Origin of the sequence: Enterobacter sp. 50793107 (genome assembly GCF_001463365.1) — a bacterium.
Lineage (GTDB): Bacteria > Pseudomonadota > Gammaproteobacteria > Enterobacterales > Enterobacteriaceae > Enterobacter > Enterobacter cloacae.
Genome location: NZ_LNII01000067.1, coordinates 1 through 46,613 on the forward strand (window position 1 = coordinate 1; position 46,613 = coordinate 46,613).

The 46,613-nt window shown below is 55.0% G+C and carries 43 protein-coding genes, 2 rRNA genes and 2 pseudogenes; 31 read left to right on the plus strand and 16 right to left on the minus strand.

The genetic code is table 11. From position 1 onward, the window contains the following. The 3 genes from APU11_RS08905 to APU11_RS08915 all read left to right on the plus strand — a co-directional run. Window positions 1-101, plus strand: a 23S ribosomal RNA gene (locus APU11_RS08905); the annotation flags it as partial. 65 nt (window positions 102-166) lie between these two features. Next, window positions 167-282 (plus strand): 5S ribosomal RNA (gene rrf / locus APU11_RS08910). 262 nt (window positions 283-544) lie between these two features. Further along, the gene (locus tag APU11_RS08915) at window positions 545-1,840 is read left to right on the plus strand and encodes an MFS transporter (protein ID WP_013098335.1); all 1,296 of its coding nucleotides are present in this window, start codon (window positions 545-547) and stop codon (window positions 1,838-1,840) included. Here APU11_RS08915 and APU11_RS08920 read toward each other — a convergent pair. From APU11_RS08920 to trxC, 6 genes and pseudogenes are all read right to left on the minus strand, one after another. Beyond that, window positions 1,837-2,160, minus strand: a complete 324-nt coding sequence (locus APU11_RS08920; protein WP_020685902.1) for a YfiM family lipoprotein — start codon at window positions 2,158-2,160, stop codon at window positions 1,837-1,839. The genes APU11_RS08915 and APU11_RS08920 overlap by 4 nt on opposite strands. A gap of 44 nt (window positions 2,161-2,204) precedes the next feature. After that, window positions 2,205-3,560, minus strand: a complete 1,356-nt coding sequence (gene pssA, locus APU11_RS08925; RefSeq protein ID WP_029882218.1) for a CDP-diacylglycerol--serine O-phosphatidyltransferase — start codon at window positions 3,558-3,560, stop codon at window positions 2,205-2,207. Beyond that, window positions 3,544-3,585, minus strand: a pseudogene (locus tag APU11_RS28810) (hypothetical protein). The gene pssA and the pseudogene APU11_RS28810 overlap by 17 nt, the downstream one beginning before the upstream one ends. Before the next feature lie 85 nt (window positions 3,586-3,670). After that, window positions 3,671-6,334, minus strand: coding sequence for a protein lysine acetyltransferase (pat, locus tag APU11_RS08930; protein ID WP_013098332.1), 2,664 nt, complete (start codon window positions 6,332-6,334; stop codon window positions 3,671-3,673). A 35-nt stretch (window positions 6,335-6,369) separates the two neighbouring features. After that, entirely contained in the window at window positions 6,370-7,068 is a 699-nt protein-coding gene (gene tapT / locus APU11_RS08935) for a tRNA-uridine aminocarboxypropyltransferase (RefSeq protein WP_058650757.1), read from the minus strand. Between the two features lie 70 nt (window positions 7,069-7,138). Next, the gene (trxC, locus tag APU11_RS08940) at window positions 7,139-7,558 is read right to left on the minus strand and encodes a thioredoxin TrxC (protein ID WP_013098330.1); all 420 of its coding nucleotides are present in this window, start codon (window positions 7,556-7,558) and stop codon (window positions 7,139-7,141) included. A 204-nt stretch (window positions 7,559-7,762) separates the two neighbouring features. Here trxC and APU11_RS08945 point away from each other — a divergent pair, with 204 nt between their 5' ends. Continuing rightward, a complete protein-coding gene (locus APU11_RS08945) occupies window positions 7,763-8,848 on the plus strand; it encodes a tRNA/rRNA methyltransferase (RefSeq protein WP_023620103.1) in 1,086 nt (361 codons plus the stop codon). 38 nt (window positions 8,849-8,886) lie between these two features. Here APU11_RS08945 and ung read toward each other — a convergent pair whose 3' ends face one another. Next, window positions 8,887-9,576, minus strand: a complete 690-nt coding sequence (ung, locus tag APU11_RS08950) for a uracil-DNA glycosylase (RefSeq protein WP_029882221.1) — start codon at window positions 9,574-9,576, stop codon at window positions 8,887-8,889. A gap of 314 nt (window positions 9,577-9,890) precedes the next feature. Here ung and grcA point away from each other — a divergent pair, with 314 nt between their 5' ends. Further along, entirely contained in the window at window positions 9,891-10,274 is a 384-nt protein-coding gene (gene grcA, locus APU11_RS08955) for an autonomous glycyl radical cofactor GrcA (RefSeq protein ID WP_013098327.1), read from the plus strand. Between the two features lie 53 nt (window positions 10,275-10,327). On the opposite strand, the gene srmB is transcribed toward grcA, so the two are convergent. Continuing rightward, the gene (gene srmB / locus APU11_RS08960; RefSeq protein ID WP_013098326.1) at window positions 10,328-11,656 is read right to left on the minus strand and encodes an ATP-dependent RNA helicase SrmB; all 1,329 of its coding nucleotides are present in this window, start codon (window positions 11,654-11,656) and stop codon (window positions 10,328-10,330) included. Window positions 11,657-11,788: 132 nt separating this feature from the next. Here srmB and APU11_RS08965 point away from each other — a divergent pair, with 132 nt between their 5' ends. Continuing rightward, a complete protein-coding gene (locus APU11_RS08965; RefSeq protein ID WP_058650756.1) occupies window positions 11,789-12,526 on the plus strand; it encodes a tRNA1(Val) (adenine(37)-N6)-methyltransferase in 738 nt (245 codons plus the stop codon). Here the strand turns inward: APU11_RS08965 and nadB are convergent. Beyond that, a complete protein-coding gene (gene nadB / locus APU11_RS08970; protein ID WP_013098324.1) occupies window positions 12,511-14,130 on the minus strand; it encodes an L-aspartate oxidase in 1,620 nt (539 codons plus the stop codon). The genes APU11_RS08965 and nadB overlap by 16 nt on opposite strands. 349 nt (window positions 14,131-14,479) lie before the next feature. Between nadB and rseD the strand changes: the two genes are divergently transcribed. From rseD to acpS, 12 genes are all read left to right on the plus strand, one after another. After that, a complete protein-coding gene (rseD, locus tag APU11_RS28360; RefSeq protein WP_225368419.1) occupies window positions 14,480-14,560 on the plus strand; it encodes a rpoE leader peptide RseD in 81 nt (26 codons plus the stop codon). Beyond that, complete coding sequence (gene rpoE / locus APU11_RS08975) at window positions 14,557-15,132, plus strand: RNA polymerase sigma factor RpoE (protein ID WP_006176728.1); 576 nt, start codon at window positions 14,557-14,559, stop codon at window positions 15,130-15,132. The genes rseD and rpoE overlap by 4 nt, the downstream gene beginning before the upstream one ends. Window positions 15,133-15,163: 31 nt before the next feature. Then, window positions 15,164-15,814, plus strand: a complete 651-nt coding sequence (rseA, locus tag APU11_RS08980) for an anti-sigma-E factor RseA (RefSeq protein ID WP_023620106.1) — start codon at window positions 15,164-15,166, stop codon at window positions 15,812-15,814. Continuing rightward, complete coding sequence (gene rseB, locus APU11_RS08985) at window positions 15,814-16,767, plus strand: sigma-E factor regulatory protein RseB (RefSeq protein WP_013098322.1); 954 nt, start codon at window positions 15,814-15,816, stop codon at window positions 16,765-16,767. The genes rseA and rseB overlap by 1 nt, the downstream gene beginning before the upstream one ends. Next, window positions 16,764-17,240, plus strand: a complete 477-nt coding sequence (rseC, locus tag APU11_RS08990) for a SoxR-reducing system protein RseC (protein ID WP_060578413.1) — start codon at window positions 16,764-16,766, stop codon at window positions 17,238-17,240. Before rseB ends, rseC begins: the two co-directional genes overlap by 4 nt. A gap of 185 nt (window positions 17,241-17,425) precedes the next feature. Continuing rightward, a complete protein-coding gene (lepA, locus tag APU11_RS08995) occupies window positions 17,426-19,225 on the plus strand; it encodes a translation elongation factor 4 (RefSeq protein ID WP_013098320.1) in 1,800 nt (599 codons plus the stop codon). Between the two features lie 15 nt (window positions 19,226-19,240). After that, window positions 19,241-20,215: a signal peptidase I gene (gene lepB, locus APU11_RS09000; protein WP_013098319.1), complete on the plus strand. Its 975-nt coding sequence runs from the start codon at window positions 19,241-19,243 to the stop codon at window positions 20,213-20,215. Between the two features lie 222 nt (window positions 20,216-20,437). After that, window positions 20,438-21,118 (plus strand): ribonuclease III, encoded by a 681-nt coding sequence (rnc, locus tag APU11_RS09005; protein ID WP_003860711.1) that lies wholly within the window; start codon window positions 20,438-20,440, stop codon window positions 21,116-21,118. Continuing rightward, window positions 21,115-22,020: a GTPase Era gene (gene era, locus APU11_RS09010; protein ID WP_013098317.1), complete on the plus strand. Its 906-nt coding sequence runs from the start codon at window positions 21,115-21,117 to the stop codon at window positions 22,018-22,020. The genes rnc and era overlap by 4 nt, the downstream gene beginning before the upstream one ends. Before the next feature lie 17 nt (window positions 22,021-22,037). Next, window positions 22,038-22,745, plus strand: coding sequence for a DNA repair protein RecO (gene recO, locus APU11_RS09015; RefSeq protein ID WP_013098316.1), 708 nt, complete (start codon window positions 22,038-22,040; stop codon window positions 22,743-22,745). A gap of 75 nt (window positions 22,746-22,820) precedes the next feature. Continuing rightward, complete coding sequence (gene pdxJ, locus APU11_RS09020) at window positions 22,821-23,552, plus strand: pyridoxine 5'-phosphate synthase (protein ID WP_013098315.1); 732 nt, start codon at window positions 22,821-22,823, stop codon at window positions 23,550-23,552. After that, entirely contained in the window at window positions 23,552-23,932 is a 381-nt protein-coding gene (gene acpS / locus APU11_RS09025; RefSeq protein WP_013098314.1) for a holo-ACP synthase, read from the plus strand. Before pdxJ ends, acpS begins: the two co-directional genes overlap by 1 nt. Here the strand turns inward: acpS and APU11_RS09030 are convergent. Together APU11_RS09030 and APU11_RS09035 are read right to left on the minus strand one after the other, a co-directional pair. Then, a complete protein-coding gene (locus APU11_RS09030) occupies window positions 23,929-24,189 on the minus strand; it encodes a YfhL family 4Fe-4S dicluster ferredoxin (RefSeq protein WP_020690052.1) in 261 nt (86 codons plus the stop codon). The genes acpS and APU11_RS09030 overlap by 4 nt on opposite strands. A gap of 56 nt (window positions 24,190-24,245) precedes the next feature. After that, window positions 24,246-25,094, minus strand: coding sequence for a MurR/RpiR family transcriptional regulator (locus APU11_RS09035; RefSeq protein WP_013098313.1), 849 nt, complete (start codon window positions 25,092-25,094; stop codon window positions 24,246-24,248). Window positions 25,095-25,212: 118 nt separating this feature from the next. Here APU11_RS09035 and murQ point away from each other — a divergent pair, with 118 nt between their 5' ends. The 4 genes from murQ to tadA are packed head-to-tail and all read left to right on the plus strand — an operon-like array spanning window position 25,213 to window position 28,684. Next, the gene (murQ, locus tag APU11_RS09040; protein ID WP_057071611.1) at window positions 25,213-26,106 is read left to right on the plus strand and encodes an N-acetylmuramic acid 6-phosphate etherase; all 894 of its coding nucleotides are present in this window, start codon (window positions 25,213-25,215) and stop codon (window positions 26,104-26,106) included. A 13-nt stretch (window positions 26,107-26,119) separates the two neighbouring features. Further along, window positions 26,120-27,481 carry a PTS transporter subunit EIIC gene (locus APU11_RS09045; protein WP_058650755.1) on the plus strand — a complete coding sequence of 454 codons (1,362 nt, stop codon included), beginning with the start codon at window positions 26,120-26,122 and terminating at the stop codon, window positions 27,479-27,481. Between the two features lie 3 nt (window positions 27,482-27,484). Beyond that, the gene (gene yfhb, locus APU11_RS09050; protein WP_013098310.1) at window positions 27,485-28,120 is read left to right on the plus strand and encodes a phosphatidylglycerophosphatase C; all 636 of its coding nucleotides are present in this window, start codon (window positions 27,485-27,487) and stop codon (window positions 28,118-28,120) included. Window positions 28,121-28,144: 24 nt separating this feature from the next. Then, complete coding sequence (gene tadA / locus APU11_RS09055; RefSeq protein ID WP_038420406.1) at window positions 28,145-28,684, plus strand: tRNA adenosine(34) deaminase TadA; 540 nt, start codon at window positions 28,145-28,147, stop codon at window positions 28,682-28,684. Here tadA and mltF read toward each other — a convergent pair. After that, window positions 28,572-30,122, minus strand: coding sequence for a membrane-bound lytic murein transglycosylase MltF (gene mltF, locus APU11_RS09060; protein WP_013098308.1), 1,551 nt, complete (start codon window positions 30,120-30,122; stop codon window positions 28,572-28,574). The two genes, tadA and mltF, sit on opposite strands and share 113 nt — an antisense overlap. 267 nt (window positions 30,123-30,389) lie before the next feature. On the opposite strand from mltF, the gene purL reads away from it, so the two are divergent. The 5 genes from purL (at window position 30,390) to glnB (ending at window position 38,716) form a co-directional block, all read left to right on the plus strand. Then, window positions 30,390-34,277, plus strand: a complete 3,888-nt coding sequence (gene purL, locus APU11_RS09065; RefSeq protein WP_038985701.1) for a phosphoribosylformylglycinamidine synthase — start codon at window positions 30,390-30,392, stop codon at window positions 34,275-34,277. 529 nt (window positions 34,278-34,806) lie between these two features. Next, window positions 34,807-36,234, plus strand: a complete 1,428-nt coding sequence (gene qseE / locus APU11_RS09070) for a two component system sensor histidine kinase QseE/GlrK (RefSeq protein WP_029882227.1) — start codon at window positions 34,807-34,809, stop codon at window positions 36,232-36,234. Window position 36,235: 1 nt separating this feature from the next. After that, window positions 36,236-36,973, plus strand: coding sequence for a two-component system QseEF-associated lipoprotein QseG (gene qseG, locus APU11_RS09075; protein WP_058650754.1), 738 nt, complete (start codon window positions 36,236-36,238; stop codon window positions 36,971-36,973). Further along, entirely contained in the window at window positions 36,960-38,297 is a 1,338-nt protein-coding gene (gene glrR / locus APU11_RS09080; RefSeq protein ID WP_013098304.1) for a two-component system response regulator GlrR, read from the plus strand. The genes qseG and glrR overlap by 14 nt, the downstream gene beginning before the upstream one ends. A gap of 80 nt (window positions 38,298-38,377) precedes the next feature. Next, complete coding sequence (glnB, locus tag APU11_RS09085; RefSeq protein ID WP_003860685.1) at window positions 38,378-38,716, plus strand: nitrogen regulatory protein P-II; 339 nt, start codon at window positions 38,378-38,380, stop codon at window positions 38,714-38,716. Between the two features lie 81 nt (window positions 38,717-38,797). On the opposite strand, the gene hmpA is transcribed toward glnB, so the two are convergent. Continuing rightward, window positions 38,798-39,988, minus strand: coding sequence for an NO-inducible flavohemoprotein (gene hmpA / locus APU11_RS09090; protein WP_058650753.1), 1,191 nt, complete (start codon window positions 39,986-39,988; stop codon window positions 38,798-38,800). 303 nt (window positions 39,989-40,291) lie between these two features. On the opposite strand from hmpA, the gene glyA reads away from it, so the two are divergent. Next, on the plus strand, window positions 40,292-41,545 hold the full coding sequence (gene glyA, locus APU11_RS09095; protein ID WP_058650752.1) for a serine hydroxymethyltransferase: 1,254 nt from the start codon (window positions 40,292-40,294) through the stop codon (window positions 41,543-41,545). Window positions 41,546-41,598: 53 nt separating this feature from the next. Here the strand turns inward: glyA and APU11_RS09100 are convergent, their stop codons facing one another. After that, window positions 41,599-42,021 (minus strand): DoxX family protein, encoded by a 423-nt coding sequence (locus tag APU11_RS09100; RefSeq protein WP_013098301.1) that lies wholly within the window; start codon window positions 42,019-42,021, stop codon window positions 41,599-41,601. Between the two features lie 172 nt (window positions 42,022-42,193). Between APU11_RS09100 and APU11_RS09105 the strand changes: the two genes are divergently transcribed. Then, window positions 42,194-43,333, plus strand: coding sequence for a 3-phenylpropionate MFS transporter (locus APU11_RS09105; RefSeq protein WP_013098300.1), 1,140 nt, complete (start codon window positions 42,194-42,196; stop codon window positions 43,331-43,333). Here the strand turns inward: APU11_RS09105 and csiE are convergent, their stop codons facing one another. Continuing rightward, on the minus strand, window positions 43,334-44,611 hold the full coding sequence (gene csiE, locus APU11_RS09110) for a stationary phase inducible protein CsiE (RefSeq protein WP_038420396.1): 1,278 nt from the start codon (window positions 44,609-44,611) through the stop codon (window positions 43,334-43,336). It lies immediately after the preceding gene. A gap of 125 nt (window positions 44,612-44,736) precedes the next feature. Here csiE and APU11_RS09115 point away from each other — a divergent pair, with 125 nt between their 5' ends. Both APU11_RS09115 and APU11_RS09120 read left to right on the plus strand, forming a co-directional pair. Beyond that, entirely contained in the window at window positions 44,737-45,375 is a 639-nt protein-coding gene (locus tag APU11_RS09115; RefSeq protein ID WP_023620117.1) for a DUF1007 family protein, read from the plus strand. Next, window positions 45,366-46,346, plus strand: coding sequence for a nickel/cobalt transporter (locus APU11_RS09120; protein ID WP_038420394.1), 981 nt, complete (start codon window positions 45,366-45,368; stop codon window positions 46,344-46,346). Before APU11_RS09115 ends, APU11_RS09120 begins: the two co-directional genes overlap by 10 nt. A gap of 67 nt (window positions 46,347-46,413) precedes the next feature. Here the strand turns inward: APU11_RS09120 and APU11_RS28665 are convergent. After that, window positions 46,414-46,613 (minus strand): annotated as a pseudogene (locus APU11_RS28665) (IS4 family transposase); the annotation flags it as partial.

Consider the following 46,613-nt stretch of genomic DNA (forward strand, 5'->3'; position numbering starts at 1 on the left):
TCCTGAAGGAACGTTGAAGACGACGACGTTGATAGGTCGGGTGTGTAAGCGCAGCGATGCGTTGAGCTAACCGATACTAATGAACCGTGAGGCTTAACCTTACAACGCCGAAGGTGTTTTGGCGAAGAGAGACGATTTTCAGCCTGATACAGATTAACAGAATTTGCCTGGCGGCTTTAGCGCGGTGGTCCCACCTGACCCCATGCCGAACTCAGAAGTGAAACGCCGTAGCGCCGATGGTAGTGTGGGGTCTCCCCATGTGAGAGTAGGGAACTGCCAGGCATCAAATAAGAAGAACCCCGTACCGTAAGGTGCGGGGTTTTTTGCTTTTGTTTTTCTCCCTCACTCTCACCCTCTCCCTGCGGAAGAGGGCATCAGACCGCACCATTCCCCTCCTGGGCTTTCTCCGGAACTTACCTTGCTAACGAAATTTGTGATCTCCCTCGCAATGTTATTTATAACAAAATAATAACATTTAATTTACAAGGTATTGAGTTCCTTCAGAGCTCAACATGCCGTTGTTTATGGCAGGAGTATAATCATAATGACCGAAAGCATTACATCGAACGGGACGCTGGTTGCCAGTGATACCCGAAGAAGGGTATGGGCAATTGTTAGTGCCTCATCCGGTAACCTGGTTGAATGGTTCGACTTTTACGTCTACTCATTCTGTTCACTTTACTTCGCACATATTTTCTTCCCGTCAGGAAACACCACAACGCAGCTACTGCAAACGGCAGGTGTATTTGCAGCAGGATTCTTAATGCGGCCGATTGGTGGCTGGTTATTTGGCCGTATCGCAGACCGTCGCGGGCGTAAAACCTCCATGCTGATCTCGGTCTGCATGATGTGTTTTGGTTCCCTTATCATCGCCTGTCTGCCGGGGTATGACGCTATTGGAACCTGGGCGCCCGCCCTTTTATTGCTGGCTCGTTTATTCCAGGGACTCTCCGTTGGGGGAGAGTACGGCACCAGCGCCACGTACATGAGTGAAATTGCACTTGAAGGTCGGAAGGGTTTTTACGCCTCTTTCCAGTATGTCACGCTCATCGGCGGTCAACTGCTGGCCATTCTGGTTGTCGTGATCCTGCAGCAGATCCTCACAGACAGCCAGCTTCATGAATGGGGATGGCGAATTCCTTTCGCGATGGGGGCTGCACTGGCGATCGTGGCGCTTTGGCTGCGCCGTCAGTTAGACGAAACCTCGCAAAAAGAGGTCAGGGCGCTGAAGGAAGCGGGATCGTTTAAAGGACTGTGGCGAAACCGCAAAGCTTTCCTGATGGTTCTCGGTTTCACCGCCGGTGGTTCACTCAGTTTTTATACTTTTACCACCTACATGCAAAAGTATCTGGTGAATACTACGGGAATGCACGCCAACGTCGCCAGCGTCATCATGACCGCCGCGCTGTTCGTCTTTATGCTGATACAGCCGCTAATCGGTGCGCTCTCAGATAAGATCGGCCGTCGCACATCGATGTTGATTTTTGGTGGTATGTCCGCCTTATGTACCGTCCCCATTTTAACCGCGCTTCAGCACGTCTCATCACCTTATGCCGCATTTGCTCTGGTGATGCTGGCGATGGTGATTGTGAGTTTCTACACCTCGATCAGCGGAATACTCAAGGCCGAGATGTTCCCGGCACAGGTGCGTGCTTTGGGAGTAGGGCTTTCTTATGCGGTCGCCAATGCCCTGTTTGGTGGTTCGGCGGAGTACGTTGCGCTGTCCCTGAAATCATGGGGAAGCGAAACGACATTCTTCTGGTATGTGACGATCATGGGGGCGCTGGCCTTTATCGTATCCCTGATGCTGCATCGCAAAGGGAAAGGTATTCGTCTTTAATAATGCGCCATCTGCCACACGGCATAGCCGGTCGTGGCACCGGCAACATCCCAGGCAAAATCTTTCCAGCTCCAGCCGCTCCCTGAGGGGCGGCTATCCCATAATTCTTTAGATGCCCCAAGACTGACTGAGAACATCAGGCCGATTGCCGCACTACGATCCCGGCTATACCCCTGGTGCTGGGCGTACTCATTACCGGCAGCGGACAACATCGCGGATGCGAGGAAGTGTTGCGCTTTATCCTGGCCGGACCAACTATCGTTCGCCATATGGCTACAGCCGGTTAAACAGAGGGTCATGACTAACAGAAGAAGACGCATCAACAGCTCCATAAAAAAGCCCTGCGGGTGGCAGGGCCTGGATATTACAGAATACGGCTGATAAGACGATCGATACGGATGCGACGCAAACGGCGAATAAGCTTACGAACCTTCACCGGATAATCGGCAATGCTCTGTAGCTCGCGGTAATGACGAACCACCGTCGTATGTGTACGAATAAGTTCCAGTTCACGTTCACGCTGCGCGGCCAGCTCATGTTGTGGATCGTGGATCAGAATTGCGTTTTCCAGATCCAGACGCCAGGCACGAGGGTTCAGGTTGTTGCCGGTCAGCAGCATCCATTCATCATCAACCCACATTCCTTTGAGATGATAGCTGTTATCTTCATCTTTCCAGAGACGCACCACCAGCTGGTCGGTGTTTACGTAATACTGTAAGCGACTGAGGAAACGACGCAGGTTAATCTCATAAAGGTAGGGCAGGGCGCCGATGATTTTGAAGGGTTGATCTTCAGGAATGAAAAAGTCATTAGCCGTTTTATCACCGACAATAATTTCCACTTTTTTACCGTCGCGCAGCAGCTGAATGATATTGCGCACCAGCACGGCGGGAAGGTTAAAGTACGGCGTACAGATAGTGAGCTTCTGCTCTGCGCACGGCATCAGATGGAAAATCGTTTTGTTCAGCAGGCTGGATTTGCCTAAGCCCACCAGAGGTGTAACGGACAACTCTTCGTTGTTTGCATCGCCCTGGAAATGATAAACCGCATCGCGCAGCTCCTGGCGGAACGCGCGAACGTCGTTTTTGATTTCCGGGCTTTTCGGGCGATGAGGATCGTCAAGGCGATTCACACCACGGCCATGTACCAGATGCTTATCCACCCAGTTAAACATGATGTCGGCCATCTGCGAATTACGGATCAGATGGTAGCGGTCGTAGCGATACTTATCGAGCTGATGAAGGTAAACATCATTCAGACTCGCGCCACTATAAAGCACGCTGTCATCGATGATGAACCCTTTGAAATGGAGTACGCCAAGCGCTTCACGGGTATTCACCGGCACCCCGTAAACAGGGACATCAACGCCAGGATTTTCCTGCGCCGTGCGGCAATACCAGTCTGCGTTTGTATTTGAAGCAGCAGCGCCAATGCGGCCACGCTGAGCGCGGTGCCAGTCAACCAGCACGCGAACATCCAGTTCAGGACGCTGACGCTTGGCTTCGTAGAGCGCGTTCAGGATCGCGCGGCCACCTTCATCTTGTTCAAGATAGAGTGCCACAATGCAAATGCGTCGCGTGGCGCTGGCAATCTTTTCCAGAAGCGTCTCCCGAAAATGAGCGGGAGCGTAAAAGAACTCTACATCATCAACTGACTGAGAAATCTTCGGTAGTTGAGCAAGGTGTTGTTGATGTTTATTACGCTTAAATTTTGACAACATCACAGTGCGTTTCTTCTCTGTTCATTGAAGGGTTGTCTGTACCATGCAAACAACATAAGCGGACAATGATACCACCAGTCCCGTCCAAAGTGGGTAACATTTCCAGTAGCTTACTCGGGTTTATCCGGCGATTTCAGAGTGAGGGAGAGGGCAACAATCCCCTCGTCCAGCTGAATATCAACATCAAAACCGAGTTTTCGCGCCAGGGTCACCATACCGCGATTGTTTGGCATAGTAATGCCATTCAGGCGTAACAATCCGTGATCGCGCGTATAACTGATGAGTTTTTCCAGTAGCCGCCGCCCAAGGCCCAAGCCTTTAAGATCGGAGCGCACCAGTACGGCAAACTCCGCGTCGACGTTATCCGGATCTGAAATAGCACGCGTCACGCCAAGGATCTCATCACCGTTTTCGGAACGACGAACGGCGACAAAGGCCATTTCACGATCGTAGTCGATCTGGGTCATATTGGCTAAATCATCATGGGTAAATTCGTTGATTTCGCTGAAGTAGCGATAGTAAAGATCCTCTTTCGTGACCTGAGAGATAAACGTCCGCAGTTGCGGTTCGTCTTCCGGCAAAATGGGGCGAAACAGCGAACGCTCACCGTTCTTCATCTCCACCCACTCTTCCAGTTGCAGAGGATAAGGACGGATCGCCAGGCGGCTCTCTCTGTCGCCTTCGAATGGCGCGATATCCAGGGTGACGTCCAGCGCCGTGAACTCATTGCCGGAGGCGAGCAGAGGATGAATGTCCAGCCGCTGGATCTCCGCGCAATCGACTATCAGGTTTGAGACCTGTACCAGGAACTGGCTTAACCCCGCAATGTCGAGCGGACGCAGGGCGCTCCGGCCACGGATTTTTTTGCTTTTGATGGCCTGAATAATCAGATAGCGAGCAAGGTTCATGTTCAGCGGCGGTAAGGCCACCACGGCTTGTTCTTCAGGGCGCCATTCCACGCCACCTTCTCCCAGCATGATGAGCGGGCCAAAAACCGGATCGTGCTCAACAACCACCCGCAATTCCTGTGCGCCCGCGCGGTTCGCCATGCTTTGCACCAGCAGTCCGTGGATTCTGGCCTGAGGCCAGGCCATTTTTACGCGGTCGAAAATAGCATCTGCCGCTTGCTGAACTTCAGCCGCGGTTCGAAGATACAGCATTACCCCCTGCACATCGGACTTGTGGGGAATATCCGGTGAGCGAAGCTTAAGGGCGACTGGATAGCCTATCTGTTCGGCAATATGTACTGCTTCCGCGCTGTCGCTGGCGATCCAGGTTGGCAGCGTCTGCATCCCATAGCTACCAAGAATGGGTTGCACTTCGTGAGTGTCCAGCGATGTCGCTCCTTCATCGATAGCCTGTTGCAACAGCCGGTGAACGTCGACGGAATTTGCCGTCAGATTGCCGGGCAATGCTGGAGTTTCACGTAACTGTTTCTGGTTACGACGGTACTCCACCATATGCATAAAGGCGGTAATAGTCCCTTCCGGGGTACGGTACGTTGGCAACCCCGCTTCGCTGAACAGTCGCCGTGCCTCCTGAGAGGAAAATTCACCGCACCAGTTGGTGAGCAGAGTGACGTATTTACCACGCGGATGGTTACGCACTGCTTCAATGAGGGCTCGCGCGCTCTCACTGCCAGGAGCGACCGCGCTGGGGGAGTGGATAATCATCAGCGCATCGAAATCCTGACTATCCAGCAAAATAGAAATGGCTTTGATATAGCGATCGCTACTGGCATCATCGCGTAAATCAAGGGGGTTCCCGGGGGCAACGCTGATGGGTAAAGCCTCTCTCAGGCGCTGAAGCGTCTCTTCACCGAGCGTGGCCAGCTTGCCATTACGTAACCACAGTTCGTCCAGCGCCAGCGCCGCCGGAGCTGCGCCGTTACTGACGATCATTAATTTCTCTCCACGCAACGGACGCATATGACTCAACGTCTCGACGGCGGAAAAAAGTTCGTGCGTGTCCTGTACCCGCAGTAAACCCGCGCGCTGGATAGCCGCATCCCAGGCGGGATCCATCCCGGAGTGGGAATGCAGCAGGCTCTGTGCTGCAGGGCTGCGTCCGCTCTTGATGACCAGGATGGGTTTATTACGTGACGCACTGCGCGATGCCGACACAAAACGACGGGCGTCGCTAAGGTGTTCAAGATAAAGCAGGATCGCACTGGTTTTGCTGTCACGCGCCAGAAAATCCAGCAGTTCATCCACGTCGATATCCAGGCTGTCACCCAGGGCGATGAAGTAGGAGAACCCCATCTCACGCTGCTGCGCCCAGTCAAGGATCGTGTTGGATACCGCAGCCGACTGCGAAATAAAAGCAAGTTTGCCTTTACGGATCGGCACTGGAGAAAAGCTGGCATTCAGTCCTTGCCAGGGGGCGAGCAGCCCCAGACTGTTCGGCCCGAGAATACGCATTTGATAGCGGCTGGCGCACGCCAGAAGCTCAGGCTGCTGTTCAGGAGGAGATGAGAGGATAATACAGGTCTTACACCCTTTCTTGCCGAGCGATTCCAGCAGTTCCGGGTTACGTTTCGCATTTGTACAAAGTACGGCCAAATCGGGTACGAAAGGCAGGCTCTGCACATCAGGCCACGCAAGCACCCCCTGAACGGCCTTATAGGCCGGTGTAACGGGCATAACGGGGCCATTAAATCCGCCAGCCAGCAGGTTGCGCATCATCAGATAGCCAGCGCGATCCGGTTTCATTGATGCGCCGATAACGGCTATGGATTTAGGACGTAGTAGCGCTTCTAACCCTCGCTGGCTCATGCAGGCCTCCTGTGAATGCAAGCGACCTGATGATTTTAAACGTTTTCTGTCCCGGTTGCTGTGACACTGCCCTTATGAACGGTTTTTCCCGCCAGATAGCGTTCGCGAAAACGGGAGAAATGGCTGCCCAGCGCGGCAGCCGCCTCGGTATCACCCGCTAAATCCAGCAGTGCGATCGCCACTTCGGCGGTGCAGTATTGTCCCTCGGCATGGGCTTCACGTAAGCGGTAGGCCGATACGCGAGAGAGGTCGACAGAAATGATCGGCAGCGCGTCAAGGTAAGGACTTTTACGGAACATTTTCCGCGCTTCTGTCCAGGTGCCATCCAGCATAATAAACAGCGGTGGTTTTCCGGATGGTGGGGCTGACAGTACCTGACGGTCGGCGCCTGCATAGGAGGCGGGGAAAACGACCATCGGCTGATAGTCCGGGCTTGCCACTAAGTCGAGCAGGGCCTGAGGAGGCTCCGTTCGCGACCACTGAAACGCGGCCGTATCAGGCAGAATATCGGCGATCAGACGGCCCGTATTGCTGGGTTTCATCGGTTCGGTATCAAACATGACCAGGCAAAAACGGCTTTCCGCCGTGGCCGGTACCAGCGTGTCGCACAGGCACACTTTTAGCGGCAGCAGGCAGCGCTGGCAGCGACGGATGCGGTTGCCACGAGCGAGAAAAGGGCGAGTCGCGCGGGCAAGGCGTTCGGCGCGTAATTGAAGTACAGCGTTATCAGTCATGGGCGAAAGGGCTGGAAAAACCCCATTTTCGCAGAGGCGGGAACGGGGCACAAGATGTGCCCCGTGAATGTTACAGCGACTCGTTCAACCAGCTCTCGAACGGCGCTTTGGGTACCGCGCCGTTGAGCATGTCGATGACTTCACCATTTTTGAAAATCATGATGGTCGGAATGCTACGAATACGAAAACGGGCGCTGAGCTCGCGTTCTGCCTCCGTATTCACCTTCACAAAACGCATCTTCCCGCTGCGCTCTTCGGCGACATCTTCAAAGATTGGCGCGAAGTTACGGCACGGGCCACACCATGGTGCCCAGAAATCGACAACCACCGGAAGATCGTCCTTGAGGAGTTTGTCCAGCGTAGCACCTGTAGCGTTAATCACATCGCCATCAAACAACTCATGGCCACAACGCCCGCATTTCGCACCATCCTCGATCCGATCGTCCGGAATGCGGTTAAGAGCCTGACAGTTGGCACATACGGTATTCATAACTAACCTCTGATAGAACCATGGGACAGCGGCAGTATGCCGATAATGTTTCTAATATGTTACATATTATCAATGAGCCTGTTTGAAACGACAATGCGTTTTATTCAATGAGAACAATAGTCACAGGCTTTTGTACGAAATTATGGCTATGCGCTTGCACATCGGGTAATCTGCGCGCTTCGCGCAGCGCTGGTGGAGAAAAGCATGAACGACGAAATGAAAAATAAAAGCGGCAAGGTCAAAGTGATGTATGTCCGCAGTGATGATGACTCTGATAAACGCACCCAAAATCCGCGTACCGGAAAAGGTGGCGGGCGTCCGGCGTCCTCTCGTGCAGACGGTGGCCGTCGCCCCGCCCGCGATGACAGAAACAACCGCGGTGATGACCGCAAACGTGATGACCGCAAGCGTGACGATCGCAAACGCGATGATTTTGCACGTGAGGGGTCGTCACCATGGCGTACCGTGTCCCGCGCGCCTGGCGATGAGACGCCTGAAAAAGCCGATCACGGCGGCATCAGCGGTAAAAGCTTTATCGATCCGGAAGTGCTGCGCCGTCAGCGTGCGGAAGAGACACGCGTGTATGGCGAAAACGCCTGTCAGGCTCTGTTCCAGAGCCGCCCTGAGTGTATCGTTCGTGCATGGTTTATCCAGAGCGTCACCCCTCGCTTCAAAGAAGCCCTGCGCTGGATGGCGGCAAACCGTAAAGCCTACCATGTGGTTGATGATGCCGAGTTGACGAAAGCGTCAGGCACCGAACACCACGGTGGTGTCTGCTTCCTGATCAAAAAACGCAACGGCACAACGGTGCAACAGTGGGTCAGCCAGGCCGGTGCCGATGACTGCGTGCTGGCGCTGGAAGATGTGGGTAACCCGCATAACCTGGGTGCGATGATGCGCAGCTGCGCGCACTTCGGCGTTAAAGGGGTACTGCTGCAGGATGCTGCGCTGCTGGAATCCGGTGCTGCGATCCGTACTGCGGAAGGCGGTGCCGAGCACGTTCAGCCGATCACCGGCGACAGCGTTCTGGATGCCATCGAGCAGTTCCGTAAAGCGGGCTATTCCATTGTGACGACCTCCAGCCATGCCGGTACGCCGCTGTTTAAAGCGACGCTGCCGCGAAAGATGGTGCTGGTGTTAGGTCAGGAACGTGATGGTCTGTCAGACGCGGCACTCTCGAGTGCGGATCTGAGCGTCTCTATTGACGGGACGGGCAATGTGGAAAGTCTGAACGTTTCCGTCGCGACCGGCGTACTGCTGGCGGAGTGGTGGCGTCAGAACAAAGCATAAGCTTTTTATGTGCCGGGCCAGCCCGGCACATTCATTTCCTACTCGCTTTCTGCCGGTAACACGGGCATCCAGTCAATCGGCGTTTCGCCACGTTTTTCCAGCCACTCATTCGCCAGAACAAAATGATTACAGCCAAAGAAACCACGATGGGCTGACAGCGGAGACGGGTGTGGCGCTTTCAACACGTGATGACGCTGACGGTCAATAATCGCCCCTTTCTTCTGCGCATGCGATCCCCACAGTAAAAACACTACCCCCTCACGATGTTCATTGATAAGACTGATGACTTTATCCGTAAAGGTTTCCCACCCAAGGCTGGCGTGAGAGTGCGCCTGACCTGCTCGTACGGTTAAGACAGTATTCAGTAACAGCACGCCCTGGCGCGCCCAGCTTTCCAGGTAACCATGATTGGGCCGGGTAAAACCCGGGATCGTTCCTTCAAGCTCTTTATACATGTTCAGCAGAGAAGGGGGGATAGCCACGCCCGGGCGCACAGAGAAGGCCAGCCCATGAGCCTGACCAGGGCCGTGGTAAGGATCCTGACCCAGGATCACCACTTTGACATCGCTCAGTTCGGTATAGCGAAACGCGTTAAACACGTCTTTCTGGGGCGGATAAATCGTCTGGCCAGACTGCCGCTCTGCCGCAACGGTACTGAGAGTGTTGATAAAATAGGGCTGCTGTTTCTCTTCTGCCAGCACATCGTGCCATGTCAGCGGTGTCGTCATCTCGCTCTCCTGCGAATCTCATTCTGCGCCTAGCTTAACCGCTAAATCCTGCGGTGCAAAATTCCATGCGGAAATTAGCCGTAACTCCTTAAATTATGGTTGAAAAATTACAGATTGATTTGAATTGGTAAGGCTGGGAAATTGATCTGAAACAATAAAACCAGACCACACTCTTTGTGTGGTTGGTGATTTTGTTGATTTAAATCAATAAATCACTGGGGTGTGAATGATATATATACACACAAGAAACAATGGTTTTACCAATTGGCCGCGAAAGGCCGACACCAGTTAATGTAGCCTAAGGGAGGCAACACATGATTACAGGTATCCAGATTACTAAAGCTGCAAACGACGATCTGCTCAACTCTTTCTGGCTGCTGGACAGCGAGAAAAACGAAGCACGCTGTGTGGTAGCAAAAGCGGGTTTTGCGGAAGATGAAATCGTTCCAGTTAATAAGCTGGGCGAAATTGAATACCGCGAAATCCCAATGGAAGTGAAACCTGAAGTGCGTGTTGAAGGTGGTCAGCATCTGAACGTGAACGTACTGCGTCGCGAAACGCTGGAAGATGCGGTTAAGCATCCTGAAAAATACCCACAGCTGACTATTCGTGTGTCTGGCTACGCGGTGCGTTTCAACTCCTTGACCCCGGAACAGCAGCGCGACGTTATCGCGCGTACCTTTACTGAAAGCCTGTAAGGTTTTTAGCCACGGGGGTGGAACAAAAAGCCGGGATATTTCCCGGCTTTTTTTTACTCTTCAGTTTTCGCTTCTGACGCAGTACCGCTTGGCTTACGGCGTTTACCAATATTCTTGGTATCGCGATGACGCTGCTTCACGCGCGGCTTCTCTTTTTCTTTCTCTTTTCTCTCCGCACGTTTCGCCAGTGCTTTTTTAGACGGTTTGCCCGTCATTTTTTCACTCGGTGCACGCGTGGTTGGGCGCAGGCCATCGACAACGCGGGATTTCAGCGGCTCGTCGATATAGCGACCAATTTTCTGCAGCAGCAGATGGTCGTGCGCTTCAACCAGGGAGATCGCTGTACCTTTACGCCCGGCGCGGCCGGTACGGCCGATGCGGTGCAGATAGGTATCACCGCTGCGCGGCATATCGAAGTTGATCACATGGCTGACGTCCGGAATGTCAATCCCGCGAGCAGCAACATCTGTTGCCACCAGCACGTTAACGCGGCCATCGGTCAGACGCTTAATGCCTTCGGTACGTTTGATCTGTGCCATCTCGCCTTCGAGGTAGCAGTTGTTAATCCCGGCATTACGCAGCATTTCAGCCAGCTCATGCACACGCTCGCGCTTACGCACAAAGACGATAGTGCGGGTGGCCTCTTCCTGCTTCAGCAGGTGCTTGAGCAATTCAACCTTGTGCTCAAGGTTGTCCGCGCGATAGTACCACTGATGGATCTTCTTGCGTTCACGGGTAGAAGGCGTTGCCGACACTTCCACCGGATCTTCCAGCAGGCGCTCTGCGAAGTCTTTGATCGCGTCCCCTTCGAGGGTGGCAGAGAAGAGCATTGTCTGGTTGCGCCAGCGCGTCTCGCCGGCGATGTGTTCGATATCCTGCGCGAAGCCCATGTCCAGCATACGGTCGGCTTCGTCCAGAATCAGGGTTTCTACCGCGCGGCAGTCAAAGTTCTCTTCTTTAATGTATTGCAGCAGACGGCCTGTCGTCGCAACGACGATATCCTGGTTTTCACTGAACACTTCGGCGTGGTTCATATACGCAACGCCGCCGGTGATTGTGGCGATATCCAGATGGGTATTCGCTGCCAGTTCGCGTGCGTGATCGGCAACCTGCATAGCCAGTTCACGGGTAGGCGTCAGGATCAAAATACGCGGCGGGCCTGATTTTTTACGAGGAAAATCGAGCAGGTGCTGCAACACAGGCAGCAAGTAGGCTGCTGTTTTCCCCGTGCCGGTTGGCGCAGAACCGAGCACATCGCGGCCCTCAAGCGCAGGCGGAATGGCCGCTGCCTGAATGGCGGTCGGGCGTGTAAAGCCTTTGCTCTCAAGTGCATTGAGCAGGCTTTCATCGAGTTCAAGTTCGGAAAAAGTCGTTACAGTCATGTTCTACCTCTGTGTGGGGCGCTGATTATAGACGTTACGGCTGTAATCTTCATCTGTTTGTATGGATATCGCTTTTCGGCCACTTCGCTTTCCCCTATGCTACTCCAGTTTCACTTAGAAGGTTGCTCTGACATGTCTCAACTCAAAGCGCAATTGCGCCGCGATGGTTTTACGTTTAAACAATTTTTTGTTGCTCACGATCGCTGTGCCATGAAAGTCGGTACAGACGGTATTCTACTGGGAGCGTGGGCGCCTGTCGCAGGGGTTATGCGCATTCTGGATATTGGCACCGGCAGTGGTCTGCTGGCATTAATGCTGGCTCAGCGCACGGATGAGCATGTCACCATTGATGCGGTTGAACTGGATGCACAGGCAGCAGGGCAGGCGAGTGAAAATGCGCTCGAATCCCCCTGGGCAACCCGAATAAAAGTTGAATGCGCGGACGTACTGGCCTGGGCACCAGAGCAAACGGCGCGTTATGATTTGATCGTCAGTAACCCTCCATACTACGCGCCCGGCGTGGAGTGCGGTACGCCTGAGCGCGAACAGGCTCGCTATACCGGTTCGCTCGATCATAAAGCCCTGTTAACCAGCGCGGCGAATTTAATTTCCGAAGAAGGGTTCTTCTGCGTGGTACTTCCCGAAAGCACCGGCAATACCTTTATTGAGATCGCACGGGAGATGGGCTGGAACTTGCGGCTGCGTACCGATATCTCGGATACGGAAGGGCGTTTACCACACCGGGTCTTGCTGGCGCTTTCGCCAAAAGAGGGTGAATGTTTTAACGACAGGATGGTTATCCGTGGGCCAGACCAGCGTTACTCCGAAGATTACACTGCGCTGACCCAGGCATTTTATCTGTTTATGTGACGCTGCGGGGAGAGAACCGACGGGCCGGATTCAGGCAGCGTGTCGGGATAGTCCAGGGTGTAGTGTAAACCCCGACTTTCTTTACGCATCATCGCGCAGCGAACAATCAACTCGGCAACCTGCACCAGGTTACGCAGCTCCAGCAGATTGTTGGAAACGCGGAAATTGGCATAATACTCATCAATTTCCTGCTGTAGCATGGTGATACGGCGTAAGGCTCGCTCAAGACGCTTCGTCGTGCGTACAATGCCAACGTAGTCCCACATAAATAGCCGAAGCTCATGCCAGTTATGCTGGATCACAACCAGCTCATCCGGGTTTTCCACGCGGCTCTCATCCCAGGCTGGTAAGTGCTCAGCGTGGCGGGCATACGGCATGCGTTTGGTTATATCCACCGCTGCGGACCAGCCGTAAACCAGACACTCCAGCAACGAATTGGATGCCATGCGGTTCGCGCCATGCAGCCCGGTATAGCTCACCTCGCCGATGGCATACAGACCATCCACGTCCGTACGGCCATGATCGTCAACCATGACGCCACCACAGGTATAGTGAGCGGCTGGCACAATCGGTACCGGGTCGCGCGTCAGATCAATCCCAAGGCTGAGCAGCTTTTCATAAATCATCGGGAAATGCTGACGGACAAACTCAGCCGGTTTGTGGCTGATATCCAGATACATGCAATCCACGCCAAGACGTTTCATCTCGTGATCGATAGCGCGGGCGACGATATCACGCGGTGCGAGCTCGCCTCGCGGGTCAAAGTCCGGCATAAAACGTGAGCCGTCCGGGCGCTTCAGATACGCGCCTTCACCGCGCAGGGCTTCCGTCAGCAGGAAATTGCGCGCCTGCGGATGGAACAGTGCGGTTGGATGAAACTGGTTGAACTCAAGATTGGCAACACGACACCCGGCGCGCCAGGCCATGGCGATACCATCACCAGAGGCAATGTCCGGGTTGGTGGTGTATTGATATACTTTGGAGGCGCCACCTGTTGCCAGCACCACGGCTTTCGCCTGACAGGTTTCGACCTTTTCTTTATTACGATTCCAGACCCAGGCCCCCACCACCCGGCGCGTGCCCGGCAGGCCAATTTTGTCAGAAATAATCAGGTCAACGGCATTACTGCGCTCAAGCACCCGAATATTAGGATGGCTGAGCGCCTTGCTGACCAGGGTGGTTTCCACCGCTTTACCGGTGGCATCTGCAGCGTGCAGGATCCGGCGGTGGCTGTGTCCGCCTTCGCGGGTAAGGTGGTAACTCTCTTCGCCGTTTGGCTGAACCTGAGTATCAAACAGTACACCCTGGTCAATAAGCCACTGGACGCAGTGACGCGCATTGCTGGCGACAAATTCCGCAGCATGTTCATCGACGATCCCGGCTCCGGCAATCAACGTATCTTCGACGTGTGACGCAATGCTGTCTGTTTCATCAAACACGGCGGCAATTCCGCCCTGGGCATAAAATGTGGAGCCTTCGCTCATCGGTCCTTTACTCAGAACAATTACGCTCTGATGCTCAGCCAGACGCAGCGCCAGCGAGAGTCCTGCCGCACCGCTACCGATGATCAGTACATCACAATGTAGTTCAGGTGTTGTGTTCATGATTTTTGTTTAATTTACTAAACAGTGTTTGGGCAGAATAGCACCTCAGTGCGAGATATCGCACGTTTTTTTTATTCTCAGTTGCAGTGACTAAACGCGCATGCGCGGATTTCCGGCATGTAAAAGAAGGAAAATATTTTGCGAAGCAGGTCGTTAGCGTCAGATTTTGTGGTGAAATAAAGCCTGGGTTGCGTTACTCTTCTGACCGGATAAGAGATGTTTGAAGTCAGAAAGTGGGTATGTATCGTGAACAGACTTATAATGAGAGAAAATAAACAGTCTGTGACGCGATGAACAAAAACAAAGGCGTTACGGAACTTATTGAAGAATAGACACTCCAACTCGGTGTTTGCTCAAAAGTGCGGGATTTGTAGAGTGGCGTTTCGATAACGCGTGGAATTTTGGTTTGGGGAGACATTACCTCGGATGAGCGAGCAGTTAACGGACCAGGTCCTGGTTGAACGGGTCCAGAAGGGAGATCAGAAAGCCTTTAACCTACTGGTGGTGCGCTACCAGCATAAGGTGGCGAGTCTGGTTTCCCGCTATGTACCGTCAGGTGATGTGCCTGATGTTGTACAAGAGTCTTTTATTAAGGCCTATCGCGCGCTGGACTCGTTCCGGGGAGATAGTGCTTTTTATACCTGGCTGTACCGTATTGCGGTCAATACGGCAAAGAATTATCTGGTCGCTCAGGGCCGTCGTCCGCCTTCAAGTGATGTGGACGCAATCGACGCCGAAAACTTCGAAAGTGGCGGTGCGCTGAAAGAAATTTCGAACCCTGAGAACTTAATGTTGTCAGAAGAACTGAGACAAATTGTTTTTCGCACGATCGAGTCGCTCCCGGAAGATTTACGCATGGCAATTACGTTACGGGAGCTTGATGGTCTGAGCTATGAAGAGATAGCCGCTATCATGGATTGTCCGGTCGGCACGGTACGTTCACGAATTTTCCGTGCGCGAGAAGCTATTGATAATAAAGTTCAACCGCTTATCAGGCGTTGACGATAGCGGGATACTGGAAAAGGTATTAGGCATGCAGAAAGAAAAACTTTCCGCTTTAATGGATGGTGAAACGCTGGATAGTGAGCTGCTCAATGAGTTGTCTCATTCTCCCGAAATGCAAGAGACCTGGGAGAGTTACCATCTCATCCGTGACACCCTTCGTGGTGACACCAGCGAGGTTATCCATTTCGATATCTCAGCCCGCGTGATGGCGGCTATTGAGAATGAGCCTGTTCATCAGACCACTCCGCTGATTCCTGAAGCTCAACCTGCACCACACCAGTGGCAGAAAATGCCGTTCTGGCAGAAGGTGCGTCCGTGGGCCAGTCAACTTACCCAAATGGGTGTGGCGGCATGCGTATCGCTTGCAGTTATCGTTGGCGTCCAGCACTATAATACTCAGTCTGAAACTAATCAGCAGCCAGAAGCGCCAGTGTTCAATACACTGCCGATGATGGGCAAAGCCAGCCCGGTAAGTTTGGGTGTACCGGCTGATGCCTCCGCCAGTGGCGGTCAGCAACAGCAGGTTCAGGAGCAGCGCCGTCGCATTAATGCGATGTTGCAGGATTATGAGTTGCAGCGTCGTCTGCACTCAGAACAGCTTCAGTTTGAGCAGGCACAAACCCAGCAGGCTGCTGTGCAGGTGCCAGGAAACCAAACTTTAGGAACGCAATCGCAGTAATGAAGCAACTTTGGTTCGCCATGTCTCTGATGGCGGGTAGCCTGTTCTTCTCTGCCAACGCCTCGGCTGATGTTTCATCCGGGGCGTTGTTGCAGCAAATGAATCTGGCCAGCCAGTCACTCAATTACGAGTTGGCATTTATCAGCATCAATAAGCAGGGCGTCGAGTCGTTACGCTATCGCCATGCCCGTCTTGATAATCAGCCGCTCGCGCAACTTTTACAGATGGATGGCCCGCGTCGGGAAGTGGTTCAGCGTGGTAACGAAATCAGCTATTTCGAGCCAGGCCTGGAGCCTTTTACCCTCAATGGCGACTATATCGTTGATTCTCTGCCATCGCTCATCTACACCGACTTCAAGCGCCTTGCCCCTTACTACGATTTTATTTCGGTAGGGCGTACGCGCATCGCTGACAGATTGTGTGAAGTGATCCGCGTTGTCGCCCGCGACGGGACGCGTTACAGCTACATTGTCTGGATTGATGCCGAAACCAAGCTTCCAATGCGTGTAGACCTGCTTGATCGCGATGGCGAAACGCTGGAACAGTTCCGCGTTATCTCCTTTAGCGTTAATAATCAGGTGGGTAATAGCATGCAGAATCTGGCGAAAGCCAGCCTGCCGCCGCTGCTTTCTGTTCCGGCGGGCGATTCCGTGAATTTCAACTGGGTTCCTTCCTGGATCCCGCAAGGCTTTACGGAAGTATCAAGCAGCCGCCGACAACTGCCTACCATTGAAACGCCGGTTGAATCGCGCCTCTACTCCGATGGCTTGTTCAGCTTCTCGGTGAACATCAATCGCGCGACGGCAAACAGTGCCGAACAAATGCTGCGTACCGGACGTCGAACAGTCAGTACCACGGTACGCGACAACGCGGAGATCACCATCGTCGGCGAATTACCCCCGCAAACGGCGAAGCGTATTTCTGACAGCATCAAATTCAGGGCTGCACAATGATTAAAGAGTGGGCTACGGTTGTATCATGGCAGGACGGTGTTGCGCTGGTAAGCTGTGATGTAAAGGCCTCCTGTAACAGTTGTGCATCCCGGGCGGGTTGCGGCAGCCGCGTGCTAAATAAGCTCGGGCCGCAAACCTCGCACACGCTTTCCGTGCCAAGTGATCAACCGCTGGTGGCAGGACAGAAGGTGGAACTGGGCATTGCCGAAGGCAGCCTGCTGGGTTCCGCAATGCTGGTTTATCTCTCCCCGCTGGTGGGGCTCTTTGTGATGGGCGGCGTGTTTCAGATGCTGTTTGGTACCGATGCGGCGGCCATGTGCGGCGCTGCATTGGGAGGTATGGGTGGTTTCTGGCTTGCCAAAGGTTTCTCCCCAAGGCTCGCAGCCCGCGAAGCGTGGCAGCCTGTTATTCTCAGCGTAGGGCTGGCACCAGACCAACTTCGTGTTGAGACGCTCTCCTCTGAGGCCCGGTGATCCATCGGGCTTTATCATCATTTACATCTTAAAAAAGAAAACGCCATTTCTTCACGCTATACCTGGCGCTAAGTGCATTTCCAGGTAACGGAGATGTAGTGTAGAATGCTGCGTTTTCGCACTGAAAAACGTCAGGCTAAGAACAGCGGCCTCCAGGAATTCGTAAGGCATAATTATTTAACTATATGAAGAACATACGTAACTTTTCGATCATTGCTCACATTGACCACGGTAAGTCGACGCTGTCTGACCGTATTATCCAGATTTGCGGTGGCCTGTCTGATCGTGAAATGGAAGCCCAGGTTCTGGACTCCATGGACCTGGAACGCGAACGTGGTATCACCATTAAAGCGCAGAGCGTCACGCTCGATTACAAGGCGGCTGATGGTGAAACCTACCAACTGAACTTTATCGACACCCCAGGCCACGTTGACTTCTCCTATGAAGTTTCTCGCTCGCTGGCAGCCTGTGAAGGCGCGCTGCTGGTGGTGGATGCGGGGCAGGGCGTAGAAGCCCAGACCCTGGCAAACTGCTACACGGCGATGGAAATGGATCTCGAGGTGGTGCCGGTTCTGAACAAGATCGACCTTCCAGCCGCTGACCCTGAGCGCGTGGCGGAAGAGATTGAAGATATCGTCGGAATTGACGCGACCGATGCCGTGCGTTGCTCGGCCAAAACCGGCGTGGGCGTTACCGATGTGCTGGAACGTCTGGTGCGTGATATTCCGCCACCAGAAGGTGACCCGGATGCCCCACTGCAGGCGCTGATTATCGACTCCTGGTTCGATAACTATCTGGGCGTTGTCTCGCTGGTGCGTATTAAAAACGGCACCATGCGTAAAGGCGACAAAATTAAGGTGATGAGTACCGGCCAGGTCTATAACGCAGACCGTCTCGGGATCTTCACACCAAAACAGGTTGACCGTACCGAGCTGAAATGCGGCGAGGTGGGTTGGCTGGTTTGTGCCATTAAAGACATTCTCGGTGCGCCAGTGGGCGATACCCTGACCGGCGCGCGTAACCCGGCAGAAAAAGCGCTGCCAGGCTTTAAAAAGGTGAAACCACAGGTTTATGCCGGCCTGTTCCCGGTCAGCTCTGACGACTACGAGAACTTCCGTGATGCGCTCGGCAAGCTGAGCCTGAACGATGCCTCGCTGTTCTACGAGCCAGAAAGCTCCACGGCGCTCGGCTTCGGCTTCCGCTGCGGCTTCCTTGGTCTGCTGCACATGGAGATCATTCAGGAACGTCTGGAGCGTGAATACGATCTGGATCTGATCACCACCGCGCCGACCGTAGTGTACGAAGTGCAGACCACCAACAAAGAGATTGTCTACGTCGACAGCCCGTCCAAGCTGCCGCCGCTGAACAACATCGATGAGTTGCGTGAGCCAATCGCAGAGTGTCATATGCTGCTGCCGCAGGAATATCTGGGTAACGTTATCACGCTGTGCGTGGAGAAACGTGGCGTTCAGACCAACATGGTTTACCACGGTAACCAGGTCGCGCTGACCTACGAAATCCCAATGGCGGAAGTGGTTCTCGACTTCTTCGACCGTCTGAAGTCTACGTCTCGTGGCTATGCGTCACTGGATTACAACTTCAAACGCTTCCAGGCTTCGAACATGGTACGTGTGGACGTGCTGATCAACGGCGAACGTGTTGATGCGCTGGCCCTGATCACCCACAACGACAATGCACCGTACCGTGGCCGTGAGCTGGTTGAGAAGATGAAAGATCTGATCCCGCGTCAGCAGTTTGATATCGCGATTCAGGCGGCCATCGGCAACCACATTATCGCCCGCTCTACCGTGAAACAGCTGCGTAAAAACGTTCTGGCGAAATGCTATGGCGGTGACGTCAGCCGTAAGAAAAAGCTGCTCCAGAAGCAGAAAGAAGGTAAGAAGCGTATGAAGCAGGTCGGTAACGTCGAACTGCCGCAGGAAGCATTCCTTGCCATTCTGCATGTTGGTAAAGACGGCAAATAACCCTAAGGAGTTGGCATGGCGAACATGTTTGCCCTGATCCTGGTCATCGCTACCCTGGTGACAGGTCTGTTGTGGTGTCTGGATAAGTTTATTTTCGCCCCAAAACGCCGTGAACGTCAGGCTGCCGCGCAGGCAGCCACAGGTGATGGGCTTGATGCGAAAACCCTGAAGAAAGTTGGCCCGAAACCGGGCTGGCTGGAGACCGGGGCATCGGTATTCCCGGTGCTGGCGATTGTGCTGGTGGTGCGTTCGTTTATTTACGAGCCCTTCCAGATCCCGTCAGGCTCCATGATGCCAACGCTGCTGATTGGTGATTTTATTCTGGTCGAGAAGTTTGCCTATGGCATTAAAGATCCGATCTACCAGAAAACGCTGATCGAAACGGGCCATCCGAAACGTGGCGACATTGTGGTGTTTAAATACCCGGACGATCCACGCCTTGACTACATCAAGCGCGCGGTGGGTCTGCCGGGTGATAAAGTCACCTACGATCCGGTTGCCAAAGAAGTGACCGTTCAGCCTGGCTGCAGCTCCGGTACCGCCTGTGAAAACGCGCTGCCAATCACCTACTCAAACGTTGAGCCAAGTGATTTTGTGCAGACCTTTGCCCGTCGTAACGGCGGCGAAGCGACCAACGGTTTCTTCCAGGTGCCGAAAGATGAAACCAAAGAGAACGGTATTCGTCTGGTCGAACGTAAAGAGACGCTGGGTGATGTGACGCACCGGATCCTGACCGTGCCAATTGCGCAGGATCAGGTCGGGATGTATTACAAACAGCCAGGTCAGCAGCTGGCCACCTGGATCGTACCGCCGGGACAGTACTTCATGATGGGCGATAACCGCGATAACTCCGCGGACAGCCGTTACTGGGGCTTTGTGCCGGAAGCGAATCTGGTGGGTAAAGCAACCGCAATCTGGATGAGTTTCGAGAAACAGGAAGGCGAATGGCCGACCGGGGTACGCCTGAATCGTATTGGCGGGATCCATTAATTCTCAATAATTGAACACGTAGTCGCTTTAATTAGCGGCTACGTGAATTATTTCAGCGATAAATCTCTTCGAACTAACGACATCCCCTGTCGTTGTGTATAGAATATTCCCCCGAAGTTTAAGGTTGGCCCTGCAAGGGTGCCACGGCACACGAAACCGCGTTGGTTTTCTCAGGTCGGTTTCGTGTGCTGCATTTTTGACGCATTCATTTATTGGTATCGCATGAACCCCATCGTAATTAATCGGCTTCAACGGAAGCTGGGCTACACTTTTCATCATCAGGAGCTGTTGCAACAGGCATTAACCCATCGCAGTGCCAGCAGCAAACACAATGAGCGCCTCGAATTTTTAGGTGACTCTATTTTGAGTTTCGTGATTGCTAATGCGCTTTATCATCGTTTCCCGCGTGTGGATGAAGGTGATATGAGCCGCATGCGCGCCACGCTGGTAAGGGGTAACACCCTTGCGGAAATCGCACGCGAATTTGAACTGGGCGAATGTCTGCGTCTTGGGCCGGGTGAACTGAAAAGCGGCGGCTTCCGTCGTGAATCTATTCTTGCCGATACGGTTGAGGCATTAATCGGTGGCGTGTTCCTGGACAGCGATATCCAGACCGTAGAAAAACTGATCCTGAACTGGTATCAGACCCGTCTGGATGAAATCAGTCCGGGCGATAAACAAAAAGATCCGAAAACGCGTTTGCAGGAATATTTGCAGGGTCGTCACCTCCCGCTGCCATCTTATCTGGTGGTGCAGGTGCGTGGTGAAGCGCACGATCAGGAATTTACCATCCATTGCCAGGTCAGTGGCCTGAGTGAACCGGTGGTGGGCACAGGTTCAAGCCGTCGTAAGGCTGAACAGGCTGCCGCCGAACAGGCGTTAAAAATGCTGGAGCTGGAATGAGCGAAGAAAAAACCTATTGCGGATTTATTGCCATCGTCGGACGTCCGAACGTGGGTAAATCCACCCTGCTGAATAATCTGCTTGGGCAGAAGATTTCGATCACCTCGCGTAAGGCACAGACCACGCGTCATCGCATTGTCGGTATCCATACTGAAGGCGCGTATCAGGCGATCTACGTCGATACCCCTGGCCTGCACATGGAAGAGAAGCGTGCCATTAACCGCCTGATGAACAAAGCGGCGAGCAGCTCGATTGGTGACGTGGAGCTGGTTATTTTCGTTGTGGAAGGCACCCGCTGGACGCCGGACGACGAAATGGTCCTGAACAAGCTGCGTGACGGTAAAACGCCGGTGATCCTCGCGGTCAACAAAGTGGATAACGTACAGGAAAAAGCCGATCTGCTGCCGCACCTGCAGTGGCTGGGTAGCCAGATGAACTTCCTCGACATCGTTCCGCTGTCTGCAGAGACCGGTCTGAACGTGGATACCATCGCCGGTATCGTGCGTAAGCATCTGCCGGAAGCGACTCACCACTTCCCGGAAGATTACATCACCGATCGTTCTCAGCGCTTTATGGCTTCTGAAATCATCCGCGAAAAGCTGATGCGTTTCCTTGGCGCAGAATTGCCGTACTCCGTGACGGTCGAGATCGAGCGTTTCCAGAGTAACGAGCGTGGCGGTTACGACATCAATGGTCTGATCCTCGTTGAGCGTGAAGGGCAGAAGAAGATGGTCATTGGCAACAAAGGCGCCAAGATCAAAACCATCGGTATCGAAGCCCGTAAAGACATGCAGGAGATGTTTGAAGCACCGGTTCACCTGGAGCTGTGGGTGAAAGTGAAATCTGGCTGGGCCGATGATGAGCGTGCTCTGCGCAGCCTCGGTTACGGCGAAGATCAGTAAACCAAGACGACGCGCAAATGGAAGGCTGGCAGCGCGCTTTTGTTCTGCATAGTCGTCCCTGGAGCGAAACCAGCCTGATGCTGGACGTCTTCACGGAAGAGTCGGGTCGCGTGCGCCTTGTTGCAAAAGGCGCACGTTCCAAACGTTCCAACCTCAAAGGCGCCTTACAGCCCTTTACGCCGCTGCTGGTCCGCTTTGGCGGGCGAGGGGAAGTCAAAACCCTGCGCAGCGCTGAAGCCGTCTCTCTGGCGCTTCCCCTTTCTGGCATCACGCTTTACAGCGGTCTGTACGTCAATGAACTCATTTCACGCGTTCTTGAACATGAGACTCGCTTCTCTGAACTTTTCTTCGATTATCTGCACTGTATCCAGGCCCTTGCTGGCGCAACCGGTTCGCCTGAACCCGCCCTGCGCCGTTTCGAGCTGGCGCTGCTGGGTCACCTGGGATATGGCGTCGATTTTCTGCATTGTGCGGGGAGTGGAGACGAGGTCGAAGACGGGATGACCTACCGGTATCGGGAAGAAAAAGGGTTTATCGCCAGCGTCGTGATTGATAACAACACCTTTACCGGACGCCAGCTCCGGGCGCTGTATGAGCGCGAATTTCCGGACCAGGATACCCTTCGTGCAGCAAAACGCTTTACCCGGATTGCGCTCAAGCCGTATCTTGGGGGCAAACCCCTGAAGAGCCGCGAATTGTTCAGGCAGTTTATGCCGAAACGTTAACGTTTTATCCCTCACCCCAGCCCTCTTCCGGAGGGAGAGAGGGAAGGAAAATGAATCAAAATACCGAGGATTGTCATGGCTGAATTACTGTTAGGCGTCAACATCGATCACATCGCCACGCTGCGTAATGCTCGTGGTACGGCTTATCCCGATCCGGTTCAGGCGGCGTTTATCGCTGAGCAGGCTGGCGCCGATGGCATTACCGTTCATCTGCGCGAAGACCGCCGCCACATCACTGACCGTGACGTGCGTATTCTGCGACAGACGCTGGATACCAGGATGAACCTGGAGATGGCGGTCACGGAAGAGATGCTGACGATTGCCTGTGACACCAAACCGCATTTCTGCTGCCTGGTACCGGAAAAGCGTCAGGAAGTGACCACCGAAGGCGGTCTGGACGTGGCGGGGCAGCGTGACAAAATGCGCGATGCCTGCAAACGCCTGGCGGACGCGGGTATCCTGGTTTCTCTGTTCATTGACGCTGATGCGGAGCAGATCAAAGCGGCGGCTGACGTGGGCGCGCCGTATATTGAAATTCACACCGGCTGCTACGCCGATGCCAAAAACGATGCCGAGCAGGCTAAAGAGCTGGAGCGTATCGCGAAAGCGGCTACTTACGCCGCGAGCCTGGGTCTGAAGGTTAACGCAGGGCATGGGCTGACCTACCACAACGTTAAAGCTATCGCCGCCCTGCCGGAAATGCATGAGCTGAACATCGGCCACGCCATTATTGGCCGTGCGGTGATGAGTGGCCTGAAAGAGGCGGTTTCAGAAATGAAACGCCTGATGCTGGAAGCGCGTCAGTAATGGCTATTCTGGGCTTAGGTACCGACATCGTCGAGATAGCCCGCATTGAAGCGGTGATCGCCCGTAGTGGCGATCGCCTGGCAAGGCGCGTGCTGAGCGATAACGAATGGGCCATCTGGGAAGCGCATCAGCAGCCGGTACGTTTCCTGGCCAAGCGCTTTGCCGTTAAAGAGGCAGCGGCCAAAGCCTTTGGCACCGGTATTCGTAACGGTCTGGCGTTTAACCAGTTTGAAGTGTTTAACGATGAGCTGGGTAAGCCGCGCCTGCGTTTATGGGGCGAGGCCTTGAAGCTGGCAGAGAAACTCGGCGTGGCGCACATGCACGTGACAATCGCGGATGAACGGCACTATGCCAGCGCAACGGTGATTATCGAGAGTTAAAGTTTGTCCGCGTGATGCATCAGGACAAACTTATCCCACAGCTGCTCTTCGCTTTCGACGTGTGCCGGATCCTTCAGGATGGTATTGGGGATCGGGCACACCTTCTGGCAGGTCGGCGTTTCATAGTGGCCAATGCACTCGGTGCAACGGTCAGTGTTAATCTCATAAATGCTGTCGCCCATCGAAATGGCCTGGTTAGGGCATTCCGGTTCGCACATATCGCAGTTGATGCATTTTTTGGTGATTAACAGCGCCATCAGGAAATTCTCAGAAACAACACAAACAGGGCGGGCATTATACGCTCATTCGTTGTTCAAACCAGTTTTTTTACCAGCTCTTCGCTGTGACGAATTCGCTCAGGCGCATGCTCCAGATCCTGCTGCACCAGCGCCATAAACAGCAGATCCGTCAGCATCATTTGCGCGCTGGTGGACGAAATAGCCGCGCTGCGCGTGGCCTGCTCCTCGGCAATGGTATACAAGCAGCGCGTTGCCCGCTGCTGCAGTGCATTGGGCGTAAAACCGGTAATAGCCAGAATTTTACCACCCACACGCAGGGCCTCGTCGGTGGCCATGTTGATTTCACGGCGTTCCCCGGTATAGGAGATCGCCAGCAGCAGATCGTCAGGATCCATGGCCTGCACTGTCGCCAGCAGGGCATGCATATCCTGTTCGACGATGGCGTTATACCCGATTTTCGTCAGCTTCCAGCCAAAATTACGCGCCACCAGCCCGGACGCGCCGATGCCGGTCAAAATGATCCGTCGTGCCGCACGCAGCATGGCCACGCTTTCCAGTAATTTTTCTTCAGTGTTTACATCGAGAGTGGCGTGCATGGCCGCGACGTTCTCTTTGATCAACTTCTCGCCCACCAGACGCATGGGATCATCGCCACGGATCTGATTATGCACCGGCATGGATTGCGGATTGGGGTTACTCACCAGGGCTTCGCTGATTGCCAGTTTCAGGGCCGGGAAGCCCTTAAAGCCAATCTTCTGGGCAAACTTCACCACGCTGGACTGGCTCACACCCGCTTCACTTGCCAGCTGCTGAGAGCTGAGATGGCGGGCATGGTCGGGCTGAGAAAGCAAAAAATCCGCCAGCTTTTTGTCGCTTTGAGCAAAGCCTGCATAACGCTGGCGAATGCGAATTAAACAGTTCATACGTTCTCCTGGCGAAAATGTGATTGTCTGCGCAAATACGAATTTTGCTCGCCTGAATGAATTTTATATTCCATTATAGTGCGATTATTATGAATTAAAAATTCCAGAGGTAAAAAAGATGAATCTTGGCTCACTTGTATCAGAAACGCGTAACCCGCAAACCATGGATCTGGATGCTCTTTCCACCCTTGAGCTGGTTAACCGTTTTAATCAACAGGATACGCTGGTCGCACTGGCAGTGAAAGAGACATTACCAGAGGTGGCGAAGGCCGTCGATGCTGCGGCACAGGCGCTCATGGCGGGGGGCCGCATTATTTATATGGGTGCCGGAACCAGCGGACGACTCGGCGTGCTGGATGCCTCTGAATGTCCGCCTACGTTCGGCGTTCCGCACGGGCTGGTGGTCGGTCTCATTGCCGGTGGGCCTGGCGCACTGCTGAAGGCGGTAGAAGGGGCGGAAGACAACAAACAGCTCGGTGAAGATGACCTGAAAGGGCTTAACCTCAATGCAAACGATCTGGTGGTCGGGCTGGCCGCTTCCGGGCGCACACCTTACGTCATTGGTGGCCTGGAATATGCCAATCAGACGGGCTGCACTACCGTGGCTATCTCCTGTAATCCAGGCTCGCCCATTGCGCAGGTGGCCCACATCGCTATTTCGCCGGTCGTCGGGCCCGAAGCGCTCACCGGCTCCACGCGCCTTAAATCCGGGACCGCGCAAAAACTGGTGCTCAATATGATCTCCACCGGCGCGATGGTGAAGTTCGGCAAGGTGTATCAGAACCTGATGGTGGATATGCAGGCCACCAACGTCAAGCTGGTGGACCGGGCCTGTCGCATGGTGATGGAAGCGACCGGTGCGAGCCGCGAAGAGGCGGAAGCCGTACTCCAACAAACCGATCACGATGTTAAACCGGCCATTCTGATGATCCTGAGCGGGCTGGATGCCGCCGCCGCGCGAGCCAGGCTTGCCGAGCATAATGGATTCTTACGGGCGGCATTAGAAAACTAACACAGAGGCGTGTATGGAAAAAACAGCAGCGCTCGCCAGCCATATTTTGCAGGGGATCGGCGGAGAGAAGAACATTCAGCGTCTGGAAAACTGCATGACGCGTGTGCGCGTCGAGGTGCATGACGACGACCAGCTTGATATCGCGCACCTTAAGCAGCTTCCTGGCGTCAGCGGGTACGTAAAGCAGGGGCAGCAGCATCAGCTGATCGTCGGGCCGGGAAAAGCGGCGCAGGTCGTTGATGCCATGCGCGCATTGATGGGCGGAGGGGCGGCCGCGCCGGTTGACGATGCCGAGCGCACCAAAGCGCAGGCGAAGGCCAAATACAAAGCCCCCATGAGCGATGCGCTGCGACAGCTGGCAAACGTCTTTATTCCACTTATTCCGGCGTTTATTGCCTCCGGGTTGATCACCGGGATCATCAATATCCTCAAGCGGCCGGATATTGTCGGCGATTTTGCCACGCACTATCCGAACCTGCTCGGCATTCTGGGGATCTTTGGTAGCGCTGTCTTCGCCATCATGAACATTCTGGTTGGGGTTAACACCGCCAAAGTGTTTGGCGGCTCAATGGCGATGGGCGGGGTGATGGCCGGTATTCTCTCCAGCCCGCAGCTTGCGCAGATAACCCTGTTTGGCGAGGCTCTCCAGCCCGGGCGCGGCGGGGTGATTGCGGTGCTGTTGGTGGTCATCCTGATGTGCTGGATTGAGAAAAAGCTGCGCGCCGCTCTGCCCGGTTCCATTGAGCTGATCCTCAATCCGCTGCTTACCACGCTTATCACCGGCTGTGTGGCGATTGTGGCCCTGCAGCCGCTGGGCGGCTGGATCTCTGAGGTGATTGCCCACGGCGCTTCTCTGGCTATCGATCGCGGCGGGTTATTAGTGGGCGCTGTGCTGTCAGGGACCTTCCTGCCGCTGGTGCTGACCGGGCTGCATCAGGGGCTGGTGCCGATCCACGTCGAGCTGGTGCAGGCTCATGGTTATAACGCGCTACTGCCCATTCTGTCGATGGCGGGGGTAGGTCAGGTTGGTGCGGCGATTGCCGTGCTGCTGAAAACCCGTAACGCGCGCCTGAAAAAAGTGATTAAAGGGGCGCTACCGGTCGGATTGCTGGGCATTGGCGAGCCGCTGATTTTTGGTGTCACGCTGCCGCTCGGTAAGCCTTTCCTCGCGGCCTGTCTGGGCGGGGCGGTGGGCGGGGCGCTTATCAGCTACTGGAAAGTTGCCACTGTTATCACCTTTGGACTCTCCGGTTTACCGCTGGCGCTCACCATCGTGACCGGAAAAGTCATGCTCTATCTGTTAGGCTATCTGGTAGCGGTGATCGCCGGGTTCCTGTTTACCTGGCTGGCGGGATTCAACGACCCAGAGGAGTAAGGTTTGGCTAATCACGAGCGTCGTGTTGTCTTTTTCGACCTGGATGGAACGCTGCATCAGCAGGATATGTTTGGCACGTTTATGCGCTACCTGCTGCGGCGTCAGCCCCTGAACGCACTGCTCGTCTTACCTTTGTTACCCGTGATTGGCCTTGCGCTGCTGGTGAAAGGCCGGGCAGCGCGCTGGCCAATGAGCCTGCTGCTCTGGGGCTGTACCTTTGGCCACAGTGAAGCCCGGCTCAAACAGCTTGAGCAAGACTTTGCGCACTGGTTTCGCGATCATGTGACGGCGTTTCCGGTTGTGCAGGCACGGCTGACCAGCTACCTCGATGCGAACGACGCCGATATCTGGTTGATTACCGGCTCGCCGCAGTCGCTGGTAGAGCAGGTCTATTTTGATACGCCGTGGTTGCCGAGAGTGAACCTGATCGCCACGCAGATCTCTCGTGGTTACGGCGGGTGGGTATTGAGCATGCGCTGTCTGGGGCATGAAAAGGTGGCCCAGCTGGAGATGCGCATTGGCACGCCGCTGCGCCTGTACAGCGGTTACAGTGACAGTAAGCAGGACAACCCGCTGCTCTATTTTTGCCAGCACCGCTGGCGCGTCACGCCTGCGGGTGAACTTCAGCAACTCGAATAGTTTTATCCATAGCGGGTGTGTATAATGCCGCCCGCTTTTCGACTGGAGTATCAACCGTTGTCCAACCCTGAATTCTCACACGAATACTGGATGCGCCATGCGCTCACCCTTGCCCGGCGCGCCTGGGACGAGGGAGAAGTACCCGTGGGTGCGGTGCTTGTCCATAACAACCAGGTGATTGGAGAAGGGTGGAACCGCCCGATTGGTCGCCACGATCCTACCGCTCACGCAGAAATCATGGCGCTTCGTCAGGGTGGGCTGGTACTGCAAAACTACCGTCTGCTCGACACCACGCTGTACGTCACGCTTGAGCCATGCGTCATGTGTTCCGGCGCGATGGTGCACAGCCGTATCGGTACGCTGGTCTTTGGCGCGCGGGATGAAAAAACCGGTGCTGCGGGCTCGCTGATGGACGTACTTGGACACCCGGGAATGAACCATCAGGTGAAGACTATCGGTGGGGTGCTTGCACCAGAGTGTTCGGGGCTATTAAGTGATTTCTTTCGAATGCGCCGTCAGCAGAAAAAGCAACAAAAGGCAGAATTGAAGTCGTCGGGCGATTAATTTCGTCCGGTGCCACAACCGGATAGCTTTGCGCCAGCTGTTTCGCCTCTGTCGCCTCTTTTTCCTTCTCCAGCAGATACCCCACCAGGCTAATCTGATATTTACGAATATTTTCCACGTAGGCATAAGCCTCATGCCCGCGCGCATAGCCGTAGGTGAGCTTGTTGTACCACGGCTTCTGGCTCAGGAGCGGCAGACGCTGTTTTACGTCAGACCAGCTGTCGGGGTTGCCTTTTGTTTTTGCCGTCAGGGCCCGGGCGTCGAGCATGTGGGCATAGCCCATGTTGTAGGCGGCCAGCGCGAACCAGATACGCTCCTCTTCCGGCACCGTCTCGGGGACTTTGGCCATCATATCCTGCAGGTAGCGCGCGCCGCCGCTGATGCTCTGTTCCGCATCGGTACGGTCGGTCAGCCCGAGGCTCTGCGCGGTATTTTTCGTCAGCATCATCAGGCCGCGCACGCCGGTGGGGGAGGTGGCCTGGGTGTCCCAGTGGGACTCCTGATACGAGATAGCCGCCAGTAGTTTCCAGTCAATCTCCTGCGCATATTTTTCGAACAGAGGCTGCAGGTCAGGCAGGACGCTGTCTACCGCGCGCAGGAAGCTGCGGGTGTCAACGTAGTCAAAGTCATCACCATGGCCGAGGTACTTCTCTTCCAGGCGTGCCAGGGTGCCGTCTTCATTAATGGTGTTATAAAAATCGAGCATGGCCGCAGAGAGGGTCTGATCGTCATCAAGATGAGTAAACCAGGTCACGGGCTGTTCGTCCGTCACGTCCAGCGCCACGGCGATTTCAGGATGCACCCGCTGGAACAGGCTGATCGCCACGGAGTCGGCGATGGTGTAAGGCAATTTCTGATCTTTGACCTGGTCCAGCAGCTCCGTCGTGCCGAGTTTAGGGTCAACGGTCCAGCTCAGATCGGGGTATTTCTTCTCCTTCAGCTCACGCAGATCGTCAATCACCACATGGCCAGGGGCAATCGTCAGCTGTTGAGCGTTGATCGAGGCCAGCGTACGCGGGCGCAGGCTACCGACGCGATAGACCAGCTGCTGTGAAACGGAGTAATAGGTCGGGCCCGGCTGGTAATTCTTGCTGCGCTCGCTGTTGTACACCAGCCCGGCGGCGAGGATATCGGCATCGTTGTTATCCAGGTCATCAAACAGCTGGCTGATGTTCTGGCGCACGGTGATTTTGAGCTTCACGCCAAGGTAATCGGCAAACTGCTGAGCCAGCTCATAATCCAGACCGATGGTTTTGCCGTTGATGTCGCTGTAAATCAGCGGAGAGTTAAGCGTGCTGACACGCAACTCCCCCCGCTCCTGAATGGCGGCGATACGGTTTTCGGCTTTGCCGAACCATGGGATGGAAGGCCAGAGGGCCACTGCCAACAGCAACGTTACAATGCCGATGAGCAGATAATTAATCTTTAATTTTTTCAATTAGTTAATTCTCTGCGACGCCGGTTGCCTTAGTATGCTGTAGCCATGTTAAAAATAAGGTTTGCCATTGATTGAGCGGCATTTTGCGTAAAGTTACGCCACTTGGCAACAAATTAGAGAGAGAGGTCACATCTATTGTTAAACGACTCCGTCGATTTTATTTCGACGCAAACGGTTTCGTCGACGCTCAGGATTCTCTATAATGACGCCCGTTTTCCCCCCTTGCGCACACTGTAAGCGCCCCGGCGCTTCGAAGACGAGAGACTTATGATGGAAATTCTGCGTGGTTCGCCTGCACTGTCTGCCTTCCGTATTAACAAACTGCTGGCACGTTTTCAGGCAGCCGACCTTCCGGTAAGCAATATTTACGCTGAGTATGTCCATTTTGCTGACCTGAATGCCCCCCTGAATGCAGAGGAGCGCGTACAGCTGGAACGCCTGCTCAAGTATGGCCCAAGTCTGAGCAGCCATACCCCAACCGGTAAACTCATCCTTGCGACGCCTCGTCCAGGCACCATCTCCCCCTGGTCTTCCAAAGCGACTGACATCGCTCACAACTGTGGTCTGAACCAGATTAACCGTCTGGAACGCGGCGTGGCGTATTACGTTGAAGCCTCCACCCTGAGCGACGCCCAGTGGCAGGCGGTAGCCGCAGAGCTGCATGACCGCATGATGGAGAGCGTATTTGCTTCTCTGGATGATGCGCAGAAACTTTTCTCCCACCATCAGCCTGCGCCAGTACAGAGCGTGGATTTGCTGGGGCAGGGCCGTCAGGCGCTGATTGACGCTAACCTGCGTCTCGGCCTGGCACTGGCAGAAGATGAGATTGACTACCTGCAGGATGCGTTCGTTAAGCTGAACCGCAATCCAAACGACATCGAACTCTATATGTTCGCGCAGGCTAACTCTGAGCACTGCCGCCACAAGATTTTCAATGCCGACTGGATTATTGACGGTGAGCAGCAGCCGAAGTCGCTGTTCAAAATGATCAAAAACACCATGGAGAAAACCCCTGACCACGTGCTGTCTGCCTATAAAGACAACGCCGCGGTGATGGAAGGTTCCGAGGTGGGCCGCTTTTTCGCCGATCGCGAAGCGGGGCGCTATGACTTCCATCAGGAGCCGGCGCATATCCTGATGAAGGTAGAAACTCACAACCACCCAACGGCGATCTCTCCGTGGCCGGGTGCGGCAACCGGTTCCGGCGGTGAAATCCGTGACGAAGGGGCGACGGGCCGTGGTGCGAAACCAAAAGCGGGCCTGGTCGGTTTCTCTGTTTCCAACCTGCGTATCCCGGGCTTTGAACAGCCGTGGGAAGAAGATTTCGGCAAGCCAGAGCGCATCGTGACCGCGCTGGACATCATGACCGAAGGTCCACTGGGCGGCGCGGCATTCAACAACGAATTTGGTCGTCCTGCGCTGAACGGTTACTTCCGTACCTATGAAGAGAAAGTGGACAGCCACAACGGCGAAGAGCTGCGCGGCTACCACAAACCGATCATGCTGGCGGGTGGGATCGGCAACATTCGCGCCGATCACGTGCAGAAAGGTGAGATCGTCGTCGGTGCGAAGCTGATCGTCCTCGGTGGACCGGCGATGAACATCGGCCTGGGCGGCGGTGCGGCCTCTTCAATGACATCCGGTCAGTCTGACGCCGATCTCGACTTTGCCTCCGTTCAGCGCGACAACCCGGAAATGGAGCGTCGTTGCCAGGAAGTGATCGACCGCTGCTGGCAGCTGGGTGATGCAAACCCAATCCTCTTTATCCACGACGTTGGCGCGGGCGGCCTGTCCAACGCCATGCCGGAGCTGGTGAGTGACGGTGGTCGCGGTGGTCGTTTCAACCTGCGCGATATTCTGAGCGATGAGCCGGGCATGAGCCCGCTGGAGATCTGGTGTAACGAATCTCAGGAGCGTTATGTGCTGGCCGTCGCAGCCGATCAACTGCCGCTGTTTGACGAGCTGTGCCGCCGCGAGCGCGCGCCGTACGCGGTAATCGGTGAAGCGACCGAAGAGAAACACCTGACCCTGAGCGATACCCATTTCGACAACCAGCCAATCGACCTGCCGCTGGACGTGCTGCTCGGCAAAACGCCGAAGATGACCCGCGACGTGCAGACTCGCAAAGCGGCGGGCAACGCGCTGGATCGTCAGGGCATTACCGTAGCAGACGCGGTGAATCGCGTGCTGCACCTGCCTGCAGTGGCGGAGAAAACCTTCCTGGTCACCATCGGCGACCGTACCGTGACCGGTATGGTCTCGCGCGATCAGATGGTGGGGCCATGGCAGATCCCGGTGGCGAACTGCGCCGTGACCACTGCGAGCCTCGACAGCTACTACGGTGAAGCGATGGCGCTGGGCGAACGTACCCCGGTAGCGCTGCTGGACTTCGCGGCCTCTGCTCGTCTGGCCGTCGGTGAAGCACTGACCAACATCGCCGCGACCCAGATTGGCGATATCAAACGGATCAAACTGTCCGCGAACTGGATGGCCGCTGCTGGTCACCCGGGCGAAGACGCGGGCCTGTATGAAGCCGTTAAAGCGGTGGGTGAAGAGCTCTGTCCTGCGCTCGGCCTGACCATTCCAGTGGGTAAAGACTCCATGTCGATGAAAACCCGCTGGCAGGAAGGCAACGAGCAGCGCGAAATGACTTCGCCGCTGTCGCTGATCATCTCCGCGTTTGCCCGTGTGGAAGACGTGCGCCATACCGTGACCCCACAGCTCTCGACCGAAGACAACGCCCTGCTGCTGATTGACCTGGGTAAAGGTCACAACGCGCTGGGTGCCACCGCGCTGGCACAGGTTTACCGTCAGCTGGGTGATAAACCGGCGGACGTGCGTGATGTGGCACAGTTAAAAGGCTTCTACGACGCCATTCAGGCGCTGGTGGCGCAGCGTAAACTGCTGGCCTACCACGACCGTTCCGACGGCGGCCTGCTGGTGACCCTGGCGGAGATGGCCTTCACCGGACATTGCGGTGTTGAAGCGAACATCGCGACGCTTGGCGAAGATCGTCTGGCGGCACTGTTTAACGAAGAACTCGGCGCGGTGATTCAGGTGCGCGCGGCCGATCGTGACGCGGTTGAAGCCCTGCTGGCTCAGCACGGCCTGGCAGACTGCGTACACTACCTGGGTAAAGCCGTTCAGGGTGACCGTTTCGTCATTGAAGCGGATGGCCATGCGGTGTTCAGCGAAAGCCGCACCACGCTGCGTATGTGGTGGGCCGAAACCACCTGGCAGATGCAGCGCCTGCGTGATAACCCGGACTGTGCCGATCAGGAACACAACGCCAAGGCCAACGACAACGATCCTGGCCTGAACGTGAAGCTCTCCTTCGACATCAACGAAGACATCGCTGCACCGTACATTGCGACCGGCGCGCGTCCGAAAGTCGCCGTGCTGCGTGAGCAGGGCGTCAACTCCCACGTTGAGATGGCTGCGGCCTTCCACCGTGCGGGCTTTGATGCCATCGACGTTCATATGAGTGACCTGCTGGCAGGTCGCACCGGTCTGGAAGATTTCCATGCGCTGGTGGCGTGCGGCGGTTTCTCCTACGGTGACGTGCTGGGTGCCGGTGAAGGCTGGGCGAAGTCCATTCTCTTCAACAACCGCGTGCGCGATGAGTTCGAAAGCTTCTTCCATCGTCCGCAAACCCTGGCGCTTGGCGTGTGTAACGGCTGCCAGATGATGTCTAACCTGCGCGAGCTGATCCCGGGCAGTGAAGCGTGGCCACGCTTTGTGCGTAACCAGTCCGACCGCTTTGAAGCACGTTTCAGCCTGGTCGAAGTGACTCAAAGCCCGTCTCTGCTGCTGCAGGGAATGGTAGGGTCGCAGATGCCAATCGCCGTTTCTCACGGTGAAGGTCAGGTAGAAGTGCGTGATGCCGCCCATCTGGCTCAGCTTGAGAGCAAAGGCCTGGTGGCGCTGCGCTTTGTTGATAACTTCGGCAAGGTGACGGAAACCTATCCGGCTAACCCGAACGGCTCGGTGAACGGGATCACGGCGGTCACCAGCGAAAGCGGCCGTGCGACCATCATGATGCCACACCCTGAGCGCGTGTTCCGCACCGTGAGCAACTCCTGGCACCCGGAAAACTGGGGCGAGGACAGCCCGTGGATGCGTATCTTCCGCAACGCACGGAAACAGTTGGGTTAATCGGTATTGCCCTTTAAAGCCCGGTACGTGAAAGCGCTACCGGGCTTTTTTATGTGTGTCGCAATTTCGCGACAGACCCGTAATGCCACTGTCTCCAAAAGGAGACATTTAACTCTTTGATTTATATATGACAGGGGCGGTTCCCGTTAAGGTGTTGCTGATTAGCGACACTTAGCCTGGAAATCATTCAGCGAGCAATTAACGGTGGAAACCCATAAATTATATAAATATCAATGCGATAATATATTTATTTGCATTCTGGCACATCTATTGCATAATATTAATCAGTGGCTCATTCACCTTCTTATGTCAGCCCCTTCGGGACGTGCTACATAAACTTCGAATGACGCACAAAAAGGTGCCTGCCGTCCAACTACTGATCATAGCGTTGCTTTATCAGGACAGGGCGAAACGTCGAGTTAGGCACCGCCTCATTCCATGACAAAGCCGGGTTTTTACCCGGCTTTGTTGTATCTGAAGGGCAGACTCAGTTACGCTCTCCTCAAACCCATTCAAAGAGAGTAATGCGTTGAAACGCTGGCCCGTTTTCCCCCGTTCCCTGCGTCAACTCGTAATGATGGCCTTTTTGCTGATCCTGCTGCCTTTACTGATTCTGGCCTGGCAGGCGTGGCAAAGCCTGAACGCGCTCAGTGCTCAGGCGGCACTGACTAACCGCACGACGCTCATTGACGCCAGACGCAGTGAGGCGATGACCAACGCCGCGCTGGAGATGGAGCGTAGCTATCGTCAGTATTGCGTGCTTGACGATCGCACGCTGGAAAAGGTCTATCAGAATCAGCGTAAACGCTATAGCGAGATGCTGGATGCGCATGCCGGCGTGTTGCCGGACGATAAGCTCTACCAGGCATTACGTCAGGATTTGAACGATCTGGCCCAGCTGCAGTGTAAGAACAGTGGCCCTGATGCCGCCGCAGCCGCGCGCCTTGAAGCCTTTGCCAATGCCAATGCTGAGATGGTGCAGTCTACCCGTGCGGTGATTTTCTCTCGCGGCCAGCAGCTACAGCAGGAGATTGCCGAACGCGGTCAGTTCTTTGGCTGGCAGGCGCTGGTGCTGTTCCTGGTCAGCCTCGCGCTGGTGTTACTTTTTACCCGAATGATCATCGGCCCGGTGAAGGGCATCCAGCGGATGATCAATCGTCTGGGGGAGGGGAAATCACTGGGCGATACGGTGGCCTTTAAAGGCCCGCGCGAGTTGCGTTCCGTGGGGCAGCGGATCATCTGGCTTTCGGAGCGCCTGTCGTGGCTGGAATCCCAGCGTCATCAGTTTTTACGTCATATTTCCCATGAGCTTAAAACGCCGCTGGCCAGCATGCGCGAAGGCACGGAATTGCTGGCAGACGAAGTGGCGGGGCCGCTGACGGTGGAGCAGAAAGAGATTGTTGAGATCCTCGACGCCAGCAGCCGCAATCTGCAGAAATTAATTGAGCAACTGCTCGATTACAACCGCAAGCTGGCGGATGGAGCGGTCGTCCTTGAAAATGTCGAGATTGAGCCGCTGGTGGATATGGTGATCTCTGCCCACAGCTTGCCTGCAAGAGCTAAAATGATGCATACCGGGGTGACGCTTAATGAGCCAACCTGCCTGGCTGAACCGATGTTATTGATGAGCGTTCTGGATAATCTTTATTCCAATGCGGTGCACTATGGTACTGAATCCGGTAACATTTATATCCGAAGCTATACGAATGGTTCACGGGTCTTTATTGATGTCGCCAACACCGGCACCCCGATCCCCGATGACGAAAGAGAGATGATATTTGAACCCTTCTTCCAGGGAAGTCATCAGCGAAAAGGTGCGGTTAAAGGAAGTGGTCTGGGGTTAAGTATCGCCCGGGACTGTATACGACGCATGCAGGGGGAGCTAAACATTGTCACGGATGAACGTTCCGATGTTTGCTTCCGTATCGAACTGCCCCTGAGCCGGAAAAACCAATAAAATGAAGCAATGTCTGGTGAGTATGTCACACGTCTTTTTCCGCGCCATACGCGCGGTGTTTTCCCGTAAAACGTTGCGCCTGAGCCTGCCTTGTTTATTGCTGGCGGGGTGTGTTTCCCATGTGCCAAAAAGTGCCATTAGCGATAAACAGGAAGATAAATGGCCAGAGAATCAGCTGGCAGATTTTCTCTCAACCCGCTGCGACGACATCTGGAACCTGTCGGGGCATGACGTCGAAACCAATCCTCTGTTCTGGCTACGCGGAATAGACTGCGCGCAGCGTCTGGCTCCGGTTGAAGCCCGCTCAAAAGCGGCGATGCTGGACGACGATACCTGGCAGGACGCCTTCAAGCGCGGAATATTGCTTGGAGATGCCAAAATTACCCCTGTCGAACGACGCACGAACGTCACGCGGCTTGACACCTTTGTCGCAACGCTTCCCGCTCAGGTACGCCCGATTTACCAGCTCTGGCGCGATGGGCAGACATTACAACTTCAGCTGTCTGAAGAGCGCTCCCGTTACAGCAAGCTGCAACAGTCAACCGACAGCGAGCTGGATACCCTGCGTCAACAGCAACAACATTTGCGTACGCAACTGGATACCACGACCCGTAAGCTGGAGAACCTGACCGATATCGAAAGACAGCTCTCGTCGCGTAAATATCAGCCTGGGAGTTCATCCGCTGTACCGGACAGCGATACACCGAAACAAGAGGATGTGAAGCATGACGAGCCGTAAACCTGCCCATCTCCTGCTGGTGGATGACGATCCCGGTTTGCTCAAGCTGTTGGGAATGCGTCTGGTCAGTGAAGGCTACAGCGTCGTGACGGCTGAAAGCGGGCTGGAGGGGCTCAAAATTCTCGCCCGGGAGAAAATTGACCTGGTGATAAGCGACCTGCGGATGGATGAAATGGATGGCCTGCAGCTGTTCGCAGAGATTCAGAAGCAGCAGCCGGGCATGCCGGTGATTATCCTGACGGCGCACGGCTCGATCCCGGATGCTGTCGCGGCGACACAGCAGGGGGTTTTCAGCTTCCTGACCAAGCCGGTGGACAAAGACGCGCTGTATAAGGCCATCGACAGTGCGCTGGAACATGCTGCCCCGTCGAGCGATGAGGCGTGGCGGGAGCCGATTGTCACGCGTAGCCCCATCATGCTGCGTCTGCTGGAACAGGCCCGGATGGTGGCGCAGTCTGACGTCAGCGTCCTGATTAACGGGCAGAGCGGCACCGGGAAAGAGATCCTGGCGCAGGCCATCCATAATGCCAGCCCGCGCAGCAAAAACGCCTTTATTGCCATTAACTGCGGCGCACTGCCTGAACAACTGCTCGAATCTGAACTGTTCGGCCACGCCCGCGGTGCGTTCACCGGTGCAGTCAGCAGTCGGGAAGGCCTATTCCAGGCGGCGGAAGGCGGTACGCTTTTCCTGGACGAGATTGGCGACATGCCTGCGCCGCTGCAGGTCAAATTACTGCGCGTGCTGCAGGAGCGAAAAGTGCGCCCGTTGGGCAGCAACCGCGATATCGACATTAACGTGCGCATCATCTCCGCCACGCACCGTGATTTACCAAAGGTAATGGCGCGCAATGAGTTTCGTGAAGATCTTTACTACCGCCTGAACGTCGTGAACCTGAAAATTCCGGCGCTGGCCGAACGTGCGGAAGATATCCCCTTGCTGGCGAATCACCTGCTGCGCCAGTCTGCGGATCGCCACAAACCGTTTGTGCGGGCGTTTTCCACCGATGCGATGAAGCGGCTGATGGCCGCAAGCTGGCCGGGAAACGTACGTCAGCTGGTTAACGTGATAGAGCAGTGCGTGGCGCTGACGTCGTCACCTGTCATCAGTGACGCGCTGGTGGAGCAGGCGCTGGAAGGCGAGAACACGGCACTGCCGACGTTTGCCGAAGCGCGTAACCAGTTCGAGCTAAACTATCTGCGTAAGCTGTTGCAGATCACCAAAGGTAACGTGACCCACGCGGCACGCATGGCCGGACGCAACCGCACCGAGTTCTATAAGCTGCTGTCACGCCATGAGCTGGAAGCCAACGATTTTAAAGAGTAGTACCGCAAACTTCGAATGAATATGATACTGTGAGCAATCGATTACGACGCAGCTTACAGGCAAGAGTTTAAGGACCCACCATGAAAAAGATTGATGCGATTATTAAACCTTTCAAACTGGATGATGTACGTGAAGCGCTGGCGGAAGTGGGCATCACCGGTATGACCGTGACCGAGGTGAAAGGTTTTGGTCGTCAGAAGGGCCACACCGAGCTTTACCGTGGTGCAGAGTACATGGTGGACTTTCTGCCGAAAGTGAAAATTGAAATCGTGGTAAGCGACGATATTGTCGATACCTGTGTGGATACCATTATTCGTACGGCGCAAACGGGTAAAATTGGCGACGGTAAAATCTTCGTCTTTGACGTGGCGCGCGTCATCCGTATCCGTACCGGCGAAGAAGACGACGCTGCGATTTAACATTGCCAGCGGTTTTGCAGGCCGGGTCAGGCGTAGCCGCCACCCGGCAAAAAAAGCCCCTTGAACGAGGGGCTTTTTGTATTACAGCACTTTATGCGGTCCAAAACATTCGTAATGGATGTTGTCTTTATTGACGCCCAGCTCAACCAGCTGCTTCGCGGCAAACTGCATAAACGCCACCGGACCGCAGACGTAGAACTGCATCTCCGGCGCGCTGAACGCACCTTCATGCTGGCGTAAATCCATCAACCCTTCGCTGTCAAAGCGGGCCGCTGTACGATCGGCATCCGTTGGCAGACGATACCAGGTGTGCGCGGTGAAACGCGGCAGGATAGCACCCAGCGTTTTCACCTCATCAGCAAAGGCGTGCACATCCCCGTTTTCAGCGGCGTGGAACCAATTAACCTGCGCGCTGTGGCTGGATTTCGCCAGCGTGTCCAGCATCGCCAGCATTGGCGTTTGACCCACACCCGCAGAGATCAGCGTCACCGGAGTATTTGCCTCAACGGTCATAAAGAAATCGCCCGCCGGCGCAGCCAGATGAACCACGTCGCCCACGCTGGCTTCGTTATGCAGCCAGCTGGAAACCTGGCCGCCGTCCTCGCGTTTCACCGCAATACGGTAGCCTTTGCCGTTTGGCTTACGGGTGAGGGAGTACTGGCGGATCTCCTGATGCGGGAAACCTTCAGGCTTCAGCCAGACGCCGAGATACTGCCCCGGCTGATAATCGGCAACGGGTTGACCATCCACCGGCTCGAACTCAAAACTGGTAATCAGCGCGCTACGCGGCGTTTTCTCAACAATGCGGAAGGCACGGGTCCCTTCCCAGCCACCGTTCTTGCTGGCGTTTTCGCTGTAGATCTGCGCTTCTCGGTTGATAAAGACGTTTGCCAGCACGCCGTAAGCTTTGCCCCAGGCGTCCAGTACCTCCTGGCCCGGGCTGAACATCTCGTCCAGCGTCGCCAGCAGGTGACCGCCCACAATGTTGTACTGCTCGGGTTTGATCTGGAAACTGGTATGCTTCTGCGCGATTTTCTCCACCGCAGGCAGCAGGGCTGGCAGATTTTCAATGTTGCTGGCGTAGGCCGCGATGGCATTGAAAAGTGCTTCCCGCTGATCGCCGTTACGCTGGTTACTCATGTTGAAAATCTCTTTCAACTCCGGGTTGTGCGCGAACATGCGGTCGTAGAAATGAGCGGTGAGCTTAGGGCCTGTCTCCACCAGCAGGGGAATGGTGGCTTTAACGGTAGCGATGGTTTGAGCGTCGAGCATGAGCGCGTCCTTCTGATGTGAACTTAATGATGTATTTTAAATGCATCTTATAAAAATAACCCTGTGATGTAAATGGTTCTTTGCAAGATGAAATATATGCATCACAAACCTGAAAAGAAATCCGTTGAAAATGACGAGGGCTTTATTCCTCAAACCCTTGCGTGGCGTGAAGGAAAACGTTTGCGTAAAATCGTTTGTCAAGACCTGTTATCACAGAACTATTCAGTTATACTGTTGCCCGTCGTCCAACAGGACTGCCTTTTCAGGCCAAATTTTACTTGTTAGCTGAGTCAGGAGATGCGGATGTTAAAGCGTGAAATGAACATTGCCGATTATGATGCCGAACTGTGGCAGGCTATGGAGCAGGAAAAAGTACGTCAGGAAGAGCACATCGAACTGATCGCCTCCGAGAACTACACCAGCCCGCGCGTCATGCAGGCGCAGGGTTCTCAGCTGACCAACAAATATGCTGAAGGTTATCCGGGCAAGCGCTACTACGGCGGTTGCGAGTACGTTGATATCGTTGAGCAACTGGCGATTGACCGTGCGAAAGAACTCTTTGGCGCTGACTACGCTAACGTCCAGCCGCACTCCGGCTCTCAGGCAAACTTCGCGGTCTACACCGCGCTGCTGCAGCCGGGCGATACCGTTCTGGGTATGAACTTGGCGCAGGGCGGTCACCTGACTCACGGCTCCCCGGTAAACTTCTCTGGCAAACTGTACAACATCATCCCTTACGGTATTGATGAGTCAGGCAAAATTGACTACGAAGACATGGCGAAGCAGGCTAAAGAGCACAAGCCGAAGATGATCATCGGTGGTTTCTCTGCTTACTCCGGTATCGTTGACTGGGCAAAAATGCGTGAAATCGCAGACAGCATCGGTGCTTACCTGTTCGTGGATATGGCGCACGTTGCCGGTCTTATCGCCGCGGGCGTTTACCCGAACCCGGTTCCTCATGCGCACGTTGTGACCACCACCACGCACAAAACCCTGGCGGGTCCACGCGGTGGCCTGATCCTGGCGAAAGGTGGCGATGAAGAGCTGTACAAAAAACTGAACTCCGCTGTGTTCCCAAGCGCACAGGGCGGCCCGCTGATGCACGTGATCGCGGCAAAAGCCGTCGCGCTGAAAGAAGCGATGGAGCCAGAGTTCAAAGTCTACCAGCAGCAGGTTGCCAAAAACGCCAAAGCGATGGTGGAAGTGTTCCTGGACCGTGGTTACAAAGTGGTGTCCGGCGGTACTGAAAACCACCTGTTCCTGCTGGATCTGGTTGATAAGAACCTGACCGGTAAAGAAGCTGACGCCGCCCTGGGCCGCGCCAACATCACCGTGAACAAAAACAGCGTACCAAACGATCCGAAGAGTCCGTTCGTGACCTCCGGTATCCGTATCGGTTCTCCGGCTGTTACTCGCCGCGGTTTCAAAGAAGCGGAAGTGAAAGAGCTGGCTGGCTGGATGTGTGACGTTCTGGACAACATCAATGACGAAGCGGTTATTGAGCGCGTAAAAGCGAAAGTTCTGGATATCTGCGCACGCTTCCCGGTATACGCATAATTCTTCTGCTTAGCAGAAATAAAAAGGCCGCGTTTGCGGCCTTTTTTTATGTCTTAACGTCGGTCGAGGGATATTGCTCCCGGTCCCACAATGGCCAGCAGGATAAATGCGCCAGCAATACTGACATTCTTGTAGAAATTAATCATATTCGGCACAACCGCATCCCCGGTCATGTCCCAGTAATGGTGACCAATAACTGCCGTGCCCAGCGTGTAGAACACAAACAGCACGGCGAGAGGTCGGGTGAAAAAGCCCAGCACGATCAGGATGGCGGCAGGGACTTCCATCACCACGGCGATAATGGCCGCCAGCATGGGCATTGGCGCGCCAAGCGACGTCATATATTGTACGGTGCCGTTAAACCCCGTCAGTTTTGGATAGCCGAAGATAATAAAGAGTACGACAAGCGCGATACGGGCAATCAACAACAACAGGTGGCGTGACTGACCGAAATCGAAATAGCGAAGTGAGTTCATGGCAGAAAACCTCTGCAAGTGGAGTAATTTAAACGTAATACACATTTTCGTTCCCTGCCATAAGCCAGACGACTGCACTGAATGTTAATTTTTCGTTAATTTATAGCAGGCTATCTACTTGCTTAATTTTTATATTCTCGCCAGACTATGGCCTCCATTTCGGGAGGGATTCATGGTCTTGCATTCCACGCGCTGGCTGGCGCTCAGCTATTTCACCTATTTCTTTAGTTACGGTATTTTTCTGCCTTTCTGGAGCGTCTGGCTCAAGGGAATTGGCCTTACTCCGGAAACCATCGGTGTCCTGCTGGGGGCGGGGCTGGTGGCGCGTTTCCTTGGCAGCCTGCTGATTGCACCGCGCGTCAGCGATCCCTCCTTACTCATCAAAGCGGTGCGTATTCTTGCCTTGTTAACGCTGGTCTTTGTGGCCTGCTTCTGGGTCAGCCATCAGTTTGCCTGGCTGATGGTGGTGATGGTCGGCTTTAACCTGTTCTTCTCCCCGCTGGTTCCCCTGACGGACGCCCTGGCAAACACCTGGCAAAAGCAGATCACCATGGACTACGGTCGCGTGCGCCTGTGGGGCTCCATTGCGTTTGTGATTGGCTCTGCGCTGGTGGGGAAACTGGTCAGTCTTTACGATTACCGCGCCATTCTGGCACTGCTAAGCATCGGTATCGCCTCGATGTTGCTGGGCATGCTGCTGCGACCGTCAGTCATGCCGCAAGGCGAAAGTCGCCATCAGGAAAGCGCAGGCTGGCCCGCCTGGCGAAGCCTGGTGGCGCAAAGCTGGCGTTTTCTGGCCTGCGTCTGCCTGCTTCAGGGGGCGCACGCGGCGTATTACGGCTTCAGCGCCATTTACTGGCAGGGCGCCGGTTACTCTGCCTCTGCCGTGGGCTACCTGTGGTCGCTTGGCGTGGTGGCCGAAGTGATTATCTTTGCGCTCAGCAAGAAACTGTTCCGCCGCTTCGGCGCGCGCGACCTGCTGCTGCTCTCCGCCGTGTGTGGCGTGGCGCGGTGGGGCATTATGGGCTGGACGACCGAACTGCCCTGGCTGATCGTGGCGCAAATTCTGCACTGCGGCACCTTTACCGTCTGCCATCTGGCGGCCATGCGCTATATCGCCGCGCGTGAAGGCGGGGATGTGATTCGCTTGCAGGCGGTCTATTCTGCGGTGGCGATGGGCGGCAGCATTGCCGTGATGACGGTCTTTGCGGGCTTCCTGTATCAACATCTGGGACACGGCGTGTTCTGGGTAATGGCACTGGTCGCGCTACCGGCGATGTTTATTCGCCCGAAAGTGGCCGCGCGCGCCTGACTACGATTCCAGCATGGCGCGAATATGTTCTTGCTGCTGTGCGTTCAGCGATTCCACGGCGTGGATCAGCGGCGGCGAGAACAGGGGCAGGGCGGTGGGGTAAGGAGTAATAACCAGCGCCGCTTCGCGCGGAGCCCCCTCTTTCTGAAAAGCCTGCAGCGTCAGATAACGAATATTGAGCGGCAGCAACGTTAGTTCGCGCAGCTGCTGTTCAATCACCTCTTCACAGGATTTGTCCTCTCCGGTTAATAACACCACCTGTTTTTCGTGCAGATCGGTCTCCTGCATCAGCCAGGCACCAAAAATCACCGCCACCAGACTCATCTCTTCATCAGAAAAACGCAGGCCAAACTCCACCTCCAGCTCAAACAACGCCTCCTTGGTGGTGCGTAACAGACGGGGGTAAAGGCGATGGATCTCTTCTGGCAGGCTGTTGTCGATGCCGATCTCAAACAGCGACCGGTCCAGCGCCTGTGCCAGATGAACGTAGAGCTGATCGGTCAGCCCTTGTTCATCGCTGAAGTTCATTCCTGTCTGGGCGCGAAAACGGGCAATCATCCGCACGATGGCCCGGCGCAGACGCTGATCCTGCTGATGTTTATCGAGCACCGGATCGGGCGTGCGCAGCATCATAAACAGCAGCGCGAGGAACAGTTGTTCGTCGCTGTGGGTGCCCTGCGGCACGCGGCGTTTCCAGTGACGCACAATTTCCTGCGCCGTAAAGTATTCCCCTCGCGACTGTGTCCAGTTGCGCTGAACGGGGGAAAACTGCGGCGTATTGCCCAGGTGATGCTGGATCAAACAATACTGCAAGAAGAGCTGTAAAAATTGCACGTCACGGCAGTCAAAGGGGCGCTGTAGCTTTCGGGAACAGAAGCTGATCAACGCCCGCAGATTCGTATCGTCATAAAGCGGACGCGCGATGCCCTGCTGTTTAAGCGCGGTTTTAAGCGCCGGGGTAAACTGTTGCGAAACAAAATGTGGGCACAGGCGGAGCGCCCTGCGCAGCCAGTGCAGCAGACATAAACGCTGATTCAGGACCGTGCCTTCAATCCGGTAGCTGCCGTCATGGTGCGTGACAATGTCCAGCCGGTGATAGCGCTGGATTTCATCGCGCGTCTCGGCTATATCTTGCCGTGCCATGGCGTCGTCCACGCCGTTGGTTGCGATTATGCTCTGTGCGGTGACGGCAGCATCGGGCAGGTAAAGCATCAAAAGCACCTGGCAGCGGCGCTGCGAACTGGAAAGCACAGATGGAATTTCAAGCGTTGTCATCATCTGTTGGGTATCCAGTGTGAATGTCTGGTAAGAATAGCTAAAGGATCGACGCTGAAAAGCGTACCGGCAGCCCTTTCACTCAGGATTGCTGGCGAACATCACAGAATTTTTGACGTGAGGAATTGATGCAAACAGTTAAACACAGCGCGATGGCGTTATTTTTGGCGGTTATCACTTTCACCGCCGGCGCGCATCCTCACAGTTTTATCAGTCTCAAAACCGAGCTGGTGACTGACGGAACCCAGTTGAGCGGCCTGAAAATGCGCTGGACGATGGATGAAATCACCTCGGCCGATCTCCTGTATGACGCGGGAAACGCAAAGCCAGGCGATGAGATCTGGAAAAAGCTGGCGGCGGAGGTCATGGCCAACGTGCTGGGACAGCACTACTTCACCGAGTTCTGGCATAACGGACAAAAGGTGAAGTTTATGAATCGCCCTACGGAGTACGGCATGTCGCGCGACGGTCATCAGGCGGTGCTGACGTTTGTTCTCCCGCTGGCGCATCCTCAGCCGCTGGCAGGACAGACGTATACCTTTTCCACCTTCGACCCCACCTATTACGTCGATATGAGCTATGCGAAGGAGAGTGACGTGACGCTACCGACTACCCTGCAAAAATCCTGCAAACTCGCTGTTCATACGCCAAAACCCAGCGAAGAGACGCTCAACTTCGCCGTCTCTCTGGATAAAGAGGATGCCCCTCCTGAAGATATGGAACTGGGTAAACAGTTTGCACAGCAGGTGACGTTACAATGTCAGTGATCGCCTCTTCCGCCCGCAAACCACGTCGCTGGCTTCATCTCTGGCCGCTGGCGCTCTTTTTATTGTTGGCCGTGTGCGGCGCGCTGTGGTTATGGCAGGCCTGGCCGCAGGTTATGATGAAAAGCATTCTCTGGCAGCGTGACGTTAACCAGCAGATGAGTGGGCTACTCAAGGCGGTGGCGGATAACCCAACAAAAGCAGGTGGTTCCCTGCTGGCATTCAGTTTTGTCTACGGGGTGCTGCATGCGCTGGGGCCGGGGCACGGCAAGATTGTGATCACTACCTGGCTTGCCACGCATCCCTCGAAGCTGAAATCGAGCATCGGTCTGACACTGGCCTCTTCGCTGCTGCAGGGCGGCGTCGCTATCGGGCTGGTAGTGGTCGTCCTCTCGCTGTTACAGCTTCCCGCTCGTCAGCTGCACCTGAGCAGTTTCTGGCTGGAGAAGGGAAGTTATGCGCTGGTGGGCGTGCTGGGGGTGATCCTCTGCTGGCGGGCGCTGAAAAAACTGCGCGTACTGCTGCAAAAGCCAACCTTCAAATCCTTTACGCCACATCATGTCCATGATGCCCACTGCGGCTGCGGACATCAGCATCTGCCTACGCAGGCGCAGTTGCAGAGCGGCGACGACTGGCGTGCGCGGGTGATGATTGTTCTTTCAATGGGGATGCGACCATGTTCAGGCGCGATCATGGTGCTGCTGTTCAGCAAAGTGATTGGCGTATTCGGCTGGGGCATGCTCTCTGCGCTGGCTATGGCGGCAGGAACGTCCCTGACCATATCGTCACTGGCATTACTGGTTCACAGCTTCCGTCAACTGGCGGTAAAACTCAGCGGCAATAAGACGCCGGTGCTGTGGCGACAGGTTGGCTGGACGACGCTCGCGCTGGCGGGCGGGGTGATTCTGCTGGTAGCGGCGGTGACAATGTGGATGAGTGCGGTGCCGGTGGGAAGGGGATTACGGCCGTTTTAGTAGGGTGCGGTCTGATGCCCTCACCCTGACCCTCTCCCACAGGGCTGAGGGATCCCCAGTAATATGGTCATGCCACCATGACCATATTACTGTACTCTTTTCCCAGCTTTTTCATCTCGTTAACTATATTCAGGCGTCTCACTTTCCCGGGCTCATGCCGGATGACTTCTTCTGCCAGACTCAGGTATGACAGAACCCGTCTGTGCCTGATGCTGCTTGCCTGATAGTGCCAGTGTAAACACTGCCTTTCTGCCCTGTAACCTGCCA

What these genes read in the sequence shown, in the direction of transcription:
- APU11_RS09105 (WP_013098300.1), top strand. Translation starts at nt 42,194, where the DNA reads ATGGTCTTGCATTCCACGCGCTGGCTGGCGCTCAGCTATTTCACCTAT.
- hmpA (WP_058650753.1), bottom strand. Translation starts at nt 39,988, where the DNA reads ATGCTCGACGCTCAAACCATCGCTACCGTTAAAGCCACCATTCCCCTG.
- glnB (WP_003860685.1), top strand. Translation starts at nt 38,378, where the DNA reads ATGAAAAAGATTGATGCGATTATTAAACCTTTCAAACTGGATGATGTA.
- rseA (WP_023620106.1), top strand. Translation starts at nt 15,164, where the DNA reads ATGCAGAAAGAAAAACTTTCCGCTTTAATGGATGGTGAAACGCTGGAT.
- trxC (WP_013098330.1), bottom strand. Translation starts at nt 7,558, where the DNA reads ATGAATACCGTATGTGCCAACTGTCAGGCTCTTAACCGCATTCCGGAC.
- APU11_RS09115 (WP_023620117.1), top strand. Translation starts at nt 44,737, where the DNA reads ATGCAAACAGTTAAACACAGCGCGATGGCGTTATTTTTGGCGGTTATC.
- APU11_RS09045 (WP_058650755.1), top strand. Translation starts at nt 26,120, where the DNA reads ATGGAAAAAACAGCAGCGCTCGCCAGCCATATTTTGCAGGGGATCGGC.
- glyA (WP_058650752.1), top strand. Translation starts at nt 40,292, where the DNA reads ATGTTAAAGCGTGAAATGAACATTGCCGATTATGATGCCGAACTGTGG.
- pdxJ (WP_013098315.1), top strand. Translation starts at nt 22,821, where the DNA reads ATGGCTGAATTACTGTTAGGCGTCAACATCGATCACATCGCCACGCTG.
- acpS (WP_013098314.1), top strand. Translation starts at nt 23,552, where the DNA reads ATGGCTATTCTGGGCTTAGGTACCGACATCGTCGAGATAGCCCGCATT.
- recO (WP_013098316.1), top strand. Translation starts at nt 22,038, where the DNA reads ATGGAAGGCTGGCAGCGCGCTTTTGTTCTGCATAGTCGTCCCTGGAGC.
- rpoE (WP_006176728.1), top strand. Translation starts at nt 14,557, where the DNA reads ATGAGCGAGCAGTTAACGGACCAGGTCCTGGTTGAACGGGTCCAGAAG.
- glrR (WP_013098304.1), top strand. Translation starts at nt 36,960, where the DNA reads ATGACGAGCCGTAAACCTGCCCATCTCCTGCTGGTGGATGACGATCCC.
- murQ (WP_057071611.1), top strand. Translation starts at nt 25,213, where the DNA reads ATGAATCTTGGCTCACTTGTATCAGAAACGCGTAACCCGCAAACCATG.
- pat (WP_013098332.1), bottom strand. Translation starts at nt 6,334, where the DNA reads ATGAGCCAGCGAGGGTTAGAAGCGCTACTACGTCCTAAATCCATAGCC.
- grcA (WP_013098327.1), top strand. Translation starts at nt 9,891, where the DNA reads ATGATTACAGGTATCCAGATTACTAAAGCTGCAAACGACGATCTGCTC.
- APU11_RS09035 (WP_013098313.1), bottom strand. Translation starts at nt 25,094, where the DNA reads ATGAACTGTTTAATTCGCATTCGCCAGCGTTATGCAGGCTTTGCTCAA.
- nadB (WP_013098324.1), bottom strand. Translation starts at nt 14,130, where the DNA reads ATGAACACAACACCTGAACTACATTGTGATGTACTGATCATCGGTAGC.
- APU11_RS08920 (WP_020685902.1), bottom strand. Translation starts at nt 2,160, where the DNA reads ATGCGTCTTCTTCTGTTAGTCATGACCCTCTGTTTAACCGGCTGTAGC.
- APU11_RS09100 (WP_013098301.1), bottom strand. Translation starts at nt 42,021, where the DNA reads ATGAACTCACTTCGCTATTTCGATTTCGGTCAGTCACGCCACCTGTTG.
- rseB (WP_013098322.1), top strand. Translation starts at nt 15,814, where the DNA reads ATGAAGCAACTTTGGTTCGCCATGTCTCTGATGGCGGGTAGCCTGTTC.
- lepA (WP_013098320.1), top strand. Translation starts at nt 17,426, where the DNA reads ATGAAGAACATACGTAACTTTTCGATCATTGCTCACATTGACCACGGT.
- purL (WP_038985701.1), top strand. Translation starts at nt 30,390, where the DNA reads ATGATGGAAATTCTGCGTGGTTCGCCTGCACTGTCTGCCTTCCGTATT.
- APU11_RS09120 (WP_038420394.1), top strand. Translation starts at nt 45,366, where the DNA reads ATGTCAGTGATCGCCTCTTCCGCCCGCAAACCACGTCGCTGGCTTCAT.
- era (WP_013098317.1), top strand. Translation starts at nt 21,115, where the DNA reads ATGAGCGAAGAAAAAACCTATTGCGGATTTATTGCCATCGTCGGACGT.
- pssA (WP_029882218.1), bottom strand. Translation starts at nt 3,560, where the DNA reads ATGTTGTCAAAATTTAAGCGTAATAAACATCAACAACACCTTGCTCAA.
- APU11_RS08945 (WP_023620103.1), top strand. Translation starts at nt 7,763, where the DNA reads ATGAACGACGAAATGAAAAATAAAAGCGGCAAGGTCAAAGTGATGTAT.
- qseG (WP_058650754.1), top strand. Translation starts at nt 36,236, where the DNA reads ATGAAGCAATGTCTGGTGAGTATGTCACACGTCTTTTTCCGCGCCATA.
- rnc (WP_003860711.1), top strand. Translation starts at nt 20,438, where the DNA reads ATGAACCCCATCGTAATTAATCGGCTTCAACGGAAGCTGGGCTACACT.
- APU11_RS08915 (WP_013098335.1), top strand. Translation starts at nt 545, where the DNA reads ATGACCGAAAGCATTACATCGAACGGGACGCTGGTTGCCAGTGATACC.
- csiE (WP_038420396.1), bottom strand. Translation starts at nt 44,611, where the DNA reads ATGATGACAACGCTTGAAATTCCATCTGTGCTTTCCAGTTCGCAGCGC.
- APU11_RS08965 (WP_058650756.1), top strand. Translation starts at nt 11,789, where the DNA reads ATGTCTCAACTCAAAGCGCAATTGCGCCGCGATGGTTTTACGTTTAAA.
- rseC (WP_060578413.1), top strand. Translation starts at nt 16,764, where the DNA reads ATGATTAAAGAGTGGGCTACGGTTGTATCATGGCAGGACGGTGTTGCG.
- APU11_RS09030 (WP_020690052.1), bottom strand. Translation starts at nt 24,189, where the DNA reads ATGGCGCTGTTAATCACCAAAAAATGCATCAACTGCGATATGTGCGAA.
- ung (WP_029882221.1), bottom strand. Translation starts at nt 9,576, where the DNA reads ATGACGACACCGCTGACATGGCACGATGTGCTGGCAGAAGAGAAACAG.
- tadA (WP_038420406.1), top strand. Translation starts at nt 28,145, where the DNA reads ATGCCGCCCGCTTTTCGACTGGAGTATCAACCGTTGTCCAACCCTGAA.
- tapT (WP_058650757.1), bottom strand. Translation starts at nt 7,068, where the DNA reads ATGACTGATAACGCTGTACTTCAATTACGCGCCGAACGCCTTGCCCGC.
- srmB (WP_013098326.1), bottom strand. Translation starts at nt 11,656, where the DNA reads ATGACTGTAACGACTTTTTCCGAACTTGAACTCGATGAAAGCCTGCTC.
- lepB (WP_013098319.1), top strand. Translation starts at nt 19,241, where the DNA reads ATGGCGAACATGTTTGCCCTGATCCTGGTCATCGCTACCCTGGTGACA.